At 40.1% G+C, this 57671-nt stretch carries 50 protein-coding genes and 1 other RNA gene (2 of these 51 cut by a window edge); 22 read left to right on the top strand and 29 right to left on the bottom strand.

The features are described 5' to 3' along the window. The 3 genes in view from R0J88_RS08970 to R0J88_RS08960 are tightly spaced (at most 51 nt apart) and all read left to right on the top strand, a layout consistent with a single transcriptional unit that may run on beyond the window. A protein-coding gene (locus R0J88_RS08970) for a histone deacetylase (protein WP_410899712.1) crosses the window boundary here: on the top strand, positions 1 to 797 show its 3' portion. The gene continues 103 nt to the left of window position 1, outside the view; the window shows 797 of its 900 coding nt (coding positions 104-900); its start codon lies beyond the left edge, outside the window; its stop codon occupies positions 795 to 797. Between the two features lie 51 nt (positions 798 to 848). Beyond that, positions 849 to 1130: a late competence development ComFB family protein gene (locus tag R0J88_RS08965; protein ID WP_006793580.1), complete on the top strand. Its 282-nt coding sequence runs from the start codon at positions 849 to 851 to the stop codon at positions 1128 to 1130. Continuing rightward, a complete protein-coding gene (locus R0J88_RS08960) occupies positions 1114 to 1266 on the top strand; it encodes a YbaM family protein (protein ID WP_008129305.1) in 153 nt (50 codons plus the stop codon). Before R0J88_RS08965 ends, R0J88_RS08960 begins: the two co-directional genes overlap by 17 nt. A gap of 2 nt (positions 1267 to 1268) precedes the next feature. On the opposite strand, the gene R0J88_RS08955 is transcribed toward R0J88_RS08960, so the two are convergent. Then, complete coding sequence (locus tag R0J88_RS08955) at positions 1269 to 1793, bottom strand: sel1 repeat family protein (protein ID WP_341219327.1); 525 nt, start codon at positions 1791 to 1793, stop codon at positions 1269 to 1271. A 103-nt stretch (positions 1794 to 1896) separates the two neighbouring features. Between R0J88_RS08955 and R0J88_RS08950 the strand changes: the two genes are divergently transcribed. Then, positions 1897 to 2781: a DMT family transporter gene (locus R0J88_RS08950; RefSeq protein ID WP_341219326.1), complete on the top strand. Its 885-nt coding sequence runs from the start codon at positions 1897 to 1899 to the stop codon at positions 2779 to 2781. Between the two features lie 17 nt (positions 2782 to 2798). Here R0J88_RS08950 and R0J88_RS08945 read toward each other — a convergent pair whose 3' ends face one another. The 3 genes from R0J88_RS08945 to R0J88_RS08935 are packed head-to-tail and all read right to left on the bottom strand — an operon-like array spanning position 2799 to position 4565. After that, the gene (locus R0J88_RS08945; RefSeq protein WP_410899711.1) at positions 2799 to 3311 is read right to left on the bottom strand and encodes a CC0125/CC1285 family lipoprotein; all 513 of its coding nucleotides are present in this window, start codon (positions 3309 to 3311) and stop codon (positions 2799 to 2801) included. Positions 3312 to 3336: 25 nt separating this feature from the next. Next, positions 3337 to 4077 (bottom strand): anti-sigma factor family protein, encoded by a 741-nt coding sequence (locus R0J88_RS08940; RefSeq protein ID WP_410899710.1) that lies wholly within the window; start codon positions 4075 to 4077, stop codon positions 3337 to 3339. Beyond that, positions 4074 to 4565 (bottom strand): RNA polymerase sigma factor, encoded by a 492-nt coding sequence (locus R0J88_RS08935; RefSeq protein WP_039038091.1) that lies wholly within the window; start codon positions 4563 to 4565, stop codon positions 4074 to 4076. The genes R0J88_RS08940 and R0J88_RS08935 overlap by 4 nt, the downstream gene beginning before the upstream one ends. A 140-nt stretch (positions 4566 to 4705) precedes the next feature. Between R0J88_RS08935 and R0J88_RS08930 the strand changes: the two genes are divergently transcribed. Further along, positions 4706 to 6052 carry a S8 family serine peptidase gene (locus R0J88_RS08930; protein ID WP_410899709.1) on the top strand — a complete coding sequence of 449 codons (1347 nt, stop codon included), beginning with the start codon at positions 4706 to 4708 and terminating at the stop codon, positions 6050 to 6052. Here R0J88_RS08930 and R0J88_RS08925 read toward each other — a convergent pair. The 3 genes from R0J88_RS08925 to R0J88_RS08915 all read right to left on the bottom strand — a co-directional run bounded on the left by R0J88_RS08925 (position 6036) and on the right by R0J88_RS08915 (position 10318). After that, complete coding sequence (locus R0J88_RS08925) at positions 6036 to 6989, bottom strand: hypothetical protein (RefSeq protein ID WP_410899708.1); 954 nt, start codon at positions 6987 to 6989, stop codon at positions 6036 to 6038. The two genes, R0J88_RS08930 and R0J88_RS08925, sit on opposite strands and share 17 nt — an antisense overlap. A 62-nt stretch (positions 6990 to 7051) precedes the next feature. Next, positions 7052 to 7945: a hypothetical protein gene (locus R0J88_RS08920; RefSeq protein WP_410899707.1), complete on the bottom strand. Its 894-nt coding sequence runs from the start codon at positions 7943 to 7945 to the stop codon at positions 7052 to 7054. 135 nt (positions 7946 to 8080) lie between these two features. Continuing rightward, positions 8081 to 10318 carry an exonuclease domain-containing protein gene (locus R0J88_RS08915; RefSeq protein ID WP_410899706.1) on the bottom strand — a complete coding sequence of 746 codons (2238 nt, stop codon included), beginning with the start codon at positions 10316 to 10318 and terminating at the stop codon, positions 8081 to 8083. Between the two features lie 89 nt (positions 10319 to 10407). Here R0J88_RS08915 and R0J88_RS08910 point away from each other — a divergent pair, with 89 nt between their 5' ends. After that, the gene (locus R0J88_RS08910; protein WP_410899705.1) at positions 10408 to 10902 is read left to right on the top strand and encodes a dual specificity protein phosphatase family protein; all 495 of its coding nucleotides are present in this window, start codon (positions 10408 to 10410) and stop codon (positions 10900 to 10902) included. Positions 10903 to 11031: 129 nt separating this feature from the next. Here the strand turns inward: R0J88_RS08910 and R0J88_RS08905 are convergent, their stop codons facing one another. The 5 genes from R0J88_RS08905 to R0J88_RS08885 all read right to left on the bottom strand — a co-directional run bounded on the left by R0J88_RS08905 (position 11032) and on the right by R0J88_RS08885 (position 18198). Continuing rightward, positions 11032 to 11460 carry a DUF6491 family protein gene (locus R0J88_RS08905; protein WP_410899704.1) on the bottom strand — a complete coding sequence of 143 codons (429 nt, stop codon included), beginning with the start codon at positions 11458 to 11460 and terminating at the stop codon, positions 11032 to 11034. Between the two features lie 325 nt (positions 11461 to 11785). Then, on the bottom strand, positions 11786 to 12505 hold the full coding sequence (locus tag R0J88_RS08900) for a DUF6445 family protein (protein ID WP_410899703.1): 720 nt from the start codon (positions 12503 to 12505) through the stop codon (positions 11786 to 11788). After that, positions 12498 to 13238, bottom strand: a complete 741-nt coding sequence (locus tag R0J88_RS08895; RefSeq protein WP_410899702.1) for a SapC family protein — start codon at positions 13236 to 13238, stop codon at positions 12498 to 12500. The genes R0J88_RS08900 and R0J88_RS08895 overlap by 8 nt, the downstream gene beginning before the upstream one ends. A gap of 38 nt (positions 13239 to 13276) precedes the next feature. After that, positions 13277 to 14833 (bottom strand): tryptophan halogenase family protein, encoded by a 1557-nt coding sequence (locus R0J88_RS08890; RefSeq protein ID WP_410899701.1) that lies wholly within the window; start codon positions 14831 to 14833, stop codon positions 13277 to 13279. Between the two features lie 71 nt (positions 14834 to 14904). After that, the gene (locus R0J88_RS08885; RefSeq protein WP_410899700.1) at positions 14905 to 18198 is read right to left on the bottom strand and encodes a TonB-dependent receptor; all 3294 of its coding nucleotides are present in this window, start codon (positions 18196 to 18198) and stop codon (positions 14905 to 14907) included. Positions 18199 to 18551: 353 nt separating this feature from the next. Between R0J88_RS08885 and R0J88_RS08880 the strand changes: the two genes are divergently transcribed. The 7 genes from R0J88_RS08880 (at position 18552) to R0J88_RS08850 (ending at position 25164) form a co-directional block, all read left to right on the top strand. Continuing rightward, positions 18552 to 19124 carry an RNA polymerase sigma factor gene (locus tag R0J88_RS08880; protein ID WP_410899699.1) on the top strand — a complete coding sequence of 191 codons (573 nt, stop codon included), beginning with the start codon at positions 18552 to 18554 and terminating at the stop codon, positions 19122 to 19124. Further along, positions 19117 to 20211: a FecR family protein gene (locus R0J88_RS08875; protein WP_276756318.1), complete on the top strand. Its 1095-nt coding sequence runs from the start codon at positions 19117 to 19119 to the stop codon at positions 20209 to 20211. The genes R0J88_RS08880 and R0J88_RS08875 overlap by 8 nt, the downstream gene beginning before the upstream one ends. A 36-nt stretch (positions 20212 to 20247) precedes the next feature. Then, positions 20248 to 21678, top strand: coding sequence for a sugar porter family MFS transporter (locus R0J88_RS08870; RefSeq protein WP_410899698.1), 1431 nt, complete (start codon positions 20248 to 20250; stop codon positions 21676 to 21678). A 224-nt stretch (positions 21679 to 21902) separates the two neighbouring features. Then, entirely contained in the window at positions 21903 to 23162 is a 1260-nt protein-coding gene (locus R0J88_RS08865; RefSeq protein ID WP_410899697.1) for an OmpP1/FadL family transporter, read from the top strand. 1 nt (position 23163) lies between these two features. Continuing rightward, positions 23164 to 23577, top strand: a complete 414-nt coding sequence (locus R0J88_RS08860) for a YeeE/YedE family protein (protein WP_410899696.1) — start codon at positions 23164 to 23166, stop codon at positions 23575 to 23577. A gap of 3 nt (positions 23578 to 23580) precedes the next feature. Next, positions 23581 to 23982 (top strand): DUF6691 family protein, encoded by a 402-nt coding sequence (locus R0J88_RS08855; protein WP_006793601.1) that lies wholly within the window; start codon positions 23581 to 23583, stop codon positions 23980 to 23982. A gap of 102 nt (positions 23983 to 24084) precedes the next feature. Next, positions 24085 to 25164 carry a mechanosensitive ion channel family protein gene (locus tag R0J88_RS08850; protein WP_410899695.1) on the top strand — a complete coding sequence of 360 codons (1080 nt, stop codon included), beginning with the start codon at positions 24085 to 24087 and terminating at the stop codon, positions 25162 to 25164. A 29-nt stretch (positions 25165 to 25193) separates the two neighbouring features. On the opposite strand, the gene R0J88_RS08845 is transcribed toward R0J88_RS08850, so the two are convergent. Beyond that, positions 25194 to 27329, bottom strand: a complete 2136-nt coding sequence (locus tag R0J88_RS08845; RefSeq protein ID WP_410899694.1) for a TonB-dependent siderophore receptor — start codon at positions 27327 to 27329, stop codon at positions 25194 to 25196. Positions 27330 to 27550: 221 nt separating this feature from the next. On the opposite strand from R0J88_RS08845, the gene zigA reads away from it, so the two are divergent. Both zigA and R0J88_RS08835 read left to right on the top strand, forming a co-directional pair. After that, a complete protein-coding gene (zigA, locus tag R0J88_RS08840) occupies positions 27551 to 28750 on the top strand; it encodes a zinc metallochaperone GTPase ZigA (protein ID WP_410899693.1) in 1200 nt (399 codons plus the stop codon). Beyond that, positions 28750 to 29445 (top strand): DUF1826 domain-containing protein, encoded by a 696-nt coding sequence (locus R0J88_RS08835; RefSeq protein WP_410899692.1) that lies wholly within the window; start codon positions 28750 to 28752, stop codon positions 29443 to 29445. Before zigA ends, R0J88_RS08835 begins: the two co-directional genes overlap by 1 nt. A 54-nt stretch (positions 29446 to 29499) precedes the next feature. Here R0J88_RS08835 and R0J88_RS08830 read toward each other — a convergent pair whose 3' ends face one another. The 3 genes from R0J88_RS08830 to R0J88_RS08820 all read right to left on the bottom strand — a co-directional run bounded on the left by R0J88_RS08830 (position 29500) and on the right by R0J88_RS08820 (position 33566). Next, entirely contained in the window at positions 29500 to 32262 is a 2763-nt protein-coding gene (locus R0J88_RS08830) for a response regulator (protein ID WP_410899691.1), read from the bottom strand. Between the two features lie 195 nt (positions 32263 to 32457). After that, positions 32458 to 32554, bottom strand: an RNA gene (gene ffs, locus R0J88_RS08825) — signal recognition particle sRNA small type. Between the two features lie 139 nt (positions 32555 to 32693). Then, positions 32694 to 33566, bottom strand: a complete 873-nt coding sequence (locus tag R0J88_RS08820) for a DUF3014 domain-containing protein (protein WP_410899690.1) — start codon at positions 33564 to 33566, stop codon at positions 32694 to 32696. Positions 33567 to 33797: 231 nt separating this feature from the next. Between R0J88_RS08820 and R0J88_RS08815 the strand changes: the two genes are divergently transcribed. Further along, positions 33798 to 34943: a patatin-like phospholipase family protein gene (locus R0J88_RS08815; protein ID WP_243533708.1), complete on the top strand. Its 1146-nt coding sequence runs from the start codon at positions 33798 to 33800 to the stop codon at positions 34941 to 34943. 1 nt (position 34944) lies between these two features. On the opposite strand, the gene R0J88_RS08810 is transcribed toward R0J88_RS08815, so the two are convergent. Beyond that, a complete protein-coding gene (locus tag R0J88_RS08810) occupies positions 34945 to 36918 on the bottom strand; it encodes a monovalent cation:proton antiporter-2 (CPA2) family protein (protein WP_410899689.1) in 1974 nt (657 codons plus the stop codon). A 133-nt stretch (positions 36919 to 37051) separates the two neighbouring features. Here R0J88_RS08810 and R0J88_RS08805 point away from each other — a divergent pair, with 133 nt between their 5' ends. Continuing rightward, positions 37052 to 37948, top strand: coding sequence for a GGDEF domain-containing protein (locus R0J88_RS08805; protein WP_006793611.1), 897 nt, complete (start codon positions 37052 to 37054; stop codon positions 37946 to 37948). A gap of 63 nt (positions 37949 to 38011) precedes the next feature. Here R0J88_RS08805 and R0J88_RS08800 read toward each other — a convergent pair whose 3' ends face one another. The 6 genes from R0J88_RS08800 to lpxB form a co-directional block, all read right to left on the bottom strand. Further along, positions 38012 to 38362 carry a hypothetical protein gene (locus R0J88_RS08800; RefSeq protein ID WP_058429484.1) on the bottom strand — a complete coding sequence of 117 codons (351 nt, stop codon included), beginning with the start codon at positions 38360 to 38362 and terminating at the stop codon, positions 38012 to 38014. Further along, complete coding sequence (gene tilS / locus R0J88_RS08795) at positions 38363 to 39667, bottom strand: tRNA lysidine(34) synthetase TilS (RefSeq protein WP_410899688.1); 1305 nt, start codon at positions 39665 to 39667, stop codon at positions 38363 to 38365. A 93-nt stretch (positions 39668 to 39760) separates the two neighbouring features. Then, positions 39761 to 40717 carry an acetyl-CoA carboxylase carboxyl transferase subunit alpha gene (gene accA, locus R0J88_RS08790; RefSeq protein ID WP_006793614.1) on the bottom strand — a complete coding sequence of 319 codons (957 nt, stop codon included), beginning with the start codon at positions 40715 to 40717 and terminating at the stop codon, positions 39761 to 39763. Positions 40718 to 40733: 16 nt separating this feature from the next. Next, positions 40734 to 44225 (bottom strand): DNA polymerase III subunit alpha, encoded by a 3492-nt coding sequence (dnaE, locus tag R0J88_RS08785; RefSeq protein ID WP_410899687.1) that lies wholly within the window; start codon positions 44223 to 44225, stop codon positions 40734 to 40736. Next, entirely contained in the window at positions 44225 to 44830 is a 606-nt protein-coding gene (gene rnhB, locus R0J88_RS08780) for a ribonuclease HII (RefSeq protein ID WP_010557170.1), read from the bottom strand. Before rnhB ends, dnaE begins: the two co-directional genes overlap by 1 nt. Then, entirely contained in the window at positions 44820 to 45977 is a 1158-nt protein-coding gene (gene lpxB, locus R0J88_RS08775) for a lipid-A-disaccharide synthase (protein ID WP_410899686.1), read from the bottom strand. The genes rnhB and lpxB overlap by 11 nt, the downstream gene beginning before the upstream one ends. Positions 45978 to 46276: 299 nt before the next feature. Here lpxB and R0J88_RS08770 point away from each other — a divergent pair, with 299 nt between their 5' ends. Genes R0J88_RS08770 through cydC form a run of 5 tightly spaced genes read left to right on the top strand, consistent with a single transcriptional unit; the run spans position 46277 to position 52682 of the window. Then, a complete protein-coding gene (locus R0J88_RS08770; protein ID WP_410899685.1) occupies positions 46277 to 47851 on the top strand; it encodes a cytochrome ubiquinol oxidase subunit I in 1575 nt (524 codons plus the stop codon). A gap of 2 nt (positions 47852 to 47853) precedes the next feature. Then, positions 47854 to 48993 (top strand): cytochrome d ubiquinol oxidase subunit II, encoded by a 1140-nt coding sequence (gene cydB, locus R0J88_RS08765; RefSeq protein WP_410899684.1) that lies wholly within the window; start codon positions 47854 to 47856, stop codon positions 48991 to 48993. A 12-nt stretch (positions 48994 to 49005) separates the two neighbouring features. After that, entirely contained in the window at positions 49006 to 49170 is a 165-nt protein-coding gene (gene cydX / locus R0J88_RS08760) for a cytochrome bd-I oxidase subunit CydX (protein ID WP_006793620.1), read from the top strand. Continuing rightward, positions 49160 to 50947, top strand: coding sequence for a thiol reductant ABC exporter subunit CydD (gene cydD, locus R0J88_RS08755; RefSeq protein WP_410899683.1), 1788 nt, complete (start codon positions 49160 to 49162; stop codon positions 50945 to 50947). The genes cydX and cydD overlap by 11 nt, the downstream gene beginning before the upstream one ends. Continuing rightward, on the top strand, positions 50940 to 52682 hold the full coding sequence (cydC, locus tag R0J88_RS08750) for a thiol reductant ABC exporter subunit CydC (protein WP_410899682.1): 1743 nt from the start codon (positions 50940 to 50942) through the stop codon (positions 52680 to 52682). The genes cydD and cydC overlap by 8 nt, the downstream gene beginning before the upstream one ends. Here cydC and R0J88_RS08745 read toward each other — a convergent pair. The 6 genes from R0J88_RS08745 to bamA all read right to left on the bottom strand — a co-directional run. After that, the gene (locus R0J88_RS08745) at positions 52665 to 53057 is read right to left on the bottom strand and encodes a septal ring lytic transglycosylase RlpA family protein (RefSeq protein WP_410899681.1); all 393 of its coding nucleotides are present in this window, start codon (positions 53055 to 53057) and stop codon (positions 52665 to 52667) included. The two genes, cydC and R0J88_RS08745, sit on opposite strands and share 18 nt — an antisense overlap. A 138-nt stretch (positions 53058 to 53195) precedes the next feature. Continuing rightward, positions 53196 to 53966, bottom strand: a complete 771-nt coding sequence (gene lpxA, locus R0J88_RS08740) for an acyl-ACP--UDP-N-acetylglucosamine O-acyltransferase (RefSeq protein ID WP_008126674.1) — start codon at positions 53964 to 53966, stop codon at positions 53196 to 53198. Positions 53967 to 53968: 2 nt separating this feature from the next. Then, complete coding sequence (gene fabZ / locus R0J88_RS08735) at positions 53969 to 54421, bottom strand: 3-hydroxyacyl-ACP dehydratase FabZ (RefSeq protein ID WP_006793625.1); 453 nt, start codon at positions 54419 to 54421, stop codon at positions 53969 to 53971. 27 nt (positions 54422 to 54448) lie between these two features. Next, positions 54449 to 55471: a UDP-3-O-(3-hydroxymyristoyl)glucosamine N-acyltransferase gene (gene lpxD / locus R0J88_RS08730; RefSeq protein ID WP_006793626.1), complete on the bottom strand. Its 1023-nt coding sequence runs from the start codon at positions 55469 to 55471 to the stop codon at positions 54449 to 54451. Positions 55472 to 55478: 7 nt separating this feature from the next. Continuing rightward, on the bottom strand, positions 55479 to 55997 hold the full coding sequence (locus R0J88_RS08725; RefSeq protein WP_006793627.1) for an OmpH family outer membrane protein: 519 nt from the start codon (positions 55995 to 55997) through the stop codon (positions 55479 to 55481). An 11-nt stretch (positions 55998 to 56008) separates the two neighbouring features. Beyond that, positions 56009 to 57671: the 3' portion of an outer membrane protein assembly factor BamA gene (bamA, locus tag R0J88_RS08720; RefSeq protein ID WP_010557176.1), read on the bottom strand. It continues 809 nt past the right edge of the window; only the last 1663 of its 2472 coding nucleotides appear in the window; its start codon lies beyond the right edge, outside the window; it ends in the stop codon at positions 56009 to 56011.

Genomic DNA, 57671 nt, shown 5'->3' with positions numbered 1-57671 from the left:
TAGGCTTTTTACCAACCGCATTCAAGCAGCCCGCCAAGGCACACCCCTCGCAATTAGCCTTATGTCATAGCGAGCAATATATTAATAATTTTTTAACTGGGAACTTATCTGATAAAGCGATAAAAAAGATGGGCTTTCCTTATTCGGCTCAATTAGTTGAACGAACATTGCTGTCTGTCGGTGGGAGTATTCAAGCAGCAGAAGAGGCTTTAAAAAGCGGACTAACCTGCAATTTAAGCGGTGGTTATCACCATGCCTATAGCGATTACGGCAGTGGTTTTTGTATATTTAACGATTTAGCCATAGCGGCCACACACTTATTAAATACTCATAAAGCTAAAACTGTGCTGATTTTTGATTGCGACGTGCACCAAGGCGACGGCACAGCGCAGATTATTAATCAGCAAAGCCATAAAAATATCATTACTTGCTCAATTCATTGCGAGCAAAACTTTCCGCGTTTAAAGCAGCAATCTGATTACGACTTTTCTTTACCTGCTAAATCTGGCGACGATGAGTATATCGACACATTACAACACGCACTTGCGCTGTGTGTAAGTATCCATCAGCCAGATATTATTCTGTACAACGCGGGCGCAGACATTTACACAAAAGATGAGCTAGGTTTATTAAATGTATCTATTACAGGTGTTTATGAACGAGATCTTTTTGTTCTTGATTTTTGTAAGCAACATAACATTCCCCTTATGTGTGGTTTAGGCGGCGGTTACCAACGTAATTTAGACAGCTTAATCAATGTGCATAAGCAACTATTTAAAGCGGCTATCGATTTATAACAATCCTTAGTATAGACTTACTTAAATGGAACATAACAAAGCGGTAGGAACATGCGATTACACGACGATATACATAACTATTACGAAAAAATTGTTGTTGAAGAAATCATAAAACGAAAACTAGACGAAAAATATGACGACGACGTTATGGCCGACTTTTGCTGTACCGTGTTAAACCAACTGCCACCTCGTTACATTCGTTACGACGTAGATATGGCGTTTTATTTACCACAAGCTGAACGCATACACATGGAAGAACGTGTTCAAACCGCTATTGATGTGGCTATTAGTCAAATATCTAAAAAGAAAAATTTAAATGACCAACCCTCTTGAGGAAGCGCCAACGCATATTAAGCTCGCTGTTGATTTAATTATGATACTGGAGCAACACAACGTAGAGCCTGAAGAAGTCTTAAAAGCGCTCGATATAGTGAAAAGTGACTTTGAAAAGAAGCTAGTTAACAACTAGCTTTATTCAACTGTGTCTACTTCATACACAGTGACCGCTCCGTCACGTTTAGTGCAATCAATTTTAATTTCGCCAAATGTTCTTCTAGCTGATGTTGACCTTCGGCAAGTCATGTTTTGAGCTTTAACACCAAACTGCTCAATGTAGAGCGCAACAATTGCATCTATTTGCTGCTTCTCTTCTAATGTTGCAGCGGCATAGAAAGTATCATATTGATGTGACCAATTTTCAACGCCAGCTTCTGCAGCTACACCTAACCAACCCATGCCAAGTTTGGTTGATTGATCTAAATATTGACCTTTTAAAAACATAAACGCCAACGTGTATTGTGCGCTTTTATACCCAAGTGCTGCAGGCTCTTTTAAATCATTAAAAGCTTGTTCGTACAGCCCATTTTTATAGGCTTTAATACCGTTGTATTCTTTTTTCTTCATTGTATTATCGCTGTATAAATTAACTGGGGTCGACCCACACCCACTTAATAAACTCACAGCCAAAATTGCTGTAGCCAGTAAACACCTAACCATAACTAGTACTTTATTATTTTTAATATGCGAGTACCTAATCTGGCTTACACTCTTTGTAAAGCCTGTTATTCTATAACCCTATTCGTATAATTAAAATATTATCATGAGCTTAGCAAGTTTACTTCGATTATTTTTTCTGGCTGCAATTTGGGGCGCGTCATTTTTATTTATGCGCATGGCCGCCACTAGTTTAGGGCCCGCAGTGTTAATAGAATTTAGAGTAGGCTTTGCGGCACTCACACTATTTATAGTTGCACTGTATTTAAAACGCAGATTGGCGTTTACTAAACACAAAAAGCACTTTTTTATAATTGGCGCACTTAACTCCGCCCTGCCTTTTTTACTTTTTGCTTATGCCGCGCAAACTATCAGCGCATCTACGTTATCTATTTTAAATTCTACAACGCCTATTTGGGGCGCTGTTGTGGGTATTATCTGGAGTAAAACCAAGCCAACTAAGAGTATGGTTATAGGCTTGCTATTGGGTTTAGTAGGTGTGGCAATTTTAGTTGGGCAAAATCATCTTATATTAAATACTCAGTCACTTATTGCTATTGTAGCAGCGCTAAGCGCTTCATTTTGTTATGCCATTGCATCTCATTACACAAAAAATGCGCCAAAGCTTGCACCGTTTGATAACGCACACGGCTCAATGTGGGCAGCGAGTTTTATGGTGCTGCCTCTTATACTTTTTATGCCAATGCGTGAAGTGCCAACCACCAACGTTATGCTTGGCGTTTTAGCCCTTGGCGTAGTGTGTACAGCGCTTGCTTATATTTTATTTTTTAAGCTTATTGACGATATAGGCCCAACCTCAGCTTTAACGGTCACGTTTTTAATTCCGCTATTTGGCATTTTTTGGGGACATTTAATTTTAGACGAGCAAATTGGGCCAAATACGTTATTGGGCGCTTTATTTGTTATTGTGGGCACTATGCTGGTTACTGGATTTTTACCGCGAAAAAAGCACCTAGCTAAAACACGCTAAATGCTTTTACAAAGCGCTTACTTTTGTGCTTTTTTGCTTAAGTGTTCAATTAAGTCTTGTGCGCTATAGCTATTGTCGCTGGGTTTAATGCCTTTACCCATTTTAATATCAATCAGGGTGTGTACTTCTTTGCGTTTATCATTGTTGCTCACCTGCACGCCTACACTGCTTGTTGGGCGTGCGCGTGTTTCGCAAGTTAATAAACCGCAGCTTCGCTCATATTGCTGACTGTGTGATGCACTAATAGTTGACGCGGGCGCTTGCGATTTAGACTCAACAAAGGTTTCTTTATTCGTTACAACAAACCAGTCGTAGCCTTGCGCTTGGGTAAGTTCAGCCGCGCGTAACAATGCATAGTCACCGGCATCAGCTACATTGTTTGACACACTTTTAAACTCTACGCGGTATTGATCGTCACTAATTTTTTGCTCGCTGTAACCTTGTGAGCCATTATTCGCGGCGCGGTAATCAGGGTTAGATGCACAACCCGCCATAAGTAAAATACTGATAATTAAAATAGATGTTTTCATAATTCACCTCGTTTTATACACATTATTATTTGTTTAACTGCCACTTTGCGCTAATTGCTTGCTGCTCTTGCGCTCTATCTAGTGGTGCGCCGCTGATCATGCTATCTATAACAGCATCTAACTGACTGTTATTAGACGCCGTTTGATATTGCGCGCCATTATTACTTTGCTGCGTAGCTGTTTGCGCTTTAATTTGCCAACCGCTTTGCGTTTTACATGCAATACTTGTTTGCGTTGTGTTGTTTGAACTTAGTGCATACTGCCTACAAAGCTCACCTTGCTGATTTTTAAAACTAAGCTGCGCGCTAAATACTGAGCCATCACTTTGCTCATACTCTCCACTACTTAGCTGTTTATTAAGGGCTGAGGCTATGCTACTGGCTACTAAATTTTGCGACTCATTGGGTTGTAAATAACTGGTCATTGCAATACCAAATACCACGGCAATGCTTGCAGCTATTGCTAAGCTTTTATTAGCCGAGTGCTTAACCTTTTGCCAAGGCGTTAACGCCACTATATTGCTATTTAAAGTGTTTTTTGTCGTTGCTGTATCAAGCTTTGCAACTGTTTTAGCTAATGAGTCACTAAGGGGGACGTCATCAATACTTGTTGCGTGCTCTTTTACTCGCATGTCTACTTCGCTTAGCTCTGCAATTCGCATTACTAGTTCATCATCCGTTTCAAGGGCTTTACGCACTTGTTCCATTTCGCGCTCGCTTAGCTCTGAGTCTAAAAAGGCGCTAAGTGTTTCGTCGTTAATGTTCATACTTGCTCCTTTTTAAAGTCGGGTTTTATTAAATTATAAAGTGTACTGCGTGCACGCGATAATTTACTCATTACACTGCCTATAGGTATATCGAGTGTATGTGCTACGTCTTTATAGGCCATGCCCTGCACTGCCACCAGCGATACAATGGCGCGTTGCTCTTCGGGTAATTGCCCAAGTGCTGTATTTACATTTTTAAGCATTTGTTTGTTTTCGAGTGTTTGGTGCTCATTACTTGTAATTGGCTCTGGTAATATATCGGCCTGGGCCGTATTTTGCCTTACCTTGCGTGAGCGGTATTCGTCTATCCACACATTGCGGCAAATTTTAAACGCCCATTTAGCAGGCTCAACGTCATCCGGAATGCCTTTTACTAATAGTTTTTCAATTGTTATTTGCACTACATCGTCTGCATCTGCTTTACTACCCGTTAGCGAATAGGCAAAACGCCTAAGCATGGGCAATAAGGTTTTTAATGTTTCGTTCATTGATTTTTACCCCTTTTATAAAGAAGACGATTCAAAAAAACATTTATTCCCAAATAATCAAAATAATTTGAATAATGAAATATTTTTATGTGTTAAACGTTAACTAACTAGCATGATAGATTTAATAAAAGTAACCCACTATGAACATTAAAAACACACGCGTTAAACACATAATAGCCGCTTCGATTTGCATATTTAGCGCAACGAGCTCTGCCAATATAGTGAGAGTCGATCAAGTACTTGGGCAGTTAAACCCAATAGAGCAGCGTATTGAGCAAACTATAGAGCGCGCACAACGCCTGCCGCTTCCGCTGCCTGTACCACAAGTGTCGATTGATGAACTAAAAGCGCAAATTAGTGAGCCAATTAGCAGTTTACCTAATGTGCTTAACATTAATATAAATAGTCAAAACACCGCATTTGTTGAAGTAGAGCTAGAAAACGGCTTTAGAGCAATAGAGCGCCAATGGTTATTAATGGCAAATAGCCAACAACTTAATACCCTACAGCAGCAAAATGTGACTATTGTATCGGTAAAAAATTACAACGCACTTAACATGAGCTTAGTGCGCTTTAACGTGCCCCAAGGTGTTAATTCTAAAAGTGAGTTATTAAAAGCACTTAACTTAGATGAGTCTGCAATACTTGACCGAAACCACATATACCAAGCGCAAACTGGCGAGCCTACCGCAAAAGTAACACCAAATAACTCTATTGCCCCTTACTGCACACAAAGCGTAAAAATTGGCATGATCGACAGCGCCATTAATACCAAACACAGTGCTTTTGAAGGTACAAATATCACTACGCAAAGCTTTTTACCACAAGGGTTAAGCTCGCCAAATTTACACGGCACCGCCATTGCAGGGCTAATTACAGGTAAAGGCGCAAAACTTAACCCGCTTTTAAGCAATGCTAAGCTTTACAGTGCCGAGGTGTTTTATAGGCAATCTGAATATGCACAAGGGGCTACATTATTTGCCATAGTAGAAGCACTTAACTGGTTAGTAAGTAATAAAATACCCGTAATAAATATGAGCCTAACGGGGCCAAATAACGCAGTTTTAGAAACGAGTATTACTGCAGCAATAAAACAAAACGTGTTAATTGTAGCTGCTGCAGGTAACCAAGGGCCGGCGTCGCAGCCGTTATACCCAGGTGCGTATAAAAGCGTGATAGCGGTAAGTGCTATTGATGCAAATAACCAAATTTATAGATGGTCAAATAAAGGTGATTACATAGACTTTGCAGCCCTTGGTGTAAATGTTGTTACAAGCCAAGGCAATGGAAAATTTGGGAGGGAGTCGGGTACGTCAATGGCGGCGCCGCATGTAAGCGCGGTATTAAGTTGTTTATTGTTAGAGCATGGTAATAATAAAACCAAAGCACTTAACGAGCTTACATCGCTGGCCGTCGACTTAGGCGAGCAAGGCAAAGACACCACCTTTGGTTATGGTGCCATTTACCCGCCTAAAAGTGCACTTTAACTGACGCCGATAAAACCGATTGCGTATAGGTATTGCTACTAAGCTTTGATTGATAATCGCCATATTCAGCCTCGGCTATTAATGTTACGTGCTCAAATAAAGCTAGGTTATAAAACGCATTAACGACATTTCGGTGCTCATCTCGCGACGGTATTTGCTCAAAAAAATCATCCGTTGTTTGCTCATCGTAATCTTTATTTTGATAACGCCAGCCTGCGCCCACTTTATTCGCTACATTAAAGGCCGTAAATTTGTGCGTAACTTTAGTAGTAAAACCGTAGCCGTTAAAGTCGTATTGGTTGTCGTCGGCGTTTTCTTTATCGGCACTTAGCGCTGCCATTAGCATGGTTTGGCCGTTATTTATAAAATGATAAAGCGCTACATCGCCGCCTACGCCGTCGGCATTACGTGCTTTTGCAGTAGCAAAACGTTTAGCTTTGGTTTTTACACTCATACGCAAATACGTATGCGGGTTTAAAAAATGGCCATAGTAGGCGCTGGCTTGATTAAAATGTAAAAATGGTTCGCCATCTACATTTGCTTTTGCACCATCGTAACGAACCCCTAGCTCATGGCTATTAAAACTATAGCTGCCATCTAAACCATATTGATGCAGGTCTAAATCGTATTGATCAAACTCATCGTAGTCTTGTTGTTCAAACTTATAGCTTGAGGTTAATTTAGCGCTTTTAGTTAATTGCCATTTTGCATTAACACCGGCTGCGGTTTTTATGCCGCTGTCGCTTTGCGACGAAATATCGTCAAGCTCTTGAACAGAGAGCGCCGAGTTACTTAATACCCCAACTTCAGCATCAGCATTTAGCTCAAAGCTACTTTTAAAGGGCTTATTTTGCTCAGCTGTTTTAATGTGGTTAGTTTGTGCAAGCACCGCTTGGGCACTAAAAACACACAAAGTGGCGGTTATAACTGCTTTCATATTTATTCTCCAACAGGCCGAATAGGTTTCCCTATTCGGCATTTGTGCAAATACTTGGCGTATTAAAGGCCTAGGTCTAAATCGTTAGTAATGTTGGTTACTACTTCACTTGCGGTGCTGAGTGCTACATCGTTACTAACTTGATCAGTGACCGCTGCACTCACCTGCCCACTAACACTTTGCTGTACCGTGCTTTGTAAACTGCTAACCGTACTATCTTGCACACTGGCAATTAAAGATTGCTGAACATTGTTTACTACTTCATTACTGGTATTAATTGCATCACCCATTTGCAGTGCAGAGCTCACTGAGTTTGCAGCCGTATTAGTAATTGCTAATTGGTTTGTAAGCTCACCCGCATTAAGCGCATTAGTTGCATCAGCTTGTGTTACTGAATCGGTTGCGCTACTTACATTTGAAAGTAAAGAGGCATCGGCTGGTGTATCTGTGGTGTCTGGCTGAGCGCCTTGCTCAGAGGTAACATAACGTAATGACGACTGGCTCACAGCGGTTGTTAAATTACTCGCCGATGAGGTTAACTGCGCTGTTGCATCAAGCGCTGTATTGACTGTGGTATTGCTTGTGGAATTGGCTGTGGCATTTAAAGACGAGGCCGATGCATTTAATGCATTATTTAAAGATCCGCTGGCAGATGCAACCAATGTATTTGCAGGCTCTGCGGCCTCACTGCTTTCTTGCGCTGGAGTTTGCGTGTTACTAGCCGTTGAATCTGTGTTTTGCGAATCATCAGCCGTTACTTGTGTATCGTTAGATACGTTTGACTCGTTGCTACCACTGGCTGTTAAACCATTTTGTGAAAGCGCAATAGATGAAGATGATTGTTGCTGCGCCGACGTTGACTGAGATAGTTCAATATCAGCGGCGTGCACTGCACCTGTAAAAGTACACACACCGCTTAACATCATTACGCTTACAATTTTATTTAATTTAGTCATTGTTTTGTCCTCTAGTTTGTCGGATTGACATAAAGAAGACGATTTACAAAAACACTTTATTCCAAAATAAATTAAAAATTTATAATAAAGCTACTTATTATTTAAATTTCAAATACTTAAAAATAAGATAATAAGCTACTGCGTTAGCGTTTCACTTTTTTGTATCAGCAATAACAGCTCAGCAGTGGCAGTTGCATCAGCCAATGCGCGGTGATGGCTGGTTAAGTTTAAATTAAAATGCGCGCTAAGGTTACCAAGCGAATACGACTTTAACCCTTTAAACGCTCTGCGCGATTCAACCACGGTGCACATTTTTGGCATTTTAAAAAAGTGCCCTGCAATCTCACATTCTTTTTTAATAAAACCGTAATCAAAGTTCACGTTATGGGCTACAAAAATACTGCCTGCAAGTTTATCTAGTAGTGGCTGTGCTATATCGGCAAATACAGGCGCGTTGTACACCATGCCATCGCTTATGCCGGTCAATTTAGTAATAAAGCTTGGGATATGGCGCTGCGGATTAATAAGTGTCGTCCAGGTATCTATTACTTTACCGTGCTGTACTTTAACTATGCCAATTTCGGTAATGCGGTTACCACCTTTTAAGCTGCCCGTAGTTTCTATATCAACCACGCTATAAATACGGTTAGGGTCTACAAACCATTTAACTGCGGCAATATGTACCATAAAGCCTACATTTTTTAAATTATCAATAGTGGTAAGTTGGTTGCGCCTAAGCTTATCGCCTGGGGCTTTTACCTCTTCAAAATGTACTTGGCCATTATTAATAACCATTAAGTCGGGGTAGCCGTCTTTTAGCTGTAAATAGTGTTTGCTCATAGCCGTTAAGTGCGCAATTAACGCTTCAAGCGGGCTGTTTAAAATAAGTGCCTCTAGTGGCTCTAATAAATTGCTGCGCCATCTAAATAAACCATTGGGCTGCTCAAAATACTGCGCGGCATGCTTACATACCAAATTAAGCAGCGCATGATTAGTGCTACAGCTTTTTAAACGTGCGTCAATTTGCGTGCTTTGTGCTTCATAAAAATTACCAAGCTGTAAAACTTGCGGGTAAATATCAAATTCATTACACGGCGGGTATGGTGACTCTATAAATAACTCGTGCCAAAATACTAAGCCAAACAAGCTTTGCCATAAGGTGTTTTCGGTATTAAAAACCGTTAACCCTTTTGCACTGTAATGCTCATTTACGCCTTGCTCTACATCGCCTCGGTAAATTTCGTCAATTTCAAGCACACATTGGGTATCGGCTAGCATAGTGCTTAAGCGCGAACGCGTTTGTTTATTATACTTACGCATTAAAAAGTCATCAGCAAAGTACAGTAAATCGTCGGTGAGCGGGTTTTCTATAATTTGCTCTAGCTGCGCTTTTACCCACGCTTTATTACCTAGGCGGTATTGCTCTCTTATTTGAATTTCTTGTGCTTCGGCGTAATCGGTGCAGCCTTCAAGTAGGCTAAAGGCAAGTTCGCTATCGGTATTTTTAAGTTGTTTGTACAGCCTAACCAGCAGTTTGTTTTTAATGTCGTGCGCTTGTGCGCCATGCGCCGGTTGCGCTAATACTAAATGCGCAAGCTCGGTGTAAGGGGCTTTGTCATCCAAGGTTTCATCTTTTGTATTACCGGCTGTTTTGCCAATGTTTTTAAATGCTAAACGGTAACGATTTAAAACGTAATTAGATTGCGCCTCAGCGAGTGTATTAAAGCGTGACAAGCTCTCGCTGTGCCCTTCGCGGGTAGCGGTTAACCCTAAATCGCGCATAACAAAGCGGTTTTGATGGTTTACATCGCCACTACTTAAGCGCCCTGCAAATAAAAACTCAAAATACTCGTAATAATCTTCACGGTTATTTATCACATATTGGCTATATAAAGGGGCTAAATCATCTGCGCGCTCACTAAAAAATTGGCACGCAATAGTGACCAACTCCCCTTTAGCTGCGCTTTTCTTAAAGCTTACTTGCTCACTGTAATTACTGAGTAACTCCACCAGCATGGACTTGGTTAAATGCGCTATAAGCTGCTTGTAATGCTGTGCGTTTGGCTCATATAAAATACCCGCTGTTTTTAGCGTATAAATAGCCTGATGCGGCGAAGTTATTTCTTCATAATTAAGCGATTGCGCCTGCACTAAATAAGGTTTGCGCGAATACACACGCGCCAACATGCATTGGCTTTGCTCATCTAGTTGGTTAATTTTACTAATAAATTCACTATGTTTAGGCTCAAGTAAATGCATACATTTACTTGTTACAAACTCAATAAGTTCTCTAAAATGCGCTAAATAGTATTTTGCTGGTAATTCTTTTTTCATAATACCGCCACAACTGTATATAAAAACAGTATCTAGCATTTGTGCTTATTATTCAATCTTAAACTTGTAACTAAAACACGCTATAGTGAGCGTATAAAAGTAAATTTATTAAAAATAAAGGACTTACCATGAGCGCGCACCCGTACGATATTTTATCACTCAGTAACGGCGCAAATATTATTTTTACGCCTTGCCCTGGTACAAAAACGCAAAGCCTAGCGGATTCAATCGCTACATTAAAAGCCGCTGGCACTCACATGCTGCTTTCACTTATGCCACAAAAGGAGCTCGAAAAAAACAACGTACAAACAATTAATAGTGAGTGCCAAAAGCACGATATAACTTGGTTTCATTTACCTATAAATGACGACGAAGCACCCAAACAGCCTTTTATATCAAGCTGGAACACACACAAAACAGAAATATTACAAGCCATACAGCAAAAACAAACCATTGCCATACATTGCAAAGGCGGCACTGGCCGCACAGGGTTGGTTGCTGCGCTTATTTTAAATTCAGCAGGTTACACAAAGGATGAAGTGTACAGCTTAGTACAAGGTATTCGCCCTAAAGCACTGACTATAGAATTACAAAAAGAGTACTTTGAAGAGTTTATGATTTAGGTATTTACGAGGTGTAACATTAACCTGGCATGGCTTTGATATTAAATCTAGAACTAAAAATGCGTTTATTCAACGTTTCTTAAATAATAGTTGACCTTAAAAGGTCAACTATTATTGTTGTTATTAAATTCAACTTTGGATAGGATTTCCAATACTTTCTAAATACTCTGTTTGGCCAGCAGTAAGTGGGTAAATCGATTTTATAAAACATTTTTTTGTAGGTTGTTCAATGGTAGAAATTGAATCCCCTTCCTTATGTATAACAAAATTAGAAAAGCGGTTTAACTCAATTCCATGAGATTCATTTAGGTCATGGCAAGTGCCCTGGGTTTCAATCAAATAATCTTTTTTATGTGCCGCTGAAATAATTAAGAATTTATCAGAAAGTGGTTTCCAACCTTTAAACCTAAAGCTATTGATTTTATCTTCACCTGCTAAGTTTTCTTCAGACAAGTACTTTGCATATGCTTGGTCTTTTTCTTTCAGTGAAATATTGCTTGTTGCTGAACAGCCTAAAAGTACTGTTGCTGTTAATGTAATAACTAAAATGTTTTTCATAAATTATCCCTATAAATTAAAATAATTAGGTAGATTACAAATGTATATTTATTGCGAAAACATACAACTTAGTAGAGCTTAATTTTTACACTCACTCTAAGAAGAACAAAAAATACACAGCCAACTTTACAATAGAATGTTATTTTATCTTTGTCACCTTTTTGTTAACATTTTAGGTAAATTTAAAGTATTTTATTTTATAAAAGAGGTGGCAATAAATCCCCTTTTATAACTTTAAGATATATGAATTCTAAAAACCATTTATAAAAATCAATTTATAATCATATGAATTAGCGTCTACCCGCTGCAAACAACACATTAATAGTCAGCACAGAACCACAAAGCTACTAATAGTTAAACGCCCATTAATTGGTTCGCAGGTATAACCGTTAGCTGCATTTATATTCCCGGAATGCAATAAGTTGCTTGGATATATAACAACCCGATTTAGCTTTGCCTCTAAACTGTAAACTTGCTCAAACAAAGCTGTGCTGCCATTTATATAATGTGGGTTTTTATGAAGCTTTTGTGCCATGGCTTGTTGCTTTATAGCTTGCCTATAAGGGATAAGTCGCTCTTTTGTTATGCGTTCATACCCCAGGGCTTTATGTTTATAAAATGAAGTACCCCCATGTGTTTCATCACATAAAAAATGCACCATAGCAAGTTGGTTCATATTAGGTGTGTCAAAATGGGGAAGCATTTGTATTGGCCTGAGTTTATCAGGCTCTGTACATGCAATTGAAAAGGCAGAAAGTATTACATCAAACTCGCTTTTATCTGCCATATTAAAGTGTGAATTAATAATTGGCGACAGTGCTTTTAGCTGCTCTATATAACTATGCGGTGCTGCTTTTCTTACTCCTGGATAAAAATCACTTTCTTGTGCGTAAAATGTTTCCCTCGTATTTTGAGAAAACACAGCAAAATTAATTAGCGCATCTACATTATTTACAAAATCATCAATAACAATTATTGGGGTTTTTTCCTCCCCTACAGTGTGTATGTGTAACACCATATTTTTGTTAAGTGTAAAATCAATCATCGGCTAAATTAAGCACCGCATTTTTACGCTCTATTAATGGGTATATCTGACCAAGTGAGGTTATTACTGTATAAATGGCAGGTAATAAAGCACTTTGATGTAAAAGCGTAATTTGATCACTATTAAGTTGTGAGAGCTTTTCTTGATTAATAGTGTATAGGCCGTTTAACTTTGTTTTTTTGTTATTTTCAAACGTTACTTCAAGCGATAATGGCTGTAGTAGTTCATACTTTAACAACGCATCAATTAACTTTTTATTGTCTATTTCGCCTTGTAGTAAATGCCCTAAACACTGCTTTATTTGTTTAAAATAGCCACTTTCTTCTGCGCTTTGGGTATAAATTGGTTCTAAATTATTTTCGCTTTGCGCAGAGTTATCAACTACTGCAGGGCTGTTTAAATTAATACACACAGGGTATTGCGTCTGCTTTGCATGCGTATCACCAACAAAAAATGGCTGACGCTGTAACTGAAGCGGTAAATATACGCCCTGCCACTGTGATTGCTGATAAAACAAGTTCTCATGTTGCTCAAAGCCTAATAAAGCATTGAGTGTAAACTCGCCTGTTTCTGAGTTTTTTGCAAAAACTATAGGCTGCTGAACGGCAATTTGGCTAAGCTCCGCCATAACTACGGGGATCATATTAAGATTTTTAGCGTGTGATTGTGCTTTTTGTGTATCTATTTTTATATGCTGATGAGCACTTTGCTCTAATGCGACTAAATTTTCCATGCGTGTCTCTTTATTGTTTTTATGTGTAATTTTTTAAGCTAAATAGCACTAAAACCATGGTGCTTAATTTTATTAAGCAGCTCTCGGTTACTAGGTAAGTTAGTGACTGCTTGGTTTATCATGCTCTTATTTTTATCAAACTGACTTTTAGCGAAAACAGTGTCTTTAAGCATATAGGCAGTTGTGCTGTAATCACTTTTAAAGCCCATGCCGTATAAAACATATTGATAACTAGCCGCTGGAAACACCTCATTATTACTTGTAAAGTCGTGATCAGCAGGAGCGCGGTATTGCCACAACTTCATTAGATCTTGTAAGCTTTGAGGAATCGTTTTTGGGTCTCTGTTATCACGCCAAAATGCGTTATCGTCACGGTTTGATAAAATATAATGCAGTTTTAAAAAGTCGATTATTTTTTCCCACCTATAGGTAAACGTCTCGTTAAAGCGTTTGGCGGTAATATCCATAATATCGCGGGTCTGGGGGAGTTGTTCGCTTATCATTTGCGCTGACATTTCTACTAATACCAATGCAGAGGCTTCAAGCGGCTCTAAAAAACCAGCTGAAAGCCCAACCGCAACACAGTTGTTCTGCCAAAAGTGTGAGCGATGGCCACTTTTAATAGGGATTTTTCTAATTGTTAACGACTCTATTTTATCGCCAACATACGCTTTGAGCTTTTCGCGTGCTTCAGCTTCGCTACTATATTTACTCGAATACACGTAACCTACACCACGGCGGTGCTGTAATCCTATATCCCATATCCAACCTGCTTCTTGCGCTGTTGAGATTGTGTGGGATGCAATACGCTCATCTTCATTCTCATAAGGGACTTGCACTGCTAAGGCGGTATCAATGAATAGCACGTCATCGCACGGCTTAAAAGGAACCTTATAATGCTCACCTAATAACAATGAAGAAAAGCCGGTGCAATCAACAAATAAATCACCGCTAATTTCACCTTGTTGCTTTGTAGTAACGCTTGCAATATCGCCATTATTAGAACTATTAACCTGCGTCACATCGGCTAAAATATGTTTAACGCCAAGCTGCTGCGTACAATGCTTTTGTAAAAAAACGGCAAATTTTGCAGAGTCTAAATGGTATGCATAGTTGGCTATAGCTGCGTATTCTGGTGTGCGAATAGTTTTAGGGGCAAGTCCTTGCTCACAAATAGCTTCTTGGTAACACACTGCGTTTGAAAAAGACGTTGACTCAGCGGTGTTATTTAACCAGTGGCCAGCCATATCTGTTTTTGAAAAGCCCTGTGGCAAAACTAATGGGTGATAATAAAAATCATCCTCGGAGCCATCCACCCACTTGGCAAATTTTGCTCCTTGCTTAAAGCTTGCTTCACACTCGCGTATAAAATCAGTTTCGCTAATACCAAGTGCTATTAATGTACTGCGCATGGTAGGCCAAGTACCTTCCCCAACACCTATAATTGGTACATTTGGAGACTCAACGAGAACAACATTAAGGCCATCCGGGGTATTACTTTTGTGGTGCGCCGCTAATCGTCCGGCTGTTAGCCAGCCCGCTATACCACCACCAACGACAACCACTGTTTTTATTTTTTTATTTTGCTGGTTCATACTTGTTACCTATAAAGGCATATTGAAAAAGTGGCTATTACTAATTGTAAAAGCCACTTTATTAATTAAAGTTAAAAACTACCGCGAATACCTAACGCAAAACGTCGTCCGCTGTCTTCAACCAACAATAATTGATTAGAAAAACGACCACGCTTGTGCACGTATTCTTCGGTTAAGTTAATACCTTCAAAAAATACCGATACATTTTCGGTAATGTCATAGCTGCCGCTAGCATCAAGTTGTGCGTAATCTTCTACAATGGTTACACCATCGCCATTTAGCTGTGTTAGTGACTGTACAAAGCTATCGCGCCAGTTATAAGCTAAACGCGCTTGAAATGGGCCATTCTCATAAAAGCCAACCACATTATAAGAGTCGCTTAAGCCTGTTAATGCAAAAACTTGAGTTATATCTGCAGAGTCTAACTCTGCATCGCTGTCTACAAATGTTGCATTAACCATAAAGCCAAAGCCACTATCAAAACTATGTTGTAAGGCGACTTCCCAGCCATCAACAATCGCCGATTCGCTATTATTGGGCAATGTATTAGTGAATACAGCCGTCGAGTCGGCAGCATCAGGGTTATCTACATCGTTACCTGTAGAGGGGTCAGTTAACAATCCGCCATCAGACAACTCAAAAGTTAAGTCTTCGGTCGTATTAATAATGAAGTTAGCAACATTTTTTCTAAAGTAACCCGCAGATAAATAACTGGCATCAGCGTAATACCACTCTAATGATAAATCTAAATTATCAGAGGTAAATGGCTCAAGCGCTGGGTTACCAGAGCTTGATGTTAAATTGCCGCCTTGGCGAGTTGTTTCAATTACTGTTACAGGCGACATACTGTCGAGTGTTGGTCGTGTAATTGTTTGAGATACAGCAGCACGTGCTATTAGCTCATCGTTTATTTCAAGCTTTACACTAAAGTTAGGTAAAATCGCTTCGTAATCTGAACTTGCTGAGATATTTTCTACAGCGCCAAAGTTAGCAAGCATTTCTGTTTTATCTAGAATGGTTAACGCACTAACCGGCTCATCGGTCCCCTTTACGTTTACATCAGTGCTTTCGTATCTAAAGCCCGCTGTTGCGTATAAAGGCATGCCTGCAAGCTCAGCTTCAAAATCGAATTCTGTATAAAATGAGAACGTATCTTCAGTTATCTCAAACGACTTATTACGTTTAACTGCATCAAAACTAATAGGCTGACCATTCGCCGCAGCTATTTGCTCAAGGTACGCAAAGTTTGCCTCGCCATCGTGTGCAAGCCATGACGTTGGCATACGACCGCTGCCGCTTACATCAGATAAAAAGTCATCTCCTGCGTCAAATACAAATTGTGCTAAGCCATCCATGCTTGGGTTATCCGGGTAACCACAAAAAGTACAGTGAATACCAACACCTTCGTTATCCCAACGATCAAGATTTTTAGTTTCAGTTGAATACATAGCACCAAACTTGACCGAAACTAGGCCTGAGCTACCATCGTTATGCCAAATGCTATCCCAACGAAACTGATCCACGGTATCTTCTACAGCCCAACCACGACGTAGCATTACATGTGCTCGGCTATTGGCGGTATCTAAATGATTTGATACGCCATCGGGCGTAACTGCAGGGTTATAAGCAACACCGTCCAGCTCTTGCTGGCCGCTGTAAATATTAGGGTTAGCAGAGGCAAACTCACTCGCGTAAGGCAAAATACCGCCATCCACTTCAAATCGAACTCGGTTAGCATAGCCAATCAAGGATAGCTGATCGCCACCGCCGTTATTAGCCTCACGCTCAGCTTTTGAGTGGCTCAAATCAAACTTCATATTTAAGTTATCGTTTACATGCCAATCAAAGTTTAAGCCTAGTGCGCTAGAGCTTGTTAAGCGATCAAACTTTTTAGCGTGCATATCGGTGGCAAGGCCTACCTCTTGATATAAATCAACCACTGTGCCATTTTCGTCTACGGTTGGGCCTGCAGCCCCGCCAAAGCCTTCTAGGTTTGGCGCTGTAAACCAATGCCCATAAGACGTGGTGTCAGCTTCAACATCAAAATCAGAATAAAGCCCATCAGCTGTTATAACTAAATCATCTGAAGGTGCATACTGTATAACTAAATTTGCATTAGTGCGTGTACGTGTTTCTGTTGTTACTTTATGATCGTAGTTACGCGGCGAAAAAATATTTCCGGTATATGCTTGCCCACTTTGAGTTTGCGGGTTTGGGACGCCCACATTCTCCAACCAACCGTCTACTTGAGCCTGATTTAAGCGTGTTTCGCGCTCCTGGCGAGAAACAGCAAACAACACACCCAATGTGTCATCATTAAATGTATTACTAATTAATCCAGAAATTTCAGGTGTGGTTTCTTCGCTATTTTCATCGTAAATACCCTTAACACTGCCCGCAACTTTAAAGCCATTAATAGCAAATGGGCGCGCTGTATTTACATTTACTGTTGAACCAATACCACCTGACTGCTTTGTGGCTGTTGAGGTTTTAAATACGTCTAAGCTTTTAACCAGCTCTGATGCAATAGTATCAAAGCTAAACGCACGGCTTTGATTTTCAGAGGCCATTTGGCGTCCATTTACGAGCACTGTATTAAACTGCGGGCCAAACCCACGTACTGTAATGAGCTGCCCTTCACCGCCTGAACGGTCTATTGAAACCCCTGTAATACGCTGTAAAGACTCAGCTAAATTTGTGTCAGGAAATTTACCAATATCTTCAGCTGAAATGGAGTCAACCACGCCACCCGCTTCTCTTTTGGCATCCATAGCTCGGCCAAGCGAGCCTCTAATTCCGCGTACTTCAATTATTTCTGGTTCTTGTGCTGCTGTCTCTGCTACTGCAGGGAGCGTTGCCATTGTGCTTAGTACAGCTAGTACAGCACTCGACACGCCATTTTTTTTATAGTTAGCCATGTTGTCAGTTCTCTCGAAGCTTGGATCTATTAAAATAGATATTTGCCCATCTTCGCTAACATGCGGTTGCAAACCTGTGCCATCGAGTAAAATCTGTAATGCGTTTATTATTGAATACTCGCCAGCAATAGTATTTGTTTGTAACTGCTGAATTTTATCCAGCGGAAAAAGCAAAGTAATATCGGCTTGCTCGGCAAAATTTATTAGCGATAAATCGGCCCTTTGTCTGGGAATATTAAACACTGCTTTATCGTTTACAGGGCTCGCTTTTACCTCGGTGGTGAATAAGCTAAAAACCAGCACATAAATTGGTAAACAAAGCGGCAAATGCACATATTCCTTGTGTATAGTTTTTGGCCATACACTGAACAAAGACGAGTGACTTTTTATTTTCCTCCATAAATATTTTTTATTTTTTTTAAATAAATTATTTTTTTGACTTGCCATGATAATTTGTTTTTGCCTTGATTATTTTTATTGTTAGCGCGTTTACTTGTATTTTTAAACGATTAAAAATACAGTCCAAATTGCCATTTTTTACTTATTAATTAAAAAGTTAAAGTTTTTAAAATGAATAATCAGTACCTGATGAGGTATTTGTAATGAAAAAAACTGTAGTACACTTCGCCTTTACATTACAAGCTTTATGCCCCGTGCGGTTAATGAACATTAAATTTAAAAAATAAAATGCTGATTTATTTTTTAAATTTAATGGCGGATTTTTTCTTACCATTCGTCTTAGTTTGTAGTGGCAAAACAATAACAATAATTGCCGTAAACACACACGAGACACACATTAAATGACGAAAAACACACTTTTTTATAAGGTCTATTTGGCCTCGCGCAAAAGTCTCTCAAATGTAGTTGCACGCATAGTGCCGCCACATGAAATTGAAGATATAGTGCAAGAAACTTATGTGCGAATTTGTCAGATTAAAAACACTGAAAACATAAGCTCACCAAAATCTTTTATTTATAAAACGGCGCGAAATTTAGCGCTCGATTACCAAAAGCAAGCCAATATACGCCTAGTCGATGGGATCGACAACATGGAAGCGTTAGAGCAACTCTTAGCGGAGCATCAGCAAGACGAAATGTATGAAAAAGCACTCACCGATAGTGAGTTTTCTAATTTTTGTGAAGCCATACGGCTTTTACCCGTGCAGTGCCGCAAAGTGTTTGTATTAAAAAAAGTGTATGGTTATTCGCAGCGAGAAATTGCTGCTCAATTAAACCTTAGTGAAAGTACCGTGGAAAAACATATAGCAACAGGCATGAAACGTTGTACGCAATTTATGCGTCAATCTAAAAAAAGTGTTTATGAGCAACCAAATACTTCTTCCCAGCTAAATGCAGGAGGTAGGAATGACTAATATTTATCACATAAACGAGCGTAACACTAGCGACGATTCGCGCCTTGATGAAGCCAGTGAGTGGCTGGCTAAACTTGACCGTGGATTGGCTAAATCCGAAGAGCAAGCGCTAAAGCAATGGTTAGCACAATCTTATAAAAATGTAGAGGTGTTACTTGAAGTAGCACAGCTGTGGGACAAAATGGACGACCTTAGCCGCTTGTCAGATCTATTTCCACAAACACCAGTAAAACAAAAACGTCTCCCTGTGTGGTTAGGTGCAACAGCTGCATCTATTTTATTAGCTGTTGCACTTAGCTTTTTTCAAGAAGCGTTTAACTTTTCATTTTTTTACCCGGTTAATCAATCAGCAGTGGTTGCTAAACAGCTTAATTTTCAAACCGACGTAGGTGAAAGTAAGGACATACTGCTTTCTGATAAAAGCAAAATCACCTTAAACACAAATAGCTTCGTTCAAGTGAGGTATACCCAACACACTCGCGTAATAAATTTACTACGTGGCGAAATTCATATAGACGTAGCTCACGATAAAATGCGACCTTTAAGTGTGATCGCGGGTGATAAAGTTATTCAGGCTGTTGGTACTGCATTTAATGTAGAAGTAGGCCAAAAGCAAATTGAACTGATTGTGACAGATGGCAAAGTCCTTGTTGCAGAACAAAAAACCAAATCGTTACCCAACCTTTCCCTGGGGACTAATAAACAAGGACAGTATTTATCAAATAGTTCAACTTCGGTGTCAAAGGGAGAAAAACTTGATTTAAGCTTTAAAGGTAAAATTGCTAAAGCGGTCGAAAAAGTTGATCCTATAGATGTAGCCGCTAGATTATCTTGGCGCAAAGGTAGCTTAATATTTAGAGGTGAATCACTTGCTGAAGCCATGGCTGAAATCAGCCGCTATACAAATATAGATTTTGAGCTTTCAGAAGATGACCGTCTCAAACAAGTACAAGTAGCTGGCATGTTTAAAACGGGCGATATTAAAGGACTATTAGAAGTATTAAACAATAATTTTAATATTGATTATGAGAGAGTTAGCCCTGATATAATTCGTCTAAAATACGCTGCACCACACGTCTCAATTTAGTAAAGTACACAATAATAAAAACTAGGACACACAATTATGACATCACCTATCTCGCCGAGCAGTCATAGCTCGGCGCACACATTGGGCACATGCTCTCTTTTTTATGTAATTTTTATCTCTGCAGTGGCTGCTATTGGTGGCTTTTTATTTGGTTTTGACTCGGGTGTTATTAACGGCACGGTGTCGGCACTCGGTAATGCGTTTAATTCAAGCAGTGTAGCTACGGGGTTTAATGTGGCCTCGGTATTATTAGGGTGCGCCCTGGGGGCTCTTGCTGCGGGGCCGCTGGCTGATAAATTTGGTCGCCGTGCAATTATGATCATCACCGCGATTATTTTTGCTATTAGTGCGTTTGGCTCAGGCATTAGCGAAAGCTCGGCCGAGTTTATTTTTTACCGCTTATTTGGTGGCTTAGGTATTGGTGCTGCATCGGTATTGGCGCCGGCTTATATTGCAGAAGTTGCACCACCCGCACTTCGTGGTCGTTTAGCTACATTACAACAACTCGCTATTGTATTGGGTTTATTTGCTGCGTTTTTAAGTAACTATTTAATTGCTGATGCAGCTGGTAGTGCTCAAAATATTTTAATGCTTGATATAGCCGCTTGGCGCTGGATGTTTTGGGTTGAACTTGTGCCTGCAATACTGTTTTTAGTGGGTGTGTTGTTTATTCCTGAGTCGCCTCGTTATTTAGTAGCGCAAGGTAAAGTAGACGATGCAAAAACGGTATTTAGTAAAATTTCGAACGACAGTGCTGATGCGCAAATAAGCGATGTTAAAAGCTCCTTACGTAGCGATAAAAAGCCAAGTATTCGCGATTTATTTATTGATGGCAGTAAAAAAGTACACCCAATTGTTTGGGCGGGTGTTGCGCTGAGTGTATTTCAGCAATTTGTAGGTATTAACGTGGTATTTTATTACGGCTCTGAGCTTTGGCAAGCTGCTGGGTTTGACGAGTCGCAATCGCTATTTATAAATGTATTAGCGGGTACTACTAATATTGTATCGACCTTTATTGCTATTGCCCTTGTTGACAAAATTGGTCGGAAACCACTTTTACTTGTGGGCAGTGTGGGTATGTTTATTAGCTTAAGTGCGCTTACTTATATATTTGGCAGCGCAGGCCTTGATGAAGCAGGCAAGCTTGCACTTAGCGATAACATGGGTACGTTTGCGCTTATAATGGCTAACTTATTTGTGGTATTTTTTGGTTTAAGTTGGGGCCCGGTTGTGTGGGTGTTATTAGGCGAGATGTTTAATAACCGTATTCGCGGCGCAGCGCTTGCTGTTGCTGCAAGCGCACAGTGGATTGCTAACTTTGCCATTACCATGACCTTCCCTATTATGCTGGCTAATATTGGCCTTGCAGGTGCGTACGGCTTTTATGCGTTATCGGCACTTATTAGTATATTTTTTGTTGTTAAATACATTAAAGAGACCCGAGGTAAAACACTTGAGTCTATGTAATTAGCCCAATAAAAAGCGGTGAACCCTCTCACCGCTTTGTATTTTTTAGTTAAATGATTGATTCAACAGTTGTATGCAAGGATTAAGAAGTTACTGCGCTAAATATTGGATTCACTACCCACCCTTAATATTCTTTTTTACTATAAGTAATCGATTTAAATTCCTTTTTTGAATATAGAAAATTAGCTATTGTCCGCCTTTTCCAACTACGTATGTCTGTCAAAATGAAAAATAAGTTAGTATCTGGTTTGGCCCTAACCTTTACCCTAGGTTCTTTTAACGTACTTGCTACCAATGGGTATTTTACTCATGGTTATGGCATGACCCACAAAGGCATGGCAGGTGCGGGTGTTGCGCTATCGGAAGAATTGATGTCGGGTGCAAATAATCCTGCTAGCTTTAATGTAAATGACACTGAAATTTCAGTTGGGTTAGAGTTATTTTCACCTGATAGAAAATACACAGCTTCATCTGTAGATACGTTTTATCCTAATGCGCTTTATCTTGAAGCAAAAACCCAAAAAAGTGATAACACGCTATTTGCTATTCCTGAATTTGCCATTGGCCACCAGCTCAATGACAAAATAAATATTGGCTTATTAGTTTACGGCAATGGCGGCATGAACACCGACTACAACGCCGAGTCAGAACCCGAAGGCACATTTTATGCTGGCACGACTGGCGTTAATTTAAAGCAGATGTTTATTAGCCCAACTATTAACTACCAGTTAAATGAGCAAACAAAAGTGGGGGTTTCACCTATTTATGTTGTGCAACAGTTTAAAGCGACAGGCCTTGGAAACTTTGCGCCTTTTTCGCAATCGCCCCAAGCGCTTACAAATAATGACACCGACACCAGCACAGGTTTAGGTGTACAAGTAGGTATAACTCAAACCGTAGGCACATCGTTTAGCTGGGGTGCCAGTTACCGCTCATCGGTGTCTATGGAAGAGTTTGATAGCTATAAAGGTTTATTTGCAGAAAATGGTGGCTTTGATTTACCAAGCTCGATTCAAATTGGTGCCGCTTATAAGTTAACGCCTACAAACCAAGTTGTATTTGATTGGCAAAAAATAAACTACAGTGAAGTTAAAAGCATTGCCAATCCAATGAGTAACTTAATGTCTGCACCTTTAGGTGCAAGCGCAGGTGCAGGGTTTGGCTGGGAAGATATGGATATATATAAACTAGGCTATCAGTGGCAGCGCACTGCAAAGCAAAAAATTCGCTTTGGTGTTTCATACACGCAACAGCCTATTCCATCGTCTGAGGTGTTATTTAATATTTTAGCGCCGGGTGTACAAGAGTGGCATTTTACAACGGGTTTTAGTCATAAAGTTAGCGAAAAAGTACAATTAAACGCTATGGCTTTTTACTCGCCAGCTAAAAAAGTATCGGGTGCAAACTTTTTAGCGCCTAACCAACAATTATCAATTGAAATGCAACAGTCTGGTGTTGGTGTATCTATTGTTTGGGGAATTTAAAATGGTAACCGAATTTACGCCCATTTCAGCCGCTTTAGGCGGTGCTTTAATAGGTATAGCCTGCGCACTATTACTGGTTTTATTTGGCAAAGTAGCCGGTATTTCAGGATTAGTTAAATCGCTGTTCACCCCATTAAAACCCGATAATGTATGGAAAGTATGCTTTATTGCAGGCTTACTAATTGCAGGCGTTGCTACCTTATTTGTTGCACCTGAATTATTAGAGGGCGATTTAAATATACCCTCTTGGTTAATTATTGTAGCGGGCCTTTTAGTGGGTGTAGGTACTTCACTTGCTAATGGTTGTACAAGCGGGCATGGCGTGTGTGGTATGTCGCGTTTTTCTTCTCGCTCTTGGGTTTCAACATGTGTGTTTATGCTTGTTGCCGTTATCACTGCTAACTTAATTGGATAAAACATGAAAGCAATTACATCGGTGTTTTTAGGCTTTATTTTCGGCTTAGGTCTTATTATTAGTGGAATGACTAACCCTGATAAAGTACTCAATTTTTTAACCTTTGGTGAGAACTGGGATGGCAGTTTAATTATTGTAATGGCGGTAGCCATGGGAATAATGATGTTGGCGTGGTTTTGGGTTTCTAAAAAAGACAGCCCATTTTTTGGTGAAACATTTAGCCTGAGTAATCTAAAAAATGTAGATCGTAGATTAATTACGGGCTCTGTTTTGTTTGGTTTAGGGTGGGGATTGAGTGGTATTTGCCCAGGCCCAGGCTTGGTTCAGTTAGTGTCACTCAAAATGGAGTTTTGGCTGTTTTTTGCCTCCGTGTTGAGTGGAATGTGGTTGGCTAAAAAAATATAAGCGACTATTGCCGAGCTTGTCTCGGCAATACACTTTTTTTATTCTAAACATAGGTACATAACTTGCTGTAATAAATATAAATATATTTATTAGGTTTAAGTTATGCTCAAAAATACGCTTGATGTTATTAATAACACCCCTTGGTTGAGTACAGTAGCTTACCTTTCAATCATAACTATACTCTTGTTTTTTATTCGTTTTTTTATAATGTATTGGTTACAAAAGTGGACATCAAAAACCACTTTTACATTCGATACCCTACTTCTTGACTCAATATCTAAACCACTCACACTTTGCACATTTATTGTGCTAATCACCATTTTGGAGCACGATACATTCGTTATTGACCCCGAGTTAGCGAAGCGAATTCCGTTCAACAGCATCAATATTGTATTAGCTTTACTTGCGCTTATTTTCTTTTTAAATCACTTTATTATTGGCACAGTTAATCACTACGCTAAACAATCAGCCGTTATATTCAATTCTCAAAGTATTATTAAGGGAGTTATTCGCGTTACATTGTTTTCAGTAGGGTTGTTGGTTTTATTGGGCACCTTGGGTATTTCAATTACGCCTATTATTGCATCTCTTGGTATTACGTCATTGGCGGTGGCACTTGCCCTGCAACCCACCCTTGAAAACTTTTTTTCGGGCGTGCAGCTTGTTATAGATAAACCCATACGTGTGGGGGATTTTATTGAGCTTGAGTCAAAGGAGCAAGGCTTTGTAGAAAAAATTGGTTGGCGCTCTACGTGGGTTAAAATGCTGCCAAATAATATGATTATTATTCCTAATAGTCAGCTTTCTAAATCGCGTATTATTAATTACTTTTACCCCGAAAAAGAGCTGAGTGTACCTGTTGATGTAAGCGTTCATTACAGCTCAGACCTAGAATTTGTAGAGCAGGTAACGCTTGAAGTTGCGCGACAAGTCCTGATTGACCATGAGTGGGGCGTTGATGATTACAATACCTTTGTGGTGTATCACACCTTTGATAACTCAAGTATTAATTTTACAGTAATGCTGCGCGCAAAAGAGTACTTTAATCGGTTTTGGGTTAAATCTGCTTTTATTAAAGCGCTACACAAACGCTATAACCAAGAAGGTATTGTGATCCCCTTCCCTATTACAGCTATTAACACAGCGCAAGAAGCCGCTAATTTTAATAGTGATAAAAATTAAGCGCGAGATAAGCTAGCGCTTAATTTACTTTAAAATTTATAGGTTACTTGGCCTACTATTTCACGTGGGCTGCCCGGGAAGTGGCCGTTACGCTCACTAAAGCCACTTACTGCATATTCTTTATCAAATATATTATTAATATTTACACTTAATAACACATCGTCAAAGCGGGTAGTCCAGCTCATATCAAATACAGTAAAGGGTTTAACTTTTTGGCCATCTTGGCTTATTTGCTCGCTTACGTAATTTGTACCAAATGCAATAGACGAATCTATGTTATCAAGCGCAAAACGTGACCATAAACCAGCCTGATGGCGCGGCGCATTAGCAAAACGAGAGCCATCACCGTAGGTGCTTGAAATAGTATCGCCCGTTACCCCCTCAACAACCAGTGTATCGTTGTAGGCGTAATTAGCGGTTAGCGTCCAGTACTCGGTTAAATCGCCCACCAGCGTTGTTTCAAACCCGCGGCTTTCTACCTCACCAATATTTAAAAGTGCTGCAATGCCGTCACCCGCGCCCGTGTCGTCTGGGTTACTCATTACTACGTTTTCTTTATTAATTTGGTAAATAGCAAAGGTGCTCATAATTTTGCCATTAAGCCATTTGTTTTTCATACCAATTTCGGTTTGTTTACCGGTTTCTGGGGTTAAATTACCCTCGCCCTCTACATCTTCTTGATCGCCCGATGATGCTGGGTTAAAGCTTTCTGAGTAATTTATGTATACCGATGTGTTTTCAACAGGTTGGTATGTAACAGCCACGCGCGGTGTTACATCGTTATCTGAGTAACTGTAACCGGTTTCTTTGTTTAGCTCTTTAAAATGGTCATAGCGCAGGCCTGCAATCACGGTCCATTGCTCGTTAATGCTTACAACATCTTGTACGTATAGGCCAAAACAGTCGGTTTCAACACCATCGCGGTTCATGTCGGTAATGTTATAAGTACTTGGGTCGGTTTTGCCGTAATTTAAGTCAAATATGTTTAAGTTAGCCACGCCGTCCGCTTCATAGCGGGCGCGTAAGTAATCGTACTCGGTATCAACTATGTGGTAGTCGCCACCAAATAATACTTGGTGTGCTAATTGGCCTTGCTCAAAGCTATAAACAAAGTCGGTGGTTAAGCTTGTTTCTTCGTTGGCGCGGTATTGCTTACGGTATTCGCGTTTAATGGTTTCGTCATCAATGTTGGCTTCACCATCGCCGTTTACATCTACCCAGCTTTGCGACTCATGGTAGGCTTGGTCGCGTTCGTTATCCATGTAACGCAGTGTGCTACTTACAGAAAAATCATCATTAAAGTAATGCTTTAACTCGGCTTGCAGCACTAACGCTTCCATGTCTTGGTAGTCAAATGCTTCGTTTGCGTTGTAACTTGGGTCAACTAAAAAATTACCGTTGTCATCTACCGGTACACCACGTAAACGGTTACCGCCTAAGTCTTGTTTGATGTAGTCAACAGTTGTGGTTAGTGTGGTTGAATCTGTTAAATCAAATAATAAACCACCGGTAAACTCACTGTTTTTTGAATCTGCATTATTACGAAAGCTGTCTTGCTCCTCGTAATAACCACCTACACGATACGCCATGGTGTCGGTTAAACCGCCGGTCATATCAAGTGATGCACCACGTGTGTTGTAATTGCCAAGCGTTAGCTTTAGCTCTTTGCTTTGCGTGTACGAAGGCTTTTTAGTCACATAGTTGATCATACCGCCTGGCTCACCACCACCATATAACGCAGAGGCTGGGCCTTTTAATACTTCTACACGCGCTACATTAAATAATTGGGGTACACCAAAGCCCGAATACGGGTCGCCACGTACGCCATCGTAAAATACATTGGCATCGTCTCTAAAACCACGAAAAGTAACGCCTGAATAACTGTACTCACTTACTCCGGCTATTGAGCGGTATAAATCGGTAATGTCGCGCGCGGCTTGGTCAATAATAAGCTGCTCGGTTAATACCTGCGCAGATTGCGGTAATTTAATAAGATCTAAATCCGTTTTAGTCCCAATTTTACTTTCGGTTTCTAGGTAAAACTGCTGAGCGCGGCCTGTTACTTCAATTGTTTCAATTTCGTTATTTTGCTCGGCAAATGCCACATTAGAAAAAGCAGAAAAAGACGCAGCAATACTGAGCGCCAAATATTTTTGGTTAAACATGTTGATCCAGAGAAGATGATTACAAGTCAACGCAAATGATAACGAATATCATTACCACGTGCAATGTAAATAATTTCATATTCATCCTAATTTTTCGAATGAAGAGTTTTGAGCAACACACTAAATTGGCAACTCAGCTTTGAATAAATTAAGAGCATTACTGGAATACAGTATTGATATAATATAACATATCTAAAAATGCAATTTAGTAAGATTATTAAATGATAAATAAACTGCCCGTCACAGTGTTATCAGGTTTTTTGGGGGCTGGTAAAACTACTGTACTTAGTCATATTCTTAATAACAGGCAAGGTAAAAAAGTCGCCGTCATAATTAACGATATGAACGATATAAATATCGATGCCGCAACAATTAAAAGTGATGTATCGCTCAATCACAGTAACGAAAAACTAGTCGAAATGAGCAACGGTTGTATTTGCTGTACCCTACGAGAAGACTTACTTATTGAAGTGGGCAAACTTGCCAAAGATGGGCGTTTTGATTACCTCGTCATTGAATCTACAGGTATATCTGAGCCCCTCCCCGTTGCAGAAACATTCACCTTTGCCGACGAAAACGGTGTTTCACTTGGTGATGTTGCCACCCTCGATACCATGGTAACAGTGGTTGACGCGGTAAACTTTTTAAACGACTACGAACTAGCAAATGATTTACAAGATACCGGCGAATCATTAGGAGAAGACGACGAGCGAAGCGTTGCCGACTTACTTGTTGACCAAGTTGAATTTGCTGATGTTATTTTAATTAGTAAAACTGATTTAATTACAAACAATGAATTAAATAAACTTACTGCTATTTTAAATACGCTTAACACTCAAGCTAACATTATTCCTATATCAAACGGGCATATTAATATTAACCAAGTGCTAAACACCGGTTTATTTAATTTTGAACGTGCCCAACAAGCATCGGGTTGGCTTAAAGAAATGCGTGGTGAACATATTCCCGAAACCGAAGAGTATGGTATTAGCAGCTTTAATTACACCGCGCGCCGCCCATTTGACCCTGAAAAGTTTTATAACTTTTTGCACAACACCGAGCAGTTTGGCAAGCTTATTCGTTCTAAAGGATATTTTTGGTTAGCAACACGTCCTTTATTTTGCGCGCAGTGGAGCCAAGCTGGCGGTATAGCGCATTACGGGTTTGCAGGCATGTTTTATAAAGCAATACCTAAAAAAGACTGGCCCACAGAGCCCGAACTACTTGCTGATATAAACAGTAAGTGGTTAGAGCCCTTTGGTGACATGCGCCAAGAGCTTGTTTTTATTGGTCAGTCGTTAGATAAAAAAGCCATGATTAAAGCGCTTGATGACTGCCTACTCCCAGAAGATGCTGTTCTAAAAGGTAAAGATTTTTGGAAAACCTTTAACGACCCGTTTCCTATTTGGGAGGAAGAGTAATGAATGCCCTAGCCCCAATAACAGCCCAAGTAAAACCGGCTGAACCGCTATACCGAAGAGCAGCTAAAGAGTGTGACGCCAATGTATTGCCACAAATTTATAACCAAGACACTAACATTGTTATTTGGCAAAGAGACCTTGAGCAAACATTAACAAGTGCAGTTAATACACTCATTAGCGCTAATGCTTTAAAACCAATTGAGCTTGCGGTATCGCCCGATGATGCGTTTGATCAATTAATAAAAGCGCTTAAGCCTGAAGATAATAACCGCGATGAAATTAAAGCTTTGTGTGAAGACATTGCACTGTTGGTTGAAATGTTTTGCTGCCTGTTTGATTTAAAACGCGCCGGTTTAAGGCTAAAAATATTAGATAAACCTATGTGCCCGCGTTTTCATGTAGACAAAATTCCGTGCCGATTAGTGACTACTTACCAAGGTGTTGCTACGCAGTGGTTAAATCACAGCGATGTAGAGCGCTCAAAGCTAGGTGCAGGTAATTTAGGTAAGCCTGATGAGGAGTCTGGCTTATTTAATAGCCTAAATAATATTAATCAACTCCAGCAAGGCGATGTTGCGCTACTTAAAGGCGAGTACTGGGATGATAACGAAGGCGCAGGTTTAGTGCATCGCTCACCCCCTGTCCCGACAACTATGAGTAGCCCTAGATTACTACTTACTCTCGATTTTATATAAAATTAAAGCGCCATTCATAAAGGCCATATTTTGTCTGGCCTTTATCAATTATACTTAACTTATCTTTGTAAGGTTATTAGCAATAACACTATATAAACCCTGAGAGTTAACCGGTTTTGAAATAAAGTCATCCATACCTACATCTAAACAACGCTGCTTATCTTCTTCATATGCATTGGCTGTAATAGCGATAATTGGAACCCTTTTATCTTCCCCTATTTCATTTTCGCGAATGCGTATAGTACATTCATAACCGTCCATATTAGGCATTTGACAGTCCATTAAAATTAAATCAAACACATTATTTTTTAATGTTTTAAGCGCTTCTAAGCCGTCGTTTGCCATTGTAATAGTAACAGCTGTTGGCTCTAACATTTTTGCAATTACTTGGCGGTTTATAGGATTATCTTCTACTAGCAAAATATGCTTATTGATCAAATCTGGTAAAGATTGCTCTTGTACACGTTTTGCTAAATCGACAATTTTCGCTTCAGGTGCATGTATCGAAAACTTAATCGTACTGCCCAAACCTGGCACGCTATTGAGGGTTATTTCACCCTCCATTTTTTTAATTAAACCTTGGCAAATAGCCAGCCCAAGCCCTGTACCGCCATACTTACGAGCTACGCTAGCATCTGCTTGGGTAAACTCACTAAAAAGTAATAGTTGCTGCTCTTTTTCAATCCCAATTCCGCTATCAGACACACTTACCGTCAGTTGCTCATCTTTGTAATCAAACGATAAACGCACAAACCCAGCCTGAGTAAACTTTTGTGCATTTGACAATAAGTTAATAATTATTTGATTTAAACGTAAGTCATCTACATTTAAGCAATCGGGTAAGTCTGGGCTGCGCTGAATAATAAACTCAACATTGTTAGAATGAATAATGGGTGAGAATAACGAGTGTATATTTTCTATAAACGGAGCAAGCAAAGTAGCACGGGGGCTTATTTGCATAGCGTTAGCTTCAATTTTAGAAAAATCTAAAATATCATTTAATATTTGTAGTAAATTTTTTGAGCTTTTTTGTTGTGTTTCAAGAAGGTCACGCTGCTCATCGGTAAGGGTGGTATCACGAAGTAATACCTCACCCATACCTAAGATGCCGTTCATAGGCGTGCGCAGTTCATGACTCATATTGGCCAAAAACTGTGACTTAGCTTTATTAGCTTCATTAGCAGATTTAACTGCTTTTGTTAGCTCATCTGTTTGCTCTGCCACTTTAACTTCCAATTGCTGGTTAAATTGGCTTAACTGTTTATTTAGATCCTGATTTTTAATATTAGACGCTTGTAAGCTCTCTATTGAGTCCCTTAACGCACTTCCCAGCATCTTAAACTGCTCTTGTAGCTGCAGTACTTCGTACCAACTAGACTCTGTATTAAAATGTTGTTTTTCTGATTTATCAAAACCATGCATTAAATTAGTTAAACCAATAATTGGCTGAACTAATAAGTTAGACAAATGATGTATAAACAACACCACTAAAAATATCAACACTGCACTAAATAATATTGTTGGTAACCAAGCACTTGCTACTACCTTTGTTAAGTGCTTACGATTGTAAAACGTGATGACCTGCCATTTACTAACAGTATCAACATACTGATTGGTATGAAATACTTCATTATTAACAGAACGGAACAGTTGATTATCGCCCAAGTTACTTATCGTAAAATCTAAAGTTTTAAAGTCAGCCAAAATGTCAAATTGTGCTAATGAGCTAAAAACAATCCTTTGCTCAGCATCGAGTATAATTAGCTCACCAGTTTGGTTAAACAAATTCGGTATATATTGCTCTAAACGCTCAAGCTTTAACGACCCTTCCACTACACCATAAAACTCATCATTTCTGTAAATAGGCGCAGAAAGTGCAACTATAGGTTCATTACCAAGGCCACGCCCCTGAAACACACCACTGCTATAACCTTGAGGATACTGTTTAGCTTGGGAGAAATAAGGGCGGTCGTTAACAAAGCGCTTTTCTTCACTAAGTCCTTCTAATAATGTGCTGGGAATACTTTTAGCTACATAGCCATTTGGCATTGCATATAAGCTTGTAGTAAAACCTGGGTATAAATCCATTAACTGCGTTAACTGTTGTTGTATAGTAATTCCACCACCTATGGCATCACTGCTCATTACCACCGCGTTTTTATGAAACTGTAAATAGTCATTCAACTGTGTGCTAATTGATTTCGCTTTTTCTTCAAGCTGAGCATTTACCTCATACTCTATGCGTGAGTGATGATCGTTCACCAAAAAAACACTTGTAATAAGGACAACCAAAACAATAATTACGCTGACAACATAGCTAAGAATACGGGCTAGTGGGCGTCCTTGATAAGCACGACTAGCAAAGGGAACAAATATGCTCATCAAATCAACGAGTGCTAAGCTTATTAATGCATTTACCAGGTATTTAAACACTGCAACAATAAGCGTTAGCGATGCTAAATCCATTACAAACTGGCCTATACCCCAAATGATAGGCAGTCCAACTAAAAACCAAAATACGGCACCTAAGGGTAAAATAGGTTTAGAGCGCCTTAAACAAAAAATATAAAGCCATAAAAGCTCCAACAAATAAACTATGCTGGGCCAACAGTGCCCCCATCTATAGAGTAAAAAGCTTGAGACAATTGCGAGCGTAAGGCAGGAATAACGCAGTCCAGTGAATACTAAGCTGCATAAAACAAAAAATTGTCCAAATAAAAATTCAGAACTATCGAAAAAATACAGGGGTAAAAGGTTAACCAACCCGCCTATTAACCCTAATAAAATAGCTAGTGCCCACTTACTTCTTTGAGACATTACAACAACCCTTGGGCATCTGATTTAACATGTGTAGCGTTAACGTTAACGTATTATTTCATTATTGCGCAATATCTAAGTGTTGTCTATATGGCAGAAATATAGGGAATATCAGAAAATAAACTTGTGTGTATTTGGTTAAAGTTTTTTAAATTGATTAGCTGTAGTCACCCAAATGAGGAATTTGGGTGGCAGTCTTACCAGCCACATCTCGGCACACACGTCACAAACTGTGGCTGCTCCCTTCCGGGCCTGACCAGGTTCGCCTGCTAGTGTTGCGAGAGGACCAATAAGACTACCATTGAGGGCCTTGGTTGGCGCGGGAGAGATTATCTCTACTTTTACTGTGTTATTCAAGGGATAATCAAAAAAGAAGGTGCGATTGCATACTTCATATACAATCGCGGCTTTGAAATTTTAATTTGTGACTATTATTTGCTCTCTAATTGCGCTTTTATATTACGAAGTGCTGCTTTTACTTTTTTCATGTTGTCTGGACCCATGCGTAAAAGCTGTTTTTGAGCAGCAGGAAGTTGCTCCCACTCAGAAAACGCATACTGATAAGTTACTGAGTCACGTAAAAGTGGTAAGGCGCCTTCAGGCTCCGGAGTATCAAGTAGTAAATCGATAGCGTCGTTCAATGTTTGTTTAAACTCGTCATCGCCATAACCAATTTCAGTGTATGCATCGTTAATAAGTGGCTGGTACTCTTCAAACATACGGACCACTTGCGCTGCACTCATGCTAGTAAAAATTTTTACATACGGTGTGTAACGCTCATAACTATTTGGATCAATTGTTAAAATATCCCCTTCGGTAACACTAAAGCTTTCTTGGGGTTTAATAACAGGATTATGTTTTTTAGCTACTTTGCCTTGAGCTAAATTGTCAATAAAAACAACACCTCGACGAATAACATCATCAGTGACTAATAGGCTCATCACAGAGTCACTTAGGTACTCGTCAATTTTGGCAACAACCATAGTATCACTATCGTTTAAGGCAGGTAGCGTAGCTACTTCTGGTTCGGGTTCAACTATGCGCTGCGCTGGCACTTCGAGCTCTGCGGGCTGTTCAACTGCTGTTGGCTCTTCTGGCTCAATTATATCTGGTTCATTTAATGGATTAAGTTCCATTATTGGCCGCTCTTTAACGGGCTCTGTTGCTTCTATGCGCGCAACCGGTTCGTCACTTGGTTTAAGTAATATAAATGCAACTACACAGGCAACAACAATTAGCGTAATAATGGCAAGAAGTAAGTTACTGTTTGTTGAGCGTTTTTGAACATCTGGTGAGTCTGACATACGAACTCCATAAAAAATAAAAATGCGATATCACTTAGAGTGGGCTAAGTGGATTAAATTCATTCTGTTCGAGTTTTTTATTAAATCAATAGCTATCTTAAGTTAGACATGCTGAATTCAGCATTAAATTATGCGGTTATAACTCTATGAACAGTTAACCTTTGATTCTTCTAGCTTAAAGACTTACAGTTAATAAATAAAGTAAAGACGTTGAACAGTTTAACCACCAATATGAAAATTAAGCAAATAGATCCCAAAAAACCTAAAACAGCCTTATTACTCACTGGTGGTGGTGCTCGAGCGGCGTATCAAGTAGGTGTTTTAAAAGCGCTTGCTCACAGCATGCCACGTACGGCACCTCTTCCTTTTAGAATAATAAATGGTACGTCTGCAGGCGCAATAAACTCTGCAGCCTTGGCTTGTTATGCCTCTTGCGCGCACTTAGCAGTGCGAAAATTAGAATCTGTTTGGAAAAACTTTTCGACCTCAATGGTGTATAAAAGTGATTTTTTAAGTGTATTTGGCCATATTGCGCGTAATATTTTAACTAGCTTTCAATCAGAGCATATTAACCACCCACCAGCAAGCTTGCTTAATAACCGCCCTTTACGTGGTTTACTTAACGAAATTTTAGACTTGCATCGCATAGAGCGTAATTTACACCGAAACTATTTAGAAGCGCTTTCGATTACAGCCTCAAGCTATACCACGGGTGACTCAGTCGCTTTTTTTCAGTCAAATACACAAACAGCTTGGCAAAGAGCTAAACGGGAAGGCCGCCCAACACGTATTAATGTTGAGCATTTAATGGCATCAAGTGCTATTCCAATGGTGTTCCCAAGCGTGAATATTCATAACCACTACTTTGGCGATGGTTCTATACATCAACTATCACCACTGAGCCCTTCAATACATTTGGGTGCTGAAAAAATATTTATCATTGGTGTAGATGAACCTAAAGAGCCGCATCCACCGGGATATTCTGCGCATTACCCTGGGCTTTCTGCTGTAGCCGGACACTTGCTTGATAGTGTATTTACCGACACCATGCAGTCAGACTTAGAACGCTTGGGTAGAATAAACCGCACTTTGGGGCTTTTACCTGCGCGAGATAAACACCAAGAGCTAAAGCAAATAGATAGCTTTGTTATTAACCCCTCACAAAACTTTAATGTTATTGCAGCGCAGTATTACAACGATATGCCATGGGCGATAAAAGTATTATTGCGGACTATTGGTGTTAAAAAGCACTCTCAATCAAGTTTAACGAGTTACTTATTATTTGAAAAACGCTATACCCAGCACTTAATGGAAATAGGGTATCAAGACGGCATGGCTAAGCTACCTGAAATAAGAGCTTTTTTAGGACTCGATTAATTTATTCAATCCCGTCTAATAAAAAATGTTCTACGCGTTCCACACGCCTTGGTTTACCTTGCAAAACGAGTATATCGTTGGCAAGCAAGATAATTTGATCTGAAGGGGCATCTATTTCTCGATCTTGGCGTCGTAATGCCTTAATAGATACCTTGCGCTTTACTAAATTAAGCTCATTTATACTTTTATTAACCGCATGTGCTTTATCGGGCAGAGCAACCACATGCAAATACTCTAATTTATCTGAATTACTTTCATCGTTGTTTATATGCTCACCTGTAAAAAAACTTTGCAAAAATTGATAACGATTTCTTCGTTCATCACTCACTCGCCTAATAATTCGGCTCATGGGTACACCCGACATAGACAAAACATGCGAGACTATCATTAAACTTGCTTCAAGCGTTTCTGGTACAACTTCAGTGACACCAAGCTCTCGTAGTTTTTCAAGCTGGCTATCGTCTCGGGTACGGATAAGTATTTTTACCTCTGGAGCTATTTGCTTTATTGCGTCTATCACTATTTGTGTTTGTTCAAACTCGGTAAATGTAATAATCACCAACCGCGCTCGCTCTACGCCCGCACACTTTAAAATATCTTTTTGTTTAACGTGGCCAAATATTACAGGCTCACCTGCGGCCTTACCTTCTTGAACAAGTATGGGGTTACTTTCAACAGCAACATATTCAATAGCTTCTGGCTTTAAAAAGCGCGCTATAGTTTGCCCTACCCTCGAAAAACCACAAATGACTACATGGTTTGTGTAAAGTGCACTTACTTGTGGCTCGCCTTCCCATGCAATGCTTGGGCTATTTAATAACCCTAAACGCCTTAAAATATAGGGTGTTTTTTCAATTAAAAATGGTGTTAACGCCATCGATAACACACCAAGGGCAATTAAAAATGAAATGTGTTCGCTGGTTAATAATTGATGCTGCCTACCCAAGGCAATTAATACAAAACCAAATTCACCCATTTGCCACAGCATAATGCCACACGCTAATGAGTCCTGCTTTCGCTCACCCATAAGTTGTGCACTGATGGCAAGCACAGCTATTTTTAAAACTAATAATCCAAATAATGCACCAACAATAATAACGCCATTGCTAAACACATAAAGTAAATCGAGTTGCATACCTACGGTAACAAAAAACAGCCCCATTAAAATATCACGAAATGGCCGTATGTCGGCTTCAAGCTGGTGCCTGTAATGACTTTCGCCAAGCATCATCCCGGCCAAAAATGCACCTAGTGCCATTGATAAGCCAAACATATAGGTTAGTAAACCCGCAAACAAAGCAACCAGTAGCGTAGTAAGTACAAACAGCTCATCAGTGCGCACCAAGGCTATTTCGCTGAATACTTTAGGCAGTAACCATTTACCAATAGCCCACAGTAATACGCAAACAAAAGCACCTTTAGTCAGAGAAAATGCTAACGCCCATCCAATTGTTTGTGAATCGCTTGTGGCAAATAAAGGAAGAATAATAAGTAAAGGGACTACGGCAATGTCTTGAAACAACAATACACCGATTGCTAATTGCCCTCTACGCTGATTAAGTTCCCCACTTTCTTTAAGCAATTTAACGACTACCGCCGTTGAAGACAGCGCCATAATCGAACCAATAGTAAAGCTGGTAAGCAAACTGAAGTTTAAACAGTACAAAATTATAATAAGCACTAAGCTTGTTACAATTACCTGCAGTGAACCTAAGCCAAATACAATATTACGCATGGCCATTAATCGAGATATTGAAAACTCAAGCCCTAAGCTAAAAAGCAAAAATACAATACCAAGCTCTGCAACAAAGTCTATTTCGTGCGTATGTTCAAGCCATCCAACGCCATGACTGCCAGCTAAAACACCTGTTGCTAGGTACGCCAAAATTGGCGGCAAACCGATGCGCTTAAAAAACCACACAAAAATAACGGCAACGACAAGTAAGCCAAAAAATTGAGCATTAGTACTTTGCAAATTTGGCCTCCGGCTTCAATTAAACTAGGGGATGTAATTTAACTATAGCAAGCAATTGTTTTTAAGCTAATTTTAAAATATGGCACAAAAATCGCTTAATATTTGCAAAGCAACACTCTCGGGGGAGAATTTAATGGAAAATGTCCATATTTTGACGCAACGTGTCTCTGGTCGCGGCGACTTTTTGCCGTTTTCGGCTGAACACACACCAAATAATGAAACAACGGCAACACACGAGTTAGTCGCTGAGCTTCAAACTAGTTTAGTTATTGAAGATGTATTGGCCATATACGCAAAATTTACAAAAAAGCTTTTAAACTTTACGGGATTGCAGTTTCAATCAACGCTTGGCACTGCACAAACGTCTGAAAGCGATACTAATAGCACGCCCTATATTTTTGACTTAACGATTGGAAGAGAGCACTTAGGGCAACTTATATACTTTAGTAAATACCCTTTAGGCAAAGCAATTGAAAGCAAGTTACGCTCGCTTCACTCTGCGCTGGTTTACCCACTACGTAATGCAATGATGTATAGCCGCGTACTTAAATTGGCGACAAAAGACTCATTAACGGGTTTGAACAACCGTAGTCAATTTAATGACATTTTATCTCAAAAGCTCGAAAATTGTCGCCGCTATCAGCGCCCTTTCAGCTTAATGTTACTTGATCTAGATAATTTTAAGCAGGTAAATGACAAGTTTGGCCACAAAATTGGCGACGATACACTTAAAGAATTTGCAACGGTATTAAATTCAAGTATACGCGCTACTGATACCGTATTTAGGTTTGGTGGCGATGAATTCGCAATACTCATAGAAGACCCTGAATTCAAAACTAATCAGGTTGTATCTGAACGTATAATGCAATTTGTAAAGCAATCTAGCTTAATGTCAAAGCATGAAGTTACGGTTAGTATTGGCTATACCTTAGCAATGAGTAATGACTGCGATATAGAAATCTTTTCTCGCGCAGATAAAGGCTTGTACAAAGCAAAAGCGTCTGGCAGAAACTGCGCTAAAGCATATTGATTATAAGGCTTTTTTAAAAGGCTTAGCTTCCCCCGCTAAGCCTTTTTTATGAAAACCGTTGCCCTATTGCTTAATAGACTTTGCAGGTAAAAATTTATAAATTGTCAGTGCCACACAAAAACCAAAAAAGTAACCACTCACTAAATTTATTAAGGCTGTGGCGGTATCAAGAGGCGTAAATAACACTAAAACGAGCGGTAAACTCACCCCTAATATAAAAAATATGCCGCCTTTACCTAACCAATACGCCATTAATATAACCGCTGATATAGCACCGCCTAAAATAGCATACGCTAAAGTGACAATGTTCAAATCAAGCAATACATTAGCAACTATCGCTATTAGGGCTGTAAATAGTATGCCTAGTGGCGCTTTATTGACTAGCGATAATCCAACATGTGGCTGTTTACTCATTTATTTACACTCCCAATAAATACCATTTTCATCATAATGTTTTTCACTTACAAAATAGCCAACCACTTGTACTAGCTCGTCATTATAAAAAATAAGCGGCACTTGACTTCGAAGCCAAGGCGCTACTTTTGCGTCCTTAAACCAGTGCTTTACGCTGTTACTTCCGGGCTTTTTAAGAGGCTTTATACGAGCGCTGTTATAATTAAATCTTACTGAAACCTGCTCATTGGCATGCGGCGCTCTTATTCCTGCACCTCTTTGCTTTGTTAATACGCGGCCATCGTTGAGAGTGAGTTCATGAGTAATTAACTTGTCATCATTCACAATGTTTTTTTGAGTTACGAAGTATAAATACCCTTGGTGGCGCCTAACCTGTCCATCAACTAAGTCAATTTGAATTTTAGCATCGGCCTGAGCGTTTATTGCCTGATTAATAATTTGTGACAACTGCTTTTGAGATGGCATTACTTGGGTAAATAAGCTAAGCCACGCACGAACCACATTTGTTATGCGCACGTCGCTATAATGAATTATTTGGCTAATACACAATGCTTGCTGGTCATTTAAACTTTGGCTTAAATCAATTTGAGTATACTCATCAAGTAGCGCTTGTTGTTGCTGCAATAAATCAATGCTGCGCCCAGCACACTGTTCAAAACCTTTAAACCGCATAGCCAGTTCAGGCACTACACGTGCACGCAAAAAGTTACGATCAAAACGCTCATCGGTATTTGAGTCATCAGTTATGTGCGTAATATTAAACGCTGTGGCAAAGTGCTCTATATCACTGCGCGCAATGTTTAAAAGCGGCCTGTAGCATATTCGCCCGCTTTGTAGTTCACGCATTGCTTGCATTGCACCTAACCCTTTTAAGCCCGAGCCACGCTTTAAACGCAGTAAAAACGTTTCTATTTGATCGTTTAAATGCTGGCCTAATAAAATAACACTTTGCGGTGCGCTTAGTTCATCAAGTGCTTTATAACGTGCCTCACGTGCCTGCGCTTCAAGGCTTGTTCGTTTTTGCCGGCTTATTGTTACCTGCGCGGTATTAAACGGTATATCTAGCTTAACGCATAGGTTTTGGCAAAAAGCCTGCCAGTCATTAGCGTATTCGCTTAAGCCATGATTAACGTATATTGCACTTACCTTTAGCTTTGGCATTTCTTGCTTTAGCACGTGCATTACATGTAACAATACAACTGAGTCGACCCCACCCGAAAGCGCAACAGTAAAATTAAACTGTTGTTGCTTAAAAAAGTGCTCTAGAGCGTGTTTAACGTGTTGATAGATGGCTGATGATTGCATGCAATACGCTATAAAATTTGTGTTAGAAGTATTTTAAAACAAAAAAGCCGCATAAGCGGCTTTTTTTAACATTTAATGTAATAGTTACTTTTATTAGCAGTAACCAAACGACATTAAACGTTTGTAACGTTGATCAAGCATGTCTTCAAGCGAAAGCGCTTGTAAGTCTGCTAAATCACGTTTTAAACGAGTTTTTAAGTTACGTGCCATCGCATCATAGTTACGGTGTGCACCACCTAAAGGCTCATCAACTAAGTTGTTGATTAAATCTAGCTCTTTAACGCGCTCAGCGGTTACGCCCATAGCCTCTGCAGCAAGTGGCGCTTTGTCTGCGCTTTTCCATAAAATAGAGGCACAGCCTTCTGGCGAAATTACCGAGTACGTGCTGTATTGCAACATATTAACTCTGTCACCAACACCAATCGCTAATGCACCACCTGAGCCGCCCTCACCAATAACCGTACAAATAGTTGGCACTTTAAGCGCCGCCATTACTTTAAGGTTACGTGCAATTGCTTCAGACTGACCACGCTCTTCAGCGCCAACACCAGGGTATGCACCTGGCGTATCGATAAAGGTCATTATTGGCATTTTAAAACGCTCAGCCATTTCCATTAAGCGAAGTGCTTTACGGTAGCCTTCTGGTTTTGGCATACCAAAGTTGCGTTTAATTTTTTCAGCTGTATCGCGGCCTTTTTGTTGGCCAATAACCATAACGGGTTCGCCATCTAAACGTGCAACACCACCTAAAATAGCCGGATCGTTAGCAAAAGTACGATCGCCTGCAAACTCGTCAAACTCCGTGAAAATGCGCTCGATATAATCTCGAGTATAAGGACGCAACGGATGACGCGCTAACTGCGATACTTGCCAAGCGCCTAAATTTGAGAATATTTCCTCTTTTTGCTTAGCACTTTTTTCTTTTAATTTGCTGACTTCCTCTTCTAGCTCAAGGTCTAATTCGCCAGCGCGGCTTATGCTTTGTAATTCTTCAATTTTTGCTTCTAATTCTGCAATCGGAAGCTCAAAATCAAGATAATTGAGGCTCATGCTCTAAACTACCTAATCAGTTAAATTCTAGTTCTACATCTTGTGCCGCCATGAGTGATAACTTGTGAATCAAGTCGTCGCTCGGCGTGACACACCATTCGATCCCTAGGGTTAATTGCGCCAACGCATCTGGGCGTTGGTAATAAACCTTGATCGGACACGTTCCCATTTTATAGGGTTCGAGTACTTTTTGTAATTTATCGAAGAAACCTGCCTCGATTTGCACCATGTTCAGCGTCATTTTAATCGCTTTAATACGTTTTTCACGCGCTTGAGCAATGGTGTTTATTTCTCTGGCGGTCATTGTAATGCCACCGGAGAAGTTATCAAAGCTGACCTGTCCAGATATTACCAAGATATTGTTAACTTGAAGCATTTCTTGGTACATTTCAAACTGTTCTGGAAACAAGCGTACATCAATACGGGCGCTCTTGTCATCTAAAGTTATTAAGCCCCAACGGTTGCCTTTTTTATTAATTAAGGTCCGCGCTGAAATAACTAGACCAGCGGCTGTAGAGAGTACATCACGATTAGTTGGTTGTAAATCCATCAGCTTTCCGCTGGTGTAATACCTAAGCTCCTTGCGATACTGATTTATCGGATGCCCAGTTAAATAAAGGCCTAGGGTATCTTTTTCACCTTCAAGCCATTCATTGTCGGTCAGGCCCGTGGCCTTAATAAAGGCTTGCTCTACTTCGTCTGGCTCAGTAGCCAATAAACCAAATAAATCGCTTTGTCCAAGTTGCTCTGCCTTGTTGTGCTGATCGGCCGCGCGCATAGCGTCTTTTAAACTTGCCAGTAATGTTGCACGCCCAGCTTGGGTTTTCTCTGGCCCAAGCTTATCAAGTGCACCGGCATAAATTAATTTTTCGGTGACTCGTTTATTTAGACGTTTTAAGTCAACGCGAGCACAAAAATCAAATAAATCCTTAAACGGGCCGCCCTTTGCGCGCGCTTCTAAAATAGCGTCTACTGGCGCTTCACCTACACCTTTAATTGCGCCAATACCATAAACAATTTCGCCTTGCAGGTTTACCGTAAACTTAAATTCACCGGCGTTTACATCGGGCGGCAATAAGGTAAGTTTCATGTTTTCACATTCATCTACCAAAATTACTATTTTGTCGGTGTTATCCATATCGGCAGACATTACCGCAGCCATAAACTCAGCTGGGTGGTGCGTTTTCATCCATAAGGTTTGGTACGAAACCAGTGCATACGCTGCTGAGTGAGATTTATTAAAACCATAACCTGCGAATTTTTCTACCAAGTCGAAGATTTTTATCGCCAGTTCGCCATCAATACCATTATTACGCGCGCCATCTTCAAACGTTGAACGCTGCTTTGCCATTTCTTCAGGTTTTTTCTTACCCATTGCACGGCGTAACATATCTGCACCACCCAGCGTATAGCCTGCGAGTACCTGCGCTATTTGCATTACTTGTTCTTGATACAAAATAATGCCGTAAGTGGGATCGAGTATTGGTTTTAAGCTTTCGTGTTGGTACTGCGCATCTGGGTATGAAATTTCCTCTCTACCCAGTTTTCGGTCGATAAAGTTATCTACCATGCCTGATTGCAATGGACCTGGGCGGAACAAGGCTACTAATGCAATCATATCTTCAAAGCAATCGGGCTTAAGGCGGCGTACTAAATCTTTCATGCCGCGCGATTCTAGCTGAAACACCGCGGTTGTTTCGGCGCGCAGTAATAGCTCTATGCTTTTTTTATCATCCAGTGGAATAGTGTTTATATCAACAGGGTCTTTGCCTTCGCGCTGCATACGCACGTTGGTCATATCCACTGCCCACTGCAAAATGGTCAAGGTACGTAAACCCAAGAAATCGAACTTAACAAGGCCCGCGGTTTCTACGTCGTTTTTATCAAACTGTGTTACCGGAAATTTACCTTCATCGTCACAATAAAGTGCAGCAAAGTCGGTAATGGTGGTCGGCGATATTACAACACCACCGGCATGTTTACCGGCATTACGCGTACACCCTTCGAGGATGCGACACATATCGATTAAATCTTTTACCTCTGAGTCACCATCGTAAGCTTCTTGCAAACGCGGCTCTACTTCAAAGGCTTTGGCAAGGGTCATTCCCGGATCGCCTGGGATCAGTTTAGAAATACGATCAACAAAACCATAAGGATGACCAAGTACACGACCTACATCGCGTATTACCGCTTTTGCGGCCATAGTACCAAAGGTAATAATTTGTGATACCGCATCACGCCCATACAATGCCGATACGTGATCAATTACTTCGTCGCGTCTGTCCATACAAAAATCGACGTCGAAATCGGGCATTGATACACGTTCAGGGTTTAGGAATCGCTCAAAAAGCAAGTCAAATTCCAGCGGATCGAGGTCAGTAATTTTAAGTGCGTACGCCACTAATGAACCCGCACCCGATCCTCGCCCTGGACCTACCGGTATATTGTTATCTTTACTCCACTGAATAAACTCCATTACGATTAAGAAGTAACCCGGAAAACCCATTTGGTTGATTACGCCAAGCTCTACGGCTAAACGTTCATCGTATTCAATACGTTTTACTTTTCTATCTTCTTCGTCAGGGAACAAAAACTGGAGTCGTTCTTCAAGGCCATCTTCTGACACTTTAACCAAAAACTCATCAATATTAAGAGAGCCTGTTGGATAATCTGGTAAAAAGTATTCGCCTAACTTTACAGTCACATTACAGCGCTTAGCTATTTCTACCGTATTTTGCAGTGCTTCAGGTATATCGCTAAATAGCTCAGCCATTTGCTCAGGCGTTTTTAGGTATTGTTCTTCTGAGAAACGTTTTGGACGGCGTTTGTCATCAAGTGTGTAGCCATCAAATATAGCTACACGAATTTCGTGCGCTTCAAAATTTTCAGGTTTTAGAAATACCACTTCGTTGGTTGCAACAACGGGCAGCTGCTCTTTAGCTGCAAGCGCCACTGCCATGTGCAGATAATCTTCTTCGAGCGGGCGGTTAGTTCGTACAAGCTCTAAATAGTAATGATCGCTAAAGTGCTGCTTGTAAAAGCTAATTACGCTTTCTATAACGCCCGGATTATTTTTTAATAATGCTTTACCTAAATCACCGTCTTTTGCGCCTGAGAGAATAATTAATCCTTCTTTATGATTAGCTAACCATTCTCTATCAATTACTGGACGATGAAATACATGACCACGCTGATACGCCTCAGAAATTAATAGCGTTATATTTTTATAACCTACATTATCTTTAGCTAAAATTGTAATGCGACATGGCTCATCCGGAAATTCAGGGCTGCGCAGCCAAAAATCAGCACCTACAATCGGCTTTATACCGGCATTATGGGTAGCGCCATAAAAGCGAACTAATCCACAAAAGTTCATTTGATCGGTAATAGCAATCGCGGGCATTTCTAGCTCTTGCGCCTTAGCGACTATTGGCTTGGTTTTAGCTAAGCCATCAACCATCGAAAAGTCTGAGTGGACCCTTAAATGTACAAAATCAGGTGCTGCCATTATTTTGCCTCGCCTTTCGCTTGCATAAGTACACGCTGCACGGGTTTAAAACTTTTACGATGTTCATCTATTGCACCGTACTGCTCAAGTGCTGCAAAGTGCGCTTTAGTTGGGTAACCTTTATGCCCTGCAAACCCGTATTGCGGGTGGCGTTTATCAAGTTCAAGCATTTCATCATCACGCGCTACTTTGGCTAAAATAGAGGCTGCTGATATTTCGGCAACTAGGCTATCGCCTTTAACAACCGCTTGAGCAGGCATAGTGAGTTTTGGTAAACGGTTCCCATCTATAAATACAAACTCAGGCTGTGTGCTTAGTCCTTCCACTGCGCGGCTCATAGCAAGCATGGTAGCGTGTAAAATGTTTAAGTCATCAATTTCTGATGGACTACAACGGCCATAGGCATAACATAATGCGTTTTCTTTTATCTCGGTGGCTAATGCTTGGCGCTTTTTGTCTGTTAATTTTTTAGAGTCGGCTAGACCCGCTATTGGTTTAGTTGGGTCAAGTATTACTGCTGCGGTAACAACATCGCCAACAAGCGGGCCTCGCCCTACTTCATCAACACCGGCAATTAAGGTTACATTGGGTCGTTCAATTTGCATGTATTAACTCCGCTACGGCATTGGCTGCTTGCTCGCTGGCATTTAATCTAATGTTTTCATGAATTTCTAAAAAACGTGCTTTTAATTGTCTATTGTCTGTTTCTAGCATTGGGGTAAGTGCTTGAGTTAAGTTTTTAACATTACAGTCGCTTTGTAAAAATTCAGGCACTAATTCTTCATCGGCCAATAAATTTGGCAACGAAAAATATTTAATGTTAAAGGTAAACAGGGTTTTAAAAATCCAGTAGCTTAATGGTTTTATTTTATACCCAACAACCATTGGCTTTTTATACAGCATGCCTTCGAGTGTGGCTGTGCCAGACGCAAGTAAAATGGCATCTGCCGCTTGCATTGCTAATTTAGATTGCCCATCTAGCAAGCTAACATTAAGGCTAGGCGCTGTAGCATTTAAAATATCAGTAAACTGCGCTTTGCGCTTTTCGTTTACCAGTGGAACCACAATTTTAAGGTCTGGGTTTTGAGCTTGAAGTTGCTGCGCTGTTTTTATATAGGTTTCACTCAGTAAGCCCACTTCGGAGCCTCGGCTACCTGGCAATAATGCCAGTACTTTGTCATCAAGACTTAAGCCTAGTTTTGCACGTGCTTGGCTATCGTCGTGCTCAAGCGCTATATCGTCTGCTAATGTGTGCCCTACAAACGTACACGGTACTTGATGCTTGTCGTAAAATTCTTTTTCAAACGGCAATAGTGCAAGTACTAAGTTAGTAGCTGCGCTAATAGTATGAATACGTTTTTCTCGCCATGCCCAAACTGAAGGGCTTACGTATTGAACTGTTTTAATGCCTGCATCTTTTAAAGGTTTTTCAACGCGAAGATTAAAATCAGGAGCGTCTATTCCAATAAATACATCGGGTGGGTTATCTATAAAATGTTGAACCAATTGTTTACGAATTTTCAGTAAACGCGGTAAACGCCCAAGTACTTCAACCAAGCCCATTACAGACAGCTCATCCATATCGTATAGAGTTTTACAACCTTGAGCTTGCATTTTTGGTCCTGCAATCCCCTCAAAGGTGGCATCTGGAAAATGTACTTTTAATGCTTTTATTAGGCCTTCGCCTAAAATATCGCCCGACAGTTCGCCTGCCACTATACCTATTCGTAGTTGTTTTTTTTCTTTCATCATTTGCTTTTTAGTTCATATTTTAATCGGGCGTCATGAGTTTAGTTTACCGCGTTTTGGTATGTGTTTAAACGCTTTAAATAACTCGTTTTTTCACTGTAAATATAATCTCTATTGTTATTTATTTTTAATACTGATGTAGCATATAAATTATATATTAAGTTTTACTAATATATATTGACAAGTATTGTGTAGTTGTGAATAATATTACAAACTTTCAGTAATTACTGAAAGTTCATTTAATCATTAACTCTGCTAATAACTCATTGCCCAGTTAATCCGTCACATTCAAGGAGCATAAAATGATAGATGAAACCTTTGTGGATCTATCGCGACTACAGTTTGCTGTTACCGCACTCTTTCACTTCATATTTGTACCGTTAACAATAGGTATGACTTGGATCTTAGTTATTATGGAATCAGTTTATGTTATGACTGGTCGCGAAATTTATCGTGATATGACTAAGTTTTGGGGTAAGTTATTTGGTATTAACTTTGCCATTGGTGTTGCCACAGGCCTCACTATGGAGTTTGAATTTGGCACTAACTGGTCTTATTACTCACATTATGTGGGGGATGTATTTGGTGCCCCTCTGGCTATTGAAGGGTTAATGGCATTCTTTTTAGAATCAACCTTTGTGGGTATGTTCTTCTTAGGATGGGATAGACTTTCTAAACGTCAACATTTAGGCGCTACCTTTTTAATGGCACTGGGTACAAACTTATCAGCATTATGGATATTAATTGCTAATGGTTGGATGCAAAACCCAGTAGGTGCTGAATTTAACTACCAAACTATGCGAATGGAAATGACCAGCTTTGCAGAGCTGGTATTTAACCCTGTTGCACAGGTTAAGTTTATTCACACGGTATCTGCAGGCTATGTCGCCGCGTCTATGTTTGTTTTAGGTATAAGTAGTTGGTACATTCTAAAAGGTCGCGATTTAGCATTTGCTAAACGTTCATTTTCAGTGGCTTCAGGGTTTGGTTTAGCCTCAATTTTATGTGTTATTTTACTTGGTGATGAATCAGGCTATGAAGTAGGCGAAATTCAAAAAGTAAAATTAGCAACTATTGAAGCCGAGTGGCACACAGAAGAAGCGCCCGCTGCGTTTACTGCATTTGGTTTTCCTGACTCTGAAGAGCAAGTAACCCATGCAGCTGTAAAAATACCCTATGCACTGGGCATTATTGCTACACGCTCACTTGACGAAAAAGTTACGGGTATTTCTGATTTAGAGAAGAAGCATGAAATACGTATTCGTAACGGCATGATTGCCTATGGTTATCTCACTAAACTAAGAAACGGCGAAGATACGCCTGAAAACATTGCTAAATTTAACGCAGTAAAAGATGACTTAGGCTACGGTTTGTTGCTTAAACGATATACATCTGATGTTGTTGATGCCACAGAAGAGCAAATTCAAAAAGCAGTGAAAGATTCGTTCCCAAAAGTAGGCCCCATGTTTTGGTCGTTTAGGATTATGGTTGCGTGTGGTGTCGCTATGCTTGCTGTGTTTGTATTAGCATTTTACTACAATGCACACCGTATTATTGAGCAAAAACGCTGGTTACTTTGGGCTACAGTGTTAAGTATTCCATTGCCATGGATTGCGATTGAATTTGGCTGGATCGTTGCAGAATACGGACGCCAACCTTGGGCTATTTCTGAAATACTACCGACTTTTTTAGCAACGTCGTCATTAACGGTCAATGACATTTTAATTAGCTTAACGGGCTTCATCATTTTTTACACTGGCCTTGCCATTGTTGAAGGCTGGTTAATGATTCACTTTATTAAAAAAGGCCCTAGCTCATTACATACTGGTAAATACCATTTTGAGCTGCCAAACAACACACAAGCAAAAGGAGAATAATCATGATTTTTGATTATGAAACATTAAAAATGTTGTGGTGGTTGATCATTGGTATCCTTTTAATCGGCTTTGCAATTACCGATGGTATGGACATGGGGGTTGCTATGCTCCTTCGCCTAGTTGGTAAAACAGATTTAGAACGACGCACTGTAATTAATACAATTGGCGCACACTGGGATGGTAACCAAGTTTGGTTTATCACCGCAGGCGGAGCATTATTTGCGGCTTGGCCAATGGTGTATGCGGCCGCTTTTTCGGGGTTTTACTTTGCCATGATGCTGGTGCTATTTGCACTCTTTTTTAGACCTCTTGGTTTTGATTACCGCTCTAAAATTGATTCTAAGCGCTGGCGTAATAACTGGGATTGGGGATTATTTGCAGGTAGCGCAATTCCGGCTTTAGTATTTGGTGTAGCATTTGGTAACTTGTTTTTAGGTGTACCATTCAATATTGATAATTTATTACGTGTAAGTTACCAAGGTTCGTTTTTTGGCTTGTTAAACCCATTTGCACTCCTCGCTGGTTTAATTAGTATAGCTATGCTTATTGCACATGCAGGTATGTGGTTACAACTTCGCTCAGCAGATGCGGTTGCAGAGCGCTCTGGCCAATACGGACGTTATGCATTGATTGCATTTATTGTTTTATTTGCCGCGGCCGGATTTTGGGTGGCTAATTTAAGCGGCTACCAAATTGTGTCTATGGGCGATACTCAAGGCCATGCTGATCCGCTCGCTAAAGTAGTTACCACAGCAAAAGGCGCTTGGCTAAATAATTACACTGAGCGCGCATGGACAGTAACCTTCCCTGTTCTAGCGTTTGCTATGGCATTGAGTGCATTAGTATTTTCAAAGCTCAATAAACCAGCGTTAGGGCTTATTTCGACTGCACTTATGTTAGTAGGTGTCATTATGACGGCGGGCGTTTCATTATTCCCATTTATTATGCCATCAATTAACAACCCAAATATTAGCTTAACAATTTGGGATGCCGTTTCGAGCCATAAAACGCTTAACATTATGCTTGTAGCCGTGGCCATTTTTGTACCATTAATTTTAGCCTACACCACGTGGTGTTATGTAAAAATGTGGCGCAGAGTAACCGTAGAAGAAATTGAAACTAACACTCACGGCAGCTACTAAGGAGACTGAACTATGTGGTATTTTGCTTGGATTTTAGGTGTACTTTTAGCCTGTACCTTAGGGGTAATAAATGTAATGTGGTACGAATTTCATCAAAATAAAAACAGCATTGCTGATGATGAACAACCGATGCATGATTTATTGAACGAGGCTAACTCGACCAACAATGACGACTAACCCCCGACCAAATCGCGCGCAGCAACAAACACTGCGCGCTTTTTTAAAAACACAAAGTAAACCCGCCTCATTATGGTTAAAGCTCAGTATTGCACTGGGTACTTTTAACGCTATTTTAATGATTGCCGGAGCATATTTACTCGCTCAGGCTATTCATAACGTAATGTTTGAAGGTAGTAGCTTAAGTGAAGTCACTCACTTGCTGTGGCCATTAGCAGGTATTGTTTTGCTTCGCGCTATTTTTTTAGCGCTAAGTGAAAGGCTAAGTGCTTTTGCTGCCCTTAAAATAAAGTCGGCTATGCGCCAAACACTGTTAACTAAATTAAGCTTTCTGGGCCCTAGTTATATTGAGCAACACGGTCAAGGTGCAACTTTAAATACATTGCACAATGGTGTAGAAGAACTTCACGACTATTACGCTAAATACCTGCCTGGTGTTGCTTACAGTGCCCTTATTCCACTAGCAATCTTGGTTGTTATTTTTCCGACCGATTATAAAGCGGGATTAATATTTTTATTAACAGCTCCGCTTATCCCTTTTTTTATGATTTTAGTTGGATCAAAAGCAGAAGCGTTAAATCAAAAGCGTTGGCAACAACTTGCTGTTCTTGGTAATTACTTTTTTGACAGAGTACAGGGGTTAACCCAGTTAAAACTATTTAATGCCACGCAAACCGAATTAAAACAAATAGCTAAAATTTCTGATGACTTTAGGCATACTACGCTAGGCGTGTTAAAAATTGCGTTTTTATCGTCTTTTGCCTTAGAGTTTTTAGCCACAATCAGTGTGGCTTTAGTGGCTGTAATTATTGGTTTTAGGCTTTTTTTTGGCACACTTGATTTTTCTACTGGCTTTGTTGTGCTGCTTTTAGCTCCCGAGTTTTATTTACCGCTTCGTCAATTAGGAAGCCATTATCATGCTCGCTTGCAAGGTATTAGCGCCGCTGCTGACATGGTGACTATTTTAAATGCCCCCTTACCCAATCAAGATACTGAACTAGTTAACAATACAACCGAATACACCACGTCTGATACTATTGATTCAATAAACATTAAAAACTTAACCTACATTTACCCTGACAGTAACGAAGGCATACACAATGTCACCTTAAGCCTACCAAAGAAAGGCTTGGTTGCAGTTGTGGGTAACAGTGGCTCAGGGAAAAGTACTTTATTTGATTGCCTGCTGGGTTTTCACCCCCAAGTAATACCTTGTATTTATATTAACGGATTGCCATTAGCAGCAAACGATATTACCCAACTACAGAATCAAGTTGCGTGGATACCACAAAATCCAACACTATTTTTCGATAGCATTGGCGCTAACATAAAATTAGCCAAAACAGACGCATCACAGCAAGAGCTAGAGCAAGCAGCGCAACAAGCAGGCGCCCTTGAGTTTATAAATACCCTACCCTCTGGGTTTGATACGTTAATAGGAGAGCAAGGAGAAGGACTCTCTGGAGGGCAAAAGCAACGTATTGCACTTGCTCGGGCATTTTTAAAAAACGCCCCTATATTAATGCTTGATGAGCCAACAGCGCACCTTGATAGCCAAACAGAGCAACACATTCAACACGCCATTAATATGTACGCTAAAAACAATTTAGTACTGGTAATCGCACACAGATTAAACACTGTAAAACACGCCGACAATATTATTGTAATGGACCAGGGTAAGGTCACTGAGCAAGGTAGCTTTGAAAAACTAAGCACTCAACATGGCGTGTTTTATAATTTGCTAAATGCCGCTAAGCAAGGAGGTTCCGATGAGTAACTTTATTAGATTGATAAAGCTCTGCCGCCCTCATTATAAAGCCATGCTACTGGGTACGCTGTTAGCAACAATTACGGTGCTTGCGAACGTTGGCCTACTGGCTATTTCAGGCTGGTTTTTAGCATCTATGGCAGCTGCAGGTATTGCTGGCGTGCAAATGAACTATTTTACACCCGCTGGCACAATACGTTTTTTAGCTATCGTAAGAACGGCTTCTCGTTATGCTGAGCGCTTAGTTACTCATAATGCGACTTTTTTATTGTTGAGTGAAATTCGCGTAAATATGTTTGCAACACTCAGTAAGCTCAACAATGTTGATTTAGCCATGAGCCGCAGCGCTGATTTACTGAATCGACTACAGAACGATGTTGACGCACTCGATAAATTTTATTTGAACGTGTTAATGCCCATGATGGTTGCTTTGTTAAGCGTGCCAATCATTTTGCTTTTCATGTCTGCTTATAATGCAAATGTAGCACTCATTTGCTTTATGGGAATTTTATTAATTGGCGTAGTCATACCTGCGCTTTTAAGTGCTTCACTTACAAAAAATAGTCACAAAGAAACACACCTTAGTGCACAGTTACGGGCCGAATTATCAGATACCTTAACAGGCCTCAGAGAGCTTAGTATTTATCAAGCCCGTACTGAGCAGTTAAATAAATGCGATAGATTAAACGAGCAGTACAACCAACAATTATTTGTTCGTCATAAGGCGTTAGCAAATGCAGATGGACTGACTCTATTAATAGTACAAATGGCCATGTTAGCTAGCATAGTGACGATAGCCCCATTGGTTTATACTAATTCCATGGTTAACGTAGAACTTGCCATGTTAACCCTTTTTGTATTAGCAAGCTTTGAAAGCGTATTACTTCTGCCCAATGCATTTATAGAGCTGCCTAATGTACTAAAAGCCGCAGAGCGGTTATTTACCCTCCAAGATAAAGCATCTGATCAGAGCAATCATCGTAGCGCATTAATTGATGCTCAGTTTGATAAAAATAATATTGCGCTAACACTTAATAACATTAGCTATAAATACGATGAGCATAACGCATTAACTAATGTCAGTTTTATGCTTAAATCGCGGCAAAAAGTAGCCATTGTAGGTCGAAGCGGGAGCGGTAAAACCACCTTAGTTAATTTGCTAACCGGTTTATGGCCACTTCAGCAAGGTAGTATTACATTAGGTGACCATAATAACGCGCAAGACCTTCACTCACTAAGCAGTGACAGCCGAGCAAACGTTATAAATATATTAGCGCAGCAACATCATATTTTTGATGGTACATTAAGTGAAAACTTGCGTTATGCAAAGCCAAACGCTACAAAAGAAGAAATGCTTGAAGCCATTAACCTTGCACAGCTAGAGCCTTGGTTTAATGAGCTACGAGAAGGTTTAAAAACACGTTTAGGAACAGGCGGCAGAAGCGTATCCCAAGGGCAATCAAGGCGTATAGCGATTGCGCAGGCTTTATTACAAAACCCCGCTATTTTAGTACTTGATGAACCCACTGAAGGGCTAGATAACCAATCTAAGCAAACCGTAATGAACGCCATTATGCACGTAATGAGTGACTCAAGCGTACTTACAATTACCCACGACCCTGCTCTTCTAGCGCAAATGGATAACATTATTTGGCTAGAAAATGGCAAACTTGTAGCGCAAGGTAACCACAAAGAGCTTAGCGAAAAACATCAGGAATATGTGTCGCTAACCACCCGTTTTTAATACGCTGATTGAGACATCAATAACGCCGACTTTAGGGTCGGCTATTTTTTTAAACATACCTAACGATAAATCAATAACCCGCCCTCTAACGTAAGGGCCCCTATCGTTTATTCTTACGATTACCGATTTATTGTTAGCTAAGTTAGTTACCTTTACCTTAGTACCAAAATCAAACTCTAAATGTGCAGCAGTGGCAGCGTTTTGATTAAAGGTTTCGCCATTTGCCGTTGTGCGGCCATGGTATTTATTAGCGTAATAAGAGGCTTTCCCTAACTGAGTACGCTCGCCATTAGCTGTGGTAACGACAGGTTGACTAATACACGCAGCCAAGATAGACAAAAAACTGAGGGGTAAAATTAACTTCGTAAGAGACATAGCTGTGCTTTAAATATAGTAAATTTGCGCAAAGGTTAACCTTGCCTCGCTGAGTGCATACTGAATTAGAATATTTTAAAGGCAATAAAAAACCACCGTCGATTTCTCTAAGGTGGTTTATTTAAAAACAAAAAGTGCTTATCTTACGATCCCGCGCTCAGAGCTTTTAACAAAATCTATCATAGTTTGTACTGCAGGGTATTTAGCCGCATCTTCACTTAGTGATTCAATTGCTTCATCAACACCTAAACTCTTACGATAAAACGCTTTATACGCTCGGCGAACGGCCATTATTTCATCGCTTTCAAAGCCTCGGCGTTTCATGCCTTCTTTATTGATTGCAGCAGGACCTGCTGGCATACCAATCGTGGTAACAAATGGTGGAACATCTTTGTTAACGCCAGAGTACATGCCAATAAACGCATGTGCCCCTATTTTACAAAACTGATGAACCCCTGAATTGCCACCTAAAATAACCCAATCAGCAACATGAACATGGCCTGCAACACTGGCATTATTGGCAAAAATTACGTTATCGCCTATCACTGCGTCATGTGCCACGTGGGTATAAGCCATAAATAAGTTATTACTACCAATTTTTGTTACGCCTTGGTCTTGAATGGTACCACGGTGAATGGTTGCACACTCACGGATAACATTGTTGTCACCAATGATTAATGTAGTGGGTTCGTTGTTGTATTTTTTGTCTTGGCAAGCTTCACCGACAGACGCAAATTGAAAAATATGATTTCCAGAACCAATGGTAGACGGTCCTTTAACAACAACGTGAGATTCAATAATACAGTTATCACCGATAACAACATCATTGCCTATATAACTATATGGACCAACTGAGACATTGTTGCCTAGTTTAGCGCCAGGTTCGATTATTGCTGTAGAATGGATCACTATTAAAACTCTCTTCTCGCACACATAATTTCGGCACTACATACTACTTTGCCGTCAACTTTAGCCTCTGCAGCAAACTTCCATATATTGCGGCGCTCTTTTAAAAACTCTACATGCAAATGCAATGTATCACCAGGCACAACCGGTTGCTTAAAACGAGCGTTGTCTACTGCTGCAAATAAGTAAAGCTCGTCTTCGCTGCGATTTTCAACTGTTTTAAAACCAAGAAGACCTGTAGCTTGTGCCATAGCTTCTAATATTAGCACACCAGGGAAAATAGGCTGGTTTGGAAAATGGCCAGTAAAAATAGGCTCGTTTATAGATACATTTTTAATGGCATGCAATGTCTTACCCGGAGTAAAATCAATAACACGATCAATTAAAAGCATCGGATAACGGTGTGGTAATAAAGCTAAGATTTCTTGAATATCAAGGCTATTTAATTCGTTTGCCAAAATAGCATCCTTTTATGTGTTCAACGTTTATGACTTAGCCAGTGCTTCAAGCGCTTTCAAACGAGACTTCATGTCTGATAGATTACGCAAGTGAGCAATTGATTTACGCCATTCTTTGTTAGTTGTATGGGGCATACCTGATGAATAAATACCGGGTTCGGTGATTGATTTTGTCACCATGCTCATACCCGTAATTATAACACCATCACATACTGACATGTGACCATTAATTGCAGTCATACCACCAATTTGGCAGTTTTTACCTATGGTAACACTACCTGCAAGAACAGAGCAGCCAGCAATTGCTGTGCCCGAGTTAACTTCAACGTTGTGTGCTATTTGACATTGATTATCAATAATCACATTGCTATGAATAATCGTATTATCAAGTGCACCACGGTCAATTGTAGTGCTGGCGCCTATTTCTACTTTATCGCCTATGATCACAGAGCCTAGCTGAGGAATTTTAAGCCACTGCCCACGCTCATTTGCATAACCGAACCCATCGCTACCAACAACACTATTTGCCTGGAACAAACAATCCGATCCAATTTCAACGTCATGGTAAATAGTCACACTAGGCCAAAGCTTTGTCCCAGCACCTATTTTAACACGTTCTCCGATAAAACTGTTCGGACCAATTTGCGCGTTATCACCAACAACTGCACCAGCCTCTATAACAGCATTAGCGCCTATAGCAGCACTTTTACTTATATTTGCACTAGGGTGAATTGTTGCACTTGGATGAATACCCAGAGAGGCAGAACGTGGTGTTGTATCCATAAATTGCGCAAGCTTTGCGTAACTGACATACGGATTTGAAACAATCACTTTATTACCATTAAAATGCGCTGCATCTGCTTGGTTAACGATAACAGCACTGGCTTGAGTGGCTTCAAGTTGAACACGATATTTTGAGTTCGCTAAAAATGCAATATGCCCAGTACGGGCATTTGCAAGTGTCGCTATTTTTGTTATTTCTAAAGCGCCATCACCCTGAAGTTCGGCGCCTAGAAGTTCCGCAATTTGCGAAAGCGTATAATTTTGCATAGAGTGATTATTTCTTGCTAACAGCTGTTACTACTTTAGATGAAAGGTCTGTTACTTCTTTAGGGTTGAAGTAAATTGTAGTGTCTTTTACTTTAACTTCATCAAAGTCACCGTCTTTAGCAATCTCTTCAATTGTTTTAATAATTAAGCCCTGAACTTTTGCAAGCTCTTGGTTTTGACGAGCTTTGATTTCTTGCTCTAAAGGACGACCTACTTCAGCAAGGTTTTTTTGCATACCTTGAATTTTATCACGAAGTGCATCTTTTTGAGCTTGGCTCATCGTTGTGCTCTCACGCTTAAACTTCTCAGCTTCAAAGCGAATATCACCTTGTAACTTTTCAAGCTCTTGGCGACGCTCAGCAAACTCGCTTTGTAGTGACTGCTCAATTTTAGCCATTTGAGGAATTTGCTTGTAGATTTCTTGCATATCTACAACACCTACTTTATGCGCAAGAGCGCTAGCAGAAGTACCCATCATTAACGTTGCTAAAACAGCCACTGCCGTTGATTTAAATAATTTAGTCATAAAAAACTCCTTTAGAAAGTGTTACTAATATTAAAACTGATGGTCTTCGTATCGTCATCTTCTTCTTTTTGCAATGGATACGCAAAACTAATCAGCATTGGACCCATTGGAGAGATCCACTGTAATGATAAACCGGTCGATACTCTAAAACGCATAGGATCTGAATAATCATCCAGCTTATTGCGTTGATCTACGAGTAAGTTTTGATAACGGTCTACGCTAAACTCTGTGTCCCATACGTTTGCAGCATCAACAAAAAAGCTGGTACGCACTGAACTTGTGTTTTCTTCATCTAAAAACGGCGTAGGAACGATTAACTCCATACCCGCCACGGCTTTGGCGTTACCACCAATTCGACCTTGTGGTATTAACTGGTCAAACTCCGACGCACTATTGATAGGACCTGAGGTAGAACCATCTGGGTTTAGTGTCCCAGGAATCGTCGTTGCAATACGTGACACAGCTTGTGGCAATATTGTATTACGGTCAAAGCCACGTAGTTCCATTTCCGTAATACGGAAGAACTCTTGGAATGGAAGCGTTTGATCGTATCCATTTGTTGACCCATAACCATTACCATAACCGAGCGCCGCACGAGCCGAGAAAACCCAGCGATGGTCGTTAGATATTGGCCAGTAAAAGCGTGAATCGTAATTAAGCTTGAAGTAAGTTAAATCTGAGTTTGGTGTAGTTCCCGTTAAATTTAACGTTTGGCGTGAACCCGCTGTCGGGAATAAACCACGGTTAACCGTTATACGTGACCAACCAACACTTAATTCATATTTGGTAAAGTCAAAGCCTGCATCAGGGTTTTCAGGGTCAAAAAATGTCTCACGTAATACACGCGTTTGCTCGTACTCTGCAATATCTGACAGCTCTTCCTTTATCCAACGAACACCAAAATTAACCCGGTTAATTGCATCAATTGGAAAACCAATATTTGTACCTAAACCATAACTTTTTGATTTGTAATCTACAAGACTAAACTTACTTGCGTCGTAGTTTCGGTAAAAAATACTGCTGCCTTGTGAAACACCATCTGGTGTAAAATAAGGGTCGGTATACGATAAACTGACACTTTCAGAGCCAGTAGAAGTATTTAAATTTAAACCAATTTGGTTACCTGTACCTAAGAAGTTAGATTCAGTCACACCAATATTAAACTGTAGACCTAGGTATGAACCATAAGCAAGGCCCGCATTAAAGCTACCGGCTGATTGTTCTTTTACTGTGAAATCTACGTCAACTTGATCGTCTACACCTGGCACGGGGACTACATTAAAATCAACAGTTTCCATGTACGGTAAACGTTGAATTTGTAGCTTTGAACGCTCGAGGTTTTGGTTTGATAACCATGCACCTTCTAGCTGCGTCATTTCACGGCGCAATACTTCGTCAGCGGTGTTTTGGTTACCACCAACAATTATACGACGAACATAAACACGCTTACCTGGGTTAACAGATAAAGTTAACTGAACTTCTTGCTTTTCGTCATCAATTTCAGGAATTGTTCGCACTTCAGCATTTGCATAACCAAAACGTGCTAAATAACTTTTAATGAACTCTTCTGAAGATGTTACAACAGAACCATTGTAAAGCTCACCAGCTCTGAGTGGGATAACGCTTTTAATTAAATCTTCACGACCGAGTAAGTCACCAATAAAATCAAAGCCT

Source organism: Pseudoalteromonas sp. SIMBA_162 (assembly GCF_046535955.1).
Taxonomy (GTDB): Bacteria; Pseudomonadota; Gammaproteobacteria; order Enterobacterales; family Alteromonadaceae; genus Pseudoalteromonas; species Pseudoalteromonas marina.
The sequence above is the reverse complement of the archived record's forward strand: the minus strand, read 5'-3'. Positions and strand labels throughout refer to the sequence as shown.

Coding starts and splice junctions, on each gene's coding strand:
- R0J88_RS08855 (WP_006793601.1), top strand. CDS start 23,581: ATGAAAGCAATTACATCGGTGTTTTTAGGCTTTATTTTCGGCTTAGGT.
- R0J88_RS08965 (WP_006793580.1), top strand. CDS start 849: ATGCGATTACACGACGATATACATAACTATTACGAAAAAATTGTTGTT.
- R0J88_RS08865 (WP_410899697.1), top strand. CDS start 21,903: ATGAAAAATAAGTTAGTATCTGGTTTGGCCCTAACCTTTACCCTAGGT.
- R0J88_RS08955 (WP_341219327.1), bottom strand. CDS start 1,793: ATGGTTAGGTGTTTACTGGCTACAGCAATTTTGGCTGTGAGTTTATTA.
- lpxD (WP_006793626.1), bottom strand. CDS start 55,471: ATGCAAAATTATACGCTTTCGCAAATTGCGGAACTTCTAGGCGCCGAA.
- R0J88_RS08885 (WP_410899700.1), bottom strand. CDS start 18,198: ATGGCAAGTCAAAAAAATAATTTATTTAAAAAAAATAAAAAATATTTA.
- R0J88_RS08845 (WP_410899694.1), bottom strand. CDS start 27,329: ATGTTTAACCAAAAATATTTGGCGCTCAGTATTGCTGCGTCTTTTTCT.
- R0J88_RS08830 (WP_410899691.1), bottom strand. CDS start 32,262: ATGTCTCAAAGAAGTAAGTGGGCACTAGCTATTTTATTAGGGTTAATA.
- dnaE (WP_410899687.1), bottom strand. CDS start 44,225: ATGGCAGCACCTGATTTTGTACATTTAAGGGTCCACTCAGACTTTTCG.
- zigA (WP_410899693.1), top strand. CDS start 27,551: ATGATAAATAAACTGCCCGTCACAGTGTTATCAGGTTTTTTGGGGGCT.
- R0J88_RS08960 (WP_008129305.1), top strand. CDS start 1,114: ATGACCAACCCTCTTGAGGAAGCGCCAACGCATATTAAGCTCGCTGTT.
- lpxB (WP_410899686.1), bottom strand. CDS start 45,977: ATGATGAAAGAAAAAAAACAACTACGAATAGGTATAGTGGCAGGCGAA.
- R0J88_RS08860 (WP_410899696.1), top strand. CDS start 23,164: ATGGTAACCGAATTTACGCCCATTTCAGCCGCTTTAGGCGGTGCTTTA.
- R0J88_RS08935 (WP_039038091.1), bottom strand. CDS start 4,565: ATGAACGAAACATTAAAAACCTTATTGCCCATGCTTAGGCGTTTTGCC.
- R0J88_RS08835 (WP_410899692.1), top strand. CDS start 28,750: ATGAATGCCCTAGCCCCAATAACAGCCCAAGTAAAACCGGCTGAACCG.
- R0J88_RS08880 (WP_410899699.1), top strand. CDS start 18,552: ATGACGAAAAACACACTTTTTTATAAGGTCTATTTGGCCTCGCGCAAA.
- cydD (WP_410899683.1), top strand. CDS start 49,160: ATGACGACTAACCCCCGACCAAATCGCGCGCAGCAACAAACACTGCGC.
- R0J88_RS08800 (WP_058429484.1), bottom strand. CDS start 38,362: ATGAGTAAACAGCCACATGTTGGATTATCGCTAGTCAATAAAGCGCCA.
- accA (WP_006793614.1), bottom strand. CDS start 40,717: ATGAGCCTCAATTATCTTGATTTTGAGCTTCCGATTGCAGAATTAGAA.
- R0J88_RS08930 (WP_410899709.1), top strand. CDS start 4,706: ATGAACATTAAAAACACACGCGTTAAACACATAATAGCCGCTTCGATT.
- cydB (WP_410899684.1), top strand. CDS start 47,854: ATGATTTTTGATTATGAAACATTAAAAATGTTGTGGTGGTTGATCATT.
- tilS (WP_410899688.1), bottom strand. CDS start 39,667: ATGCAATCATCAGCCATCTATCAACACGTTAAACACGCTCTAGAGCAC.
- R0J88_RS08920 (WP_410899707.1), bottom strand. CDS start 7,945: ATGACTAAATTAAATAAAATTGTAAGCGTAATGATGTTAAGCGGTGTG.
- cydX (WP_006793620.1), top strand. CDS start 49,006: ATGTGGTATTTTGCTTGGATTTTAGGTGTACTTTTAGCCTGTACCTTA.
- R0J88_RS08770 (WP_410899685.1), top strand. CDS start 46,277: ATGATAGATGAAACCTTTGTGGATCTATCGCGACTACAGTTTGCTGTT.
- R0J88_RS08805 (WP_006793611.1), top strand. CDS start 37,052: ATGGAAAATGTCCATATTTTGACGCAACGTGTCTCTGGTCGCGGCGAC.
- rnhB (WP_010557170.1), bottom strand. CDS start 44,830: ATGCAAATTGAACGACCCAATGTAACCTTAATTGCCGGTGTTGATGAA.
- R0J88_RS08950 (WP_341219326.1), top strand. CDS start 1,897: ATGAGCTTAGCAAGTTTACTTCGATTATTTTTTCTGGCTGCAATTTGG.
- R0J88_RS08905 (WP_410899704.1), bottom strand. CDS start 11,460: ATGAAAAACATTTTAGTTATTACATTAACAGCAACAGTACTTTTAGGC.
- R0J88_RS08875 (WP_276756318.1), top strand. CDS start 19,117: ATGACTAATATTTATCACATAAACGAGCGTAACACTAGCGACGATTCG.
- R0J88_RS08895 (WP_410899702.1), bottom strand. CDS start 13,238: ATGGAAAATTTAGTCGCATTAGAGCAAAGTGCTCATCAGCATATAAAA.
- R0J88_RS08915 (WP_410899706.1), bottom strand. CDS start 10,318: ATGCTAGATACTGTTTTTATATACAGTTGTGGCGGTATTATGAAAAAA.
- R0J88_RS08940 (WP_410899710.1), bottom strand. CDS start 4,077: ATGAACATTAACGACGAAACACTTAGCGCCTTTTTAGACTCAGAGCTA.
- R0J88_RS08745 (WP_410899681.1), bottom strand. CDS start 53,057: ATGTCTCTTACGAAGTTAATTTTACCCCTCAGTTTTTTGTCTATCTTG.
- R0J88_RS08900 (WP_410899703.1), bottom strand. CDS start 12,505: ATGATTGATTTTACACTTAACAAAAATATGGTGTTACACATACACACT.
- R0J88_RS08870 (WP_410899698.1), top strand. CDS start 20,248: ATGACATCACCTATCTCGCCGAGCAGTCATAGCTCGGCGCACACATTG.
- R0J88_RS08890 (WP_410899701.1), bottom strand. CDS start 14,833: ATGAACCAGCAAAATAAAAAAATAAAAACAGTGGTTGTCGTTGGTGGT.
- R0J88_RS08850 (WP_410899695.1), top strand. CDS start 24,085: ATGCTCAAAAATACGCTTGATGTTATTAATAACACCCCTTGGTTGAGT.
- R0J88_RS08910 (WP_410899705.1), top strand. CDS start 10,408: ATGAGCGCGCACCCGTACGATATTTTATCACTCAGTAACGGCGCAAAT.
- R0J88_RS08815 (WP_243533708.1), top strand. CDS start 33,798: ATGAAAATTAAGCAAATAGATCCCAAAAAACCTAAAACAGCCTTATTA.
- cydC (WP_410899682.1), top strand. CDS start 50,940: ATGAGTAACTTTATTAGATTGATAAAGCTCTGCCGCCCTCATTATAAA.
- R0J88_RS08725 (WP_006793627.1), bottom strand. CDS start 55,997: ATGACTAAATTATTTAAATCAACGGCAGTGGCTGTTTTAGCAACGTTA.
- R0J88_RS08925 (WP_410899708.1), bottom strand. CDS start 6,989: ATGAAAGCAGTTATAACCGCCACTTTGTGTGTTTTTAGTGCCCAAGCG.
- R0J88_RS08945 (WP_410899711.1), bottom strand. CDS start 3,311: ATGAAAACATCTATTTTAATTATCAGTATTTTACTTATGGCGGGTTGT.
- R0J88_RS08820 (WP_410899690.1), bottom strand. CDS start 33,566: ATGTCAGACTCACCAGATGTTCAAAAACGCTCAACAAACAGTAACTTA.